Below are 55,271 nucleotides of genomic sequence, written 5' to 3' on the forward strand. Positions count from 1 at the left end.
GATCGAGCCCTCCTCAGCCTTGTGGAAATATTGCGAGCACACCAGCCAACCCTTGAGCGGGCGCAACAGCGCCATGCAGCTCAGCACGGTCAGCGGCAAGGTGATGAACAAATGCACCCACAGCGGCAAGCCAAAGGCCATCTGGAACCAGACGCCGAAGGCCAGTGCCGGCACTGCAGCGATGGTCATGGCGAAAAAGGCCGGCCCGTCAGCAGGATCGGCAAAGGAATAGTCGAGCCCGCAGACCTCGCAGCGCGGTGCAAGCTTGAGAAAGCCCTGGAACAGGTGCCCCATCTGGCAGCGCGGGCAGAGCCCCTGGATGCCTGTCTTCATCGGGTTGTCGGTAGGAGTGAACCCCTCCGCTGAAAATCTGGACTGAGACATGCGCGTCTCCTCTTTGCGGGTCGCGAACACGCGGGCAGCGCCACAGGGCGTCCCATCGCCTCAACACATAGGGCGCATCAGTCTTGCCGGCAAGATGCGATATACATATAATTCACATACATTCCGATCAATTGGCAATTGCATGGATCTATTGTATGGAAGCCTGTCGGACAGCAAGCAGCCTGTGCGGGTCCGCCGCATGGGGCAAAATGTCCCCGGGGGTGCGTCGACTTTCCGCGCTGCGCAGATCAAGATGGGGGTCTATTGCAAGGCGTGAGCAATACCTGACGACAATCGACGAGTATTACGCTTCGACCGGCAATCGTGCGCAAGCCGATTGTACATGCAAGAGAGGTCCTTGATGTTCGGCCTGACAGCACTCGAACTGGCCCGCATACAGTTCGGCTTTACCATCTCTTTCCACATCATCTTCCCCGCCATCACTATCGGCCTCGCAAGTTACCTCGCAGTGCTGGAAGGCCTGTGGTTATGGAAACGCGACACCGTCTACCGCGATCTCTATCATTTCTGGTCGAAGATCTTCGCGGTCAACTTCGCCATGGGCGTCGTCTCCGGCCTTGTCATGGCCTACCAGTTCGGCACCAACTGGAGTTACTTCTCCTCCTTTGCAGGCTCGATCACCGGACCGTTGCTCGCCTATGAAGTGCTGACCGCCTTCTTCCTCGAGGCCGGCTTCCTCGGTGTCATGCTGTTCGGCTGGAACAAGGTCGGCCCTGGCCTGCATTTCTTCTCGACCGTTATGGTGGCGGTCGGCACGCTGATCTCGGCCACCTGGATCCTCGCCTCCAACAGCTGGATGCAGACGCCTCAGGGCTTCGAGATCATCAACGGCATCGTCGTTCCGGTGAACTGGTTCGAGGTCATCTTCAACCCGTCTTTCCCCTATCGCCTGGCACATATGACGGTTGCTGCCTACCTCTCGACGGCCCTGTTCGTTGGCGCTGCGGGCGCTTGGCACCTCCTGCGCGGCAACGATAACGCCCACGTCCGAACCATGCTGTCGATGGCGATGTGGATGCTGCTCGCCTCGGCACCGCTGCAGATCGTGATCGGCGACCTGCATGGCCTCAACACGCTTGAGCACCAGCCGGCCAAGATTGCAGCACTCGAGGGCCATTGGGAAAACAAGCCCGGCGAAGCGGTGCCGCTGACGCTGTTCGGCTGGCCTGACATGGAACAGGAAAAGACACATTATGCGCTGAAGATCCCGCATCTCGGCAGCCTGATCCTCAAGCACGAATGGAACGGCCAGTTTCCCGGCCTCAAGGAGTTCGCCAAGGAAGACCGACCGAATTCGACTGTCGTGTTCTGGAGCTTCCGAGTCATGGTCGGGCTCGGACTCTTGATGCTGTTGCTTGCCGGCTGGGCGCTATGGCTGCGCTGGCGCAAACAGCTTTACGACAAGAAGCTGTTCCTGCGCTTCGCCACCTGGATGGGCCCCGCGGGCCTGATCGCCATCCTCGCCGGCTGGTACACCACCGAGATCGGCCGTCAGCCATGGATCGTCTATGGCGTCATGCGCACCAAGGATGCCGTTTCAAACCATTCGGTGCTGGCGATGAGCACCACGCTTGTCGTCTTCATCGTGGTCTATTTCATCGTTTTCGGCATCGGCACCAGCTACATGCTCAAGCTGGTCGGCAAGGGCCCGGAAGTGGGCGAGCACGACCCAGGCGAGGACGACATGAGCGGCCGGCCGGCGCGCCCGCTATCCGCCGCCCACGAACAGATCGACATGTTCGCACCGACCCACGCCGACAGGAAAGGCTGAACCAATGGGCATCGATCTTCCGGTTGTCTGGGCCGTCATCATTGCCTTTGGCCTGATGATGTATGTCATCATGGACGGGTTCGATCTCGGCATCGGCATCCTGTTCCCCTTCGTGCGCGACCGCGAGCAGCGCGACACCATGGTCAACACCGTCGCCCCGGTATGGGACGGCAACGAGACCTGGCTCGTGCTCGGAGGCGCCGCGCTGATGGCCGCCTTCCCGCTTGCCTATGCGGTCATCCTGAGTGCGCTCTATCTGCCGCTGGTGCTGATGTTGCTCGGGCTGATCTGGCGCGGCGTTGCCTTCGAGTTCCGCTTCAAGGCCGACCAGCACCACAGGGCGTTCTGGGACAAGGCTTTTACCGGCGGCTCCTATGTCGCAACGTTCTTCCAGGGCGTGTCGCTCGGTGCCTTCCTCGACGGCTTCAAGGTCGAAAACAACGCTTATGCCGGCGGCGCGCTTGATTGGATCACACCTTTCAGCCTGTTCACCGGCTTCGGGCTGATCGTTGCCTACGCGCTTTTGGGCAGCACCTGGCTGATCATCAAGACCGAAGGCACTCTCTACGACCGTATGGTTTCGCTGGCGCGCCCGATAACGCTGGCCTTGCTCGCCGTCATCGGCATCGTCAGCCTGTGGACACCGTTTGCCCACCCCGACATCGCCGAGCGCTGGTTCAGCTTCCCCAACATCGTCTTTTTCTCGCCGGTGCCGGCGCTGGTGCTTGTCGCCAGCTGGCTGATCCTGCGCTCGCTCAAAGGCACGCCGCATGCCGGGCCGTTCCTGCTTGCGCTGTTTGTGCTGTTCCTCGGCTACAGCGGGCTCGGCATCAGCCTGTGGCCAAACATCATCCCGCCTGACATCACGATCCGCGAGGCCGCTTCTCCGCCGCAGAGCATGGGCTTCGCGCTCGTCGGCGCGCTGTTCATCATCCCCTTCATCTTGGGCTACACCGCCTGGTCCTACTACGTGTTCCGCGGCAAGGTGAAGGCTGGCGAGGGCTATCATTGATGGCCGCCCCCTCCCAGGCGCCGGTTTCCTGGCCGAAGCGGATCGGCTGGCTGGTCCTGATCTGGACAGTCAGCGTGCTGGGACTAGGTGCTGTGGCCTACCTCTTCCGCTTGCTGATGAACTTTGCAGGCCTCACCGTGTGAATTGCGGAATGATCTGATGTACAGCAACGTTACCCAGGCGCTCAGTCCGCGCGTGCTTCATGACCGGATCTATGCCGGCGATGTCCTTCGTTTCGGCGCACTTGCGCCGATGCGCGACCTCGCTGCGTTCACCCAGGCTTTCCTCGAGGAGGCATTCGCGCCGTTCGTGCCGGTGGAGATCCATCGGCACTTGTCTCATCAACAGCAGACGGAGAGTTTTGCGCAGCGCCAACGCGACTTCGCCCGTTCGCCGGAGGTCAAGCTGTTGTGGCGCGACGTCTTCGAGGCAGCCGGTCTCGCTGCCGACGGGCTCGCCCGTGACGCGCTCTACCTCAGGTTCCAGCCGCACCAGGACCCCCGCACCATTGTGCCGCGTGCCCGCACCACCGCAACCATCGCCTTTCACCGCGACACCTGGGGCTCCAACCTTTATGCCCAGACCAACTGGTGGACACCCATCTACGACATCGATGAAGGACGCACCTTCGCGATCTATCCCTCGCTTTGGGATCGTCCGGTCGCCAACACCAGCGCCGAATTCGACCTTGCCGCGCTGCTGGAGCAATCGAAAGCAGGCGGACGCAACGCCGTCGATGCAGATGCGGCGATACCGCATCTGACCGAAGCGCTGGAGGTCAGCGACGCGACACCCGTCGTCATCGCACCGGGCGAGATCATCGCGTTTTCCAGCGCGCACGCCCATGCCGGCGTGCCGAATTCGACCGAGCTGACCCGCATCTCGCTCGAAACCCGCACGCTATGGATCGACGATGTTCGCTCAGGCCGTGGCGCGCCAAATGTCGATGGATTTGCGCGCTGGATGTCGCCCGGCATGTTCCGCCGGGTGAGCGACGAGACACCGCTGCATGAAATCCTTGGCATGAACAGGGTCGAGCGCTTCACCGGGCCAATGCCGGCCAGTCACGTTCCGGCTCTTTAGGCCTACACCACCATCGATGACATGGTCGACTGCTGGGCAAGCAGGTCGGCGACGGTCCCAAGGCTTGCAGCAAGCGAAGCCTGGTTGGGCGCCGCACCCAAGCCGAGGCGCACAGCCTCGGGAGCGGGTCCGGAAACCGAAAACGCATCGCTGGTGACGACGCCGATCCCAACCGAGCGTAAGCGCGCGGCAAAGTCGCTTCGGCTCCAGTCCGCTGGAAGTTTCAGCCAGACGTGAAAACCTTCGGGGTTCGCCTGAACAAGGCTGGACGGCAACAGTTGCGACGCGATCGCCTGCCGTTGCCTCGCCTCCGTCCGAATGGCCGCCAGAACGGACTGGGCAACGCCGTTTTCGATCCAGCGCGTGGCCAAAGCGGCAGTCAGCGGCGAAGCCATGCCTGCTGTCGCCCGGATGGCGCCCGCCAGATGCGCGGCCGTGCGCTCCTGCGGCACCACCACATAGGCAACGCGCAGCGCAGGCGCCAGGCACTTGGCCAGGCCAGCAATATGATAGGTGATGTCAGGCGCCAGTGCCGCAAAGGTGGTCACCGGATTGACCGGCAAGGCGCCATAGGCATCATCTTCGACGATCAGAACATTGTGCCGGCGCGCGATTGCAACGATGCGCTCGCGCCGCGCCTGTGGCAGCGTTGCCGTTGTCGGGTTGTGCAGTGTCGGCGTGCAATAGAGCAGTTTGGGCGGGCGCTTGCGGCAGGCCTCCTCGAACGCGTCGGGGATGAGCCCTTCGGCATCCATGGCCACGGCAGTGACGCCGATACGCAGATGTTCGGTGACCGCAAGCAGGCCGGGATACGTTAACGCTTCGGCGCAAATCGTCTCGCCAGGTGCAGCCAGCGCACCGAGCAGCGCCAGCAACGCCCCTTGCGCGCCGGGACAGACCATCAGCCGGCTTGAACCTACATCGCCCAACCGGGGTGCCAGCCACATCGCGCCGGCGGCGCGGTCGCGCAACGTACCTCCAGCTTCCTGATAGCGCATCAACAGGCCAAGGCCGTCGCCAGCCTGCAGTTCGGCGATGCCGTCCCACATCCGCGCTGCCAGCTCCGGGTCATCGAAGCGCGGCGGCAGGTTCATGCTCATGTCGACGATGCCGGTCACCGTCGAGGGCGAGGCGGTCGGCCGCCGCATCCTGACATAGGTGCCCTGTCCGACGCGACCTTCGACCAGCCCGCGCTTGCGCGCTTCGGCATAGGCGCGGCTCACCGTGGTGAAGTCGATGCCAAGCTGATCGGCAAGCGTCCGCTGCGGCGGCAGGCGGAAACCGCCGGGCAGCCGGCCCGAAGCGATATCCGCCGACAACGCATCGGCAATCGCCAGATACAGCGGCCCGCCAGCCTTCGAGATCGCGGGGGACCAAATCGTTGCCGTCATGACGTCGCAGGTTCCATCGTTGTTTTCCATATATATGCACAATGTATGGTGATTGCCATCGCCCGTGCGCTGACCCATCGACTTTTGCACACCGCGTGCTGGCCCGCGCCGGCAAGCCGCATCACGGTTTCGTTTGCCGCCCTAGACCAGACAATGAATCGACGCCGGGACGACAGGGGAATAGGCTGGACGTCGCATAGTCGTCACAAGGCAAACGCAAACTACCCATTGCTACTGACTCAGAAGGCGCAAGCCGCCGGACCTTGCGACCGGTGGTCACGGTCATTCTCGACGGCGACCTGCCACCGCGCACCAACGGCTTGAATCCACTCGAAGAAGGAGACTGGTTATGCCATCGGTGAAGAATATCATTCTTGTCCACGGCGCCTGGGGCGATGCCTCGCACTGGCGTCATGTCATTCCACCGCTCCACGCCAAGGGCTACAAAGTGACAGCGGTGCAGAACCCGCTGACATCGCTGGCCGATGATATCGACCGTACCTCAAAACTTGCCGCCGCCCAGGACGGCCCAACCTTGCTCGTCGGCCATTCCTACGGCGGTGCCGTGATCACCGGCGCCGGCCATGTGCCGAACGTCGTCGGACTAGTCTACATCGCCGCTTTTGCACCCGACGAGGGCGACAGCCTCGGCAGCATCTTTGCCCGCCGTGAGCCACCTTCCGGCGCCGCCAGCATCCGTCCGGACAAGGAGGGCTTCCTCTGGCTCGCCCAGGACACGTTCCGCCAGAGCTTCAGCCAGGACCTCGACGAAACCGAAGCGCTTGTCATGGCCGTGACGCAAAAGCCGATCGCCGCGCGGTGCTTCGAGGACAAATCCGGTCCGGCCGCCTGGCACACCAAGCCGAGCTGGTACCAGGTGTCGAGCCGCGACAACATGATCCCGCCTGATACCGAGCAGTGGATGGCCGACCGCATGAAGACACGCAAGACCATCACGCTCGATGCCAGCCACGCCTCGCTCGCCTCGCATCCGCATGAAATCGTTGCGCTGATCGAAGAAGCGGCAAAGTCGCTGTAACAACCAGCGTCCACACGGCTGCGCTACGGCGCGGCCGTGTGGTACCCAAATGCGCGCCGCGATTGTTTCTTCCACGTGCATAAGTCCTGGTCTGCCGGTTTAAAACCGCAATCCGCAGGCTATTCCTTGCAGCTTCCCGATCAATCTGATTCCCTGAGCCGGTCCGATTCGGGCAGGGGCGCTGCGCAGGAAACGGAACCATGAGCACTTCCAAGAAACCTGAGATCTCGGAAATGAGGCCGAAGCTGACCGTGATCGGTGTCGGCGGCGGTGGCGGCAACGCCGTCAACAACATGATCGCCGAAGGTCTCGAGGGCACTGAATTCATCGTCGCCAATACCGACGCCCAGGCGCTGACCATGTCGAAGGCGTCGAAGCTGGTTCAGCTCGGCGCCGTGGTGACCGAAGGCCTCGGAGCAGGTTCCCTGCCGGAGGTCGGCCAGGCCGCGGCCGAGGAATCGATCCATGAAATCATGGACCAGCTTTCCGGCACGCATATGTGTTTCGTCACTGCCGGCATGGGCGGCGGCACCGGAACGGGCGCCGCACCGGTGATTGCAAGGGCAGCACGCGAAGCCGGCATCCTCACCGTCGCCATCGTCACCAAACCCTTCACTTTCGAGGGCAAGCGACGCATGCAGATGGCCGAACAAGGCATCGAGCTTTTGCGCCAGGCCGCCGACACCGTCATCGTCATCCCGAACCAGAATTTGTTCCGCATCGCCAACGCCAAGACCACCTTCGAGGATGCGTTCGGCATTGCCGACAAAGTGCTCTATTCCGGCGTCAGCTGCATCACCAACCTGATCGTCAAGGAAGGCCTGATCAATCTCGACTTCGCCGACGTGAAGACGGTGATGCGCGACATGGGCCGCGCCATGATGGGCACGGGCGTCGGCAGCGGCGAGAACCGCGCCAGCAAGGCAGCAGAAGCGTCGATCGCCAATCCGCTCATCGACGAAAATTCGATCAAGGGCGCCCGGGGCGTGCTGATCTCGATCTCCGGCGGCATGGACATGACGCTGTTCGAGGTCGACGAGGCGGCCACCCGCATCCGCGAGGAGGTTGGCGACGAAGCCGACATCATCGTCGGTGCCATCTTCGACAACACGCTTGAGGGGCAATTCAAGGTGTCTGTCGTCGCCACCGGATTGGCCGCACCAACGTCGCAAGGCGAGCCGGTCGTCAACATGCGCGGCCAGCTGGAACCGGGCTCGATGCAGCCCCTTCACTAAAGCCAGATCTAGGAGCCCAGCCGTCACTGCCCGGCTGGGAACCCCACCGAGCGGCTCAATCCTGGTTTCTTGTCATCTCGGCGGCGAAGGAAAAGTGGCGCATCACCAGTTCCTGCAAGCGCTCCGGCAAGCCGGCCTTTTCCACCGCCTGGCGCATGCATCTCAGCCAGAGATCGCGCAGCTCCGGGCCGATGGCGACATGCGCATGGATCTCCTTCAACCGCGAATGTCCGTGCTTCTGGACGTAGTAGCTCGGACCGCCGAAAAAACCTGAGAGATAGCTGAACTGTTCCTCGCGCGAATGGGCCACGCCATGCCCCCTGCGGTGCAACAGGTGCAGTTCGGCCGCGGCCTCATCCTGTTCGACGATGTCATAGAAGATTTCGACCAGCCGACGGATGGCATCTTCGCCTCCCAGCTCAAGGTAGAGCGAGCGCCCTTTTTGCTGCACAGCTTCGTTCACGATAGGCGACCTCCTCCCAGTTGCGATGCCTGTCGCAGCACCTGCTGCATCGCGGTCAAAGCGTAGCAGCAGCGTCCCTTACAACAAGGGTGGCTTGCTGCGACCTATTAGCCGTCGCTCATTCGTCAGTGACGATGACGTCCATCGGGATGTCGTGCGGCTGCGGATAGATCGTCGGGATCCGGCTGCCTGCAAAACCGACACCAACGACGAGCGGGCGTTTCGGCATGGCCGCGAGTGTGCGGTCGAAGAACCCGCCGCCATAGCCCAGCCTGTAGTTGGCATCGTCGAAACCGACGACGGGCGCGATGACGACATCAGGCTGGATGGCCGGCCCGTTGGCGGGGACCAGAATGTTCCAGACGCCACGCTCCAGCGGGTCGCCCGGCGACCATGCGCGGAATTCCAGTGGCCAGGCCTTCTTGATGACGACAGGCAAGGCGATCCGGCCACCACGCGCGATCACCCTGACGGCCCAGTTGCGAAGATCCGGCTCGCCGCGAAACGGCCAATAGACGCTGACTGACCGGCCACTGACCTTGCCTATCGCCAGATCGAGTTCAGCTGCGATCCGTTCTGAGCGGGCCTTGCGCGTGTCGGGATCGGCAAGCAGGCGCTCGTCTATCAGGCGGGCCCGCTCGGCCTTGCGCCATCGTGCGACATCGGCCCACGCATCAAGGTGACCAGTCTCGGCCCGGAAGCCGGGCTCAAGCTCGTGCATGAAGCACGGCGGCGAGGCATATTCGTGTGTTTCAGGCGGGGTGCCTTTTTCGTCAGACATCGTCTTCGTGTCCCGTTCTGGCGGCGACGGTCGATCGTCGGTGTGGAAAAACTGCGCTCCATCAATGCGGAAGGCAAACGGAATTAAATGCTGCATTGATGCAATTATTTTGCACTAATGGGCGCTATGGATATCGACCGCGCCCGTACGTTTCTCGAAATCGTTCATTGCGGCAGCTTCCTGCGCGCCGCCGACAGGCTCCATGTCACCCAGACCACTGTCAGCGCGCGCATCCGCACGCTCGAGGATGAGTTGGGCCGGCAGCTGTTCGTGCGCAACCGCAACGGGGCACAACTGACCCCGGCCGGACGCGAGTTCGAGCGCTTCGCCCAGTCCTTCGTCCAGATCTGGGAGCGCGCCCGCTACCAGCTGGCCATCCCGTCCGGGCGGACCAGCGTGGTTGCGCTGGGCGGCGAGCTCAGCCTGTGGAACCCGCTGCTGCTCGACTGGCTGGTGTGGATGAAGAAGACCAGGCCGGAAATCGCCGTTCACGCCCATGTCGGGGTGCCGGACCAGTTGCTCGATCAGCTCAGGAACGGCGTGCTCGACATAGCGGTGCTGTATGCTCCAAAGCTGCTGCCTGGCTTCAAGGTCGAGATCCTGCAGGAGGAGCAGCTGGTGCTGGTCAGGACCACGCCCGGCAACGGCAGACCGGATGCCGACACCCCGGATGCCGACACCTATGTCTATGTCGATTGGGGGCCGCTGTTTGCCGCCCAGCACGATGCCAGTTCGACGGCGTTCGGCGAACCGGGCCTCGTCGTCGGCCTCGGCCCGCTCGGCCTGAGCTACATCCTGCGCGCCGGCGGCATGGGTTACTTCCGCAAGGGCGTGGTCGCGCCATTGATCGCCGCGGGCGAACTGGAAACCGTCGAGGGCGCGCCGGAGTTCACCTATCCGGTCTACGCCGTCTGGCCTGAAGCGAGCGAAACGCGGGCCGACGTGCAGGAGGCGCTGGCCGGCTTGAGGCAGACAGTCCGGTAGAAGGCGCGGAACGCAGAGCCTCACCCGTCAGGCGCTGCCGATCACCCGCATCAAGCGCAGATCGTGGCTGCGGCGGTGTTGCCGGCACGCAGCCGCCAGTGCCGCGCCAAGCACCTCGATGTCGGAAGCTTCATGTGGACGCCAGCCGCATGGGCAACTATCGGGGCAGGCATGAACATCGGCCACCTCGCGGTAGATCGACCCGACCGCCTGTGCGGCAAGGCGCATCACCGCAATTGGCGACAGTCCTGTCTTGTGCATGACTTCACAAAACTCGTTCATGATCGTTGCGCGGATATGCGCTGACGCCTCTTCGCTGCGGCGCTCGATCTCGGCCATCTTTGACACTCGATAGTCTCCAGCTGATGTGTTGTCCCGGGACGGTCCGGCCCTGCCTCAGGCAGGACGGCGTAGATCCGTCGCGGCGGTCTTGTCCTGATCCATGGCGAAATCGGATGCGATTGCCCGCAGTGCCTGGCGCGCGGCTTCAAGCTTGCGCATCGCCTCGAACATCGTCTCGCGGTCGCGACGATGACGCTCGAGTTCCACCGCAAATGCGCCGTTGCCCGCATTGTGTGGCCCAGGTGCGGTGTTGACGCGCCTGAGGCTCAGGTCGGCCGTTCGCTTCGCCCGGCGAACCAGGGCGCCAAGCGCCTCGACGTCGGCGAACTTCTCGCGATAGCGGCGTATCTCGGCCGGAGCGGCGTCCTTGCGGGGATTGAAATGCATCATGATGCACCGCCTTCCAAAGCGCGCCGGTCATCCCGCCCATGCTGGAAAGGCGCGCGGCCGGCGATGACGACCGGCTCTTCCGCGGCGTATGATTCTGTCGACAGCGGCCGGATCTCGGCACCCTTGCCATATTGCAGTTTCTGCCAGTGCCCCGGCATCGGTCGGGCTATGTCGTGGCGATCGCAGGCCTGCGCCACCTGCTGGTCACGTACGCCAAGCTGCACCGCGATCTCGGTCATCGGCCGCGACCAGACCAGTTGATGAAGTTCGGCCCGCGTAAGCTCGACAGCACCACTGGTCGCCCGCAAGCTCAGCCTGCTGATCCGATGTGTCCCGACATTCATTGCCGAAAGAGCTACTGCCACGGCCCTGGTCCCATCCTGCCCGGCGGCGGCCATTGTGGCCGTCCTGTCCCGAGAACAACGCGACCATATAAAACATGACTATAAATATCAAGTTTAGTTTGACCAGGAAATTGGTTGCCTTGGCGAAGGCTTCAGCCGCCGTTGCCGGGGGTCACCTGCCGCGCCAGAAGCGTCTCGGCACCGTCAAGCATCTGGCAGCATCACCGTCACGTCGATGATGCTGTCGAGCATCAGAACCGCGTCGCGGCGCTCAGGCGGCGTGGCCCGGTGCCTCGGTCGAACTGGATCATCGCGACGATGCCCAGGCCGACAACATGATCGTAGGCCTCGGCAATTTCGACGTGACACGGCGGCGCGGCGCAGCCAGCCGCCTTCAGCCAAGCAAGGTCCGTGTCAGTGCGTGGTGTGGATCGGCCAAGCCATCGATGACGCTGAAATGGTGGCGGTCGGGCTCGATCACCGCATTGGTGGCAGCACCAAGGCCGGTCCAGATATTGGCGAGCAGCGCATTCTGGCGCAGGAACTCGGCGCGCTCGCCGCCGCCGACCCAGCAGGTGATACGTGCATTGTCCATCGGCCGCAGCAGCGCGGGGCTCTCGGCCGACGCCTCGGCCTCGTCAATATGCAGCGTCTTGTTCATGCCGGTGCGCAGGAGCGGGCGCAGATCGTGCACGCCAGAGATCGAAACGACATGACGCACACGGCTTTGGACGTCCGGTGCAAGCGGCGTGTTGGCTGAAATCATCCGGCTGACGAGGTGACCGCCAGCGGAGTGACCGGTCAGCATGATCGGGCCTTCAACCAGTCCGGCTGCCTTGCCAATCGCCGCGCCGACCTCACGCACGATGTCGCCGATCCTGACTTCGGGACACAAGGTGTAGGACGGCATTGCCACCGCATAGCCGCTGTCAACTGCGCCCCTGGCGAGATGCGACCAGAAGCTCTTGTCGAGGGCCATCCAGTAGCCGCCATGGACGAACACGACGAGCCCCTTGGGCGCACCTTCAGGCAGGAACAGGTCGAGGCGGTTGCGGGCGTTGTCGCCATAGGCGATGTCGAGCTTCGCCCGGCCGGCCGCCGACAGCGCATCGCGAAACGCCTGCGCCGGCTCGACCCATGCCGCAGGCCAACGATCGCCGCCGGCGATGTTTGCGCCATTGGTGTAGGCGTTGTCCCAATCGGCGATGTGATGTTCGAGCACCGGCGCCCTCCTCTGGCAGCATGGTTTCAAGCACCCTAGCAATGGCCAGCACGCCGGATCGCGTCAATGGGCCAGCCCGAGAAACTTTATGCTTGAAATAAATTTGATCCGGTGCAATTCTCCACCATCAGCCGAGAACGTGGGAGGTCTCGCTGTGCCAAATGCCGGTCGCATGGTCGATCGCGCAAAAGGTGATGTCGTTTGTCAGACGGTCACCCTTTCTTCTGGCGCGACGCCTCCCCCGAAGTAACGCATTCAACGCACGCACGGCCACTTGCCGGGGCGAAGAGCAGGTAGGGGACAGCCGCAGAATGCTTGGACCGTCAGCGCATATCGACACCTTCACGCGCGACAACCTGCCGCCACAGGAGCAGTGGCCGGAGTTCCTGCTCGACGGCTTCGATTACCCCGAATACCTCAATGCCGGCGTCGAATTGACCGACCGCCTCGTCGAAAAGGGCCTGGGCGACCACACTGCCCTGATCGGCAATGGCCGCCGCCGCACCTACAAGGAACTGTCCGACTGGACCAACCGCCTCGCCCACGCGCTGGTCGAGAATTACGGCGTCAAGCCGGGTAACCGGGTGCTGATCCGCTCGGCCAACAACCCGGCCATGGTCGCCTGCTGGCTGGCCGCCACCAAGGTGGGGGCGGTTGTCGTCAACACCATGCCGCTGCTGCGCGCCGGCGAACTGGCCAAGATCGTCGACAAGGCCGAGATCACGATTGCGCTGTGCGACACCCGGCTGATGGACGAGATGGTCGCCTGCGCCAAGGACAGTCCGCACCTCAAGAAGGTCATCGGTTTCGATGGCACCGCCAACCATGACGCCGAACTCGACCGGGTCGCGCTCGACAAGTCCGTGCTCTTCGAGGCGGTGAAGACCGGTCGCGACGACGTTGCTTTGCTCGGCTTCACCTCGGGCACGACTGGTGTGCCAAAGGCGACGATGCATTTCCATCGCGACCTGCTGATCATCGCCGACGCCTATGCCAAGGAGGTGCTTTCGGTCACCTCCGACGACGTCTTCGTCGGCTCGCCGCCGCTCGCCTTCACCTTCGGTCTTGGCGGCCTTGCCATCTTCCCGCTGCGCTTTGGTGCCGCCGCCACGTTGCTGGAGCAGGCGACCCCGCCCAACATGATCCACATCATCGAGACCTATAAGGCGACGATCTCGTTCACCGCGCCCACCGCCTATCGCGCCATGCTGAAGGCGATGGACGAAGGCGCTGACCTGTCGTCGCTGCGTGTCGCCGTCTCGGCGGGCGAGACCTTGCCCGGGTCGGTGTTCGAGGAATGGCTGGCCAAGACCGGCAAGCCGATCCTCGACGGCATCGGCGCCACCGAAATGCTGCACATCTTCATCTCCAACCGCTTCGAAGACATGAAACCCGCCTCCACCGGCAAACCGGTCGGCGGCTACGAGGCGCGCGTCGTCGATGGCGACATGAAAGAGGTTCCACGCGGCACGGTTGGCAAACTCGCCGTGCGTGGCCCGACCGGCTGCCGCTACATGGCCGACGACAGGCAACTCGAATATGTCCGCGACGGCTGGAACCTGACCGGCGACGCCTTCATGCAGGACCAGGACGGCTTTTTCCATTTCGCCGCCCGTTCCGACGACATGATCGTCAGCGCCGGCTACAACATCGCCGGGCCCGAAGTTGAAGCCGCCCTGTTCTCGCATCCCGAAGTCGCCGAATGCGCAGTCATCGGCGCCGAAGACGGCGAGCGCGGCCAGATCGTCGAAGCCTATGTCGTTCTGGTGCAAGGGGTGGCTGCGGATGCCGCGACCATCAAGCGCCTGCAGGACCATGTCAAAGCGACGATCGCGCCCTATAAGTACCCCCGATCGGTGAAGTTCATCGACGCCCTGCCCAAGACCCAGACCGGCAAGATCCAGCGCTTCCGGTTGCGCGCGGAGAAGATGAATTGAGCAAGCCATACGATCCCTCCACCGAGGGCGCGCAGATGTCGTTCAAGGACCGCATGTCCTACAGCGACTATCTGCATCTGGAGAAGATCCTCGACGCTCAGGCGCCGCTGTCGACCGCCCATGACGAGATGCTGTTCATCATCCAGCATCAGACGTCGGAGCTGTGGATGAAGCTCGCTTTGCACGAGATCGGCTCGGCGATCCGCTCGATCCGTGCCGACAGGCTTGAGCCGTCGTTCAAGATGCTGACACGCGTGTCGCGCATCTTCGAACAGCTTAACAGCGCCTGGGATGTGCTCAGGACGATGACGCCGAGCGAATACACCGAGTTCCGCGATTCGCTTGGCCAATCCTCGGGTTTCCAGTCCTGGCAATACCGCGCCATCGAGTTCATGGCCGGCAACCGCAACATCGCCATGCTGCGCCCGCATGCGCACCAGCCCGAACTCAGCGAGAAGCTCGAGGCGGTGCTCGCCCAGCCTTCGCTCTACGACGAGGCGATCCTGCTGCTTGGGCGCAACGGCTTCGACATCGGCGCGGACGGCAAGCGTACCGACTGGCGCGAAACCCGCAGCGAAAGCGAAGAGGTGCTCGTCGCCTGGCAGACGATCTATCGCGATCCGCAGCGCTATTGGATGTTTTACGAGCTGGCCGAGAAGCTGGTCGATTTCGAGGATTACTTCCGCCGCTGGCGCTTCAACCACGTCACAACGGTCGAACGCATCATCGGCATGAAACGCGGCACCGGCGGCACATCAGGCGCCTCGTATCTCAAGAAGATGCTGGAGGTTGAACTGTTTCCGGAACTCTGGAAAGTTCGCACCCGGCTCTAGAACACTTAAGATCAATTATCGGGACACTCGGGAGGAGTTACGCATGAAGAAGATCATTTCGGCCGGAATTTTCGGCCTGTCGATGGCGGCATCCGGCCTGGCTTACGCCGAGCCGGTGAAGATCGGCGTCATTACCACGCTTTCGGGCGGCGGCGCCGGCCTTGGCGTCGACATGCGCGATGCCTTCGCACTGGCGATGAAGCAGTCGGGCAACAAGGATGTCGAGCTGGTCATCGAGGACGATGCCCAGAAGCCCGAGATTGCCGTGCAGCTCGCCGAAAAGATGATCCAGAGCGACAAGGTCGACCTTTTGACCGGCATCATCTGGTCGAACCTCGCCATGGCCGTGGTGCCGAACGCGGTGGCGCAGGACGTCATCTATCTGTCGCCCAATGCCGGCCCCTCGGCGCTGGCCGGCGCCAAATGCAACAAGAACTATTTCAACGTTGCCTACCAGAACGACAACTTCCACGAGGCGATGGGCCAGTACGCCAACAAGGACTACAAGAAGACCTTCATCCTCGCCCCCAACTATCCGGCCGGCAAGGATTCGCTGACCGGCTTCAAGCGTTACTACAAGGGCGAGCTGGCTGGTGAAGTCTACACCCAGGTCGGCCAGACCGACTACGCCGCAGAGATCGCCCAGATTCGCGATTCCGGTGCCGACTCGGTGTTCTTCTTCCTGCCCGGCGGCATGGGCATTTCCTTCATGAAGCAATACGCCCAGTCGGGTGTGAACATCCCGGTCATGGGACCGGGCTTCTCCTTCGACCAGGATATCCTGCCGGCAGTTGGCGATGCGGCCCTTGGCGTCAAGAACTCGGCCAGCTGGTCCAAGGACCTCGACAACGAGGCCAACAAGCAGTTCGTCGAGGCCTTCAAGGCCGAATACAAACGCCTGCCCTCGGTCTATGCCGCCCAGAGCTGGGACACGGCAAACCTGATCCTGTCGGCGCTCGGCAAGGCCAGCGTCAAGGACAAGGATGCCTTCCGCGCGGCCCTCAAGGCGGCTGACTTCAAGTCGGTGCGCGGCGAGTTCGCCTTCAACACCAACAACCACCCGGTGCAAAACATCTATGTCCGTGAAGTGGTCAAGGAAGGCGACGTGCTGACCAACAAGATTGTTGGCACCGCTTTCGAACACCACAAGGACGCCTACGCCGAACAGTGCAAGATGTGAGCTCCCTTCTCCCCGCATGCGGGGAGAAGGTGCCGGCAGCCGACCGCAAGTCCATAGCTGCCCCTCACCCTTACCCTCTCCCGTGAACTGGGAGAGGGGGGCGTCTTCGCCGCATTCTTAAACCCAGCCAGCGAAAGTATCCCTTGTCCATCGCACTGCTCATCGAGCAACTTCTCAACGGGCTGCAGCTCGGGGTGATGCTGTTCCTCATGGCCGCTGGCCTGACGCTGATCTTCGGCGTCATGGGCCTGATCAACCTCGCCCATGGATCGCTCTACATGATCGGCGCCTTCGCATGTGCTGCAGTGGCGGCGGCCACCGGCTCGTTCTGGATCGGCCTGGCGGCGAGCCTGGTCGCCGCGGCGGCCGCCGGTGCGATCATCGAGGTGACTGTCATACGCCGCCTCTATGACCGCGACCATCTCGACCAGGTGCTGGCGACATTCGCGCTGATCCTGATCTTCTCCGAAGGCACGCGCTGGCTGTTCGGCTCGTTCCCGCTCTATCTCGACATCCCGCCACTGTTGCAGGGGGCCGTCCCCCTGCCCGGCGGCGGCCAGTACCAGCTCTACCGTCTCGCCATCATCGGCGTCGGTGTCGTGGTCGCACTAGGCCTGTATGTGCTGATCTCCCGCACGCGACTCGGCATGCGTATCCGCGCCGGCGAATCCGATCGCGAGATGATCGCAGCACTCGGCGTTGATATCCGCACCCTCTACACCGTCGTCTTCGCGCTCGGTGCCGCCCTTGCCGGCCTTGCCGGCGCGCTCGTCGGGGCGCTGCAATCGGTGCAGGTTGGCATGGGCGAACCGGCACTGATCCTCGCTTTCGTGGTCATCGTCATTGGCGGCATCGGCTCGATCAAGGGCGCGCTGTTCGGTGCCATCCTCGTCGGCGTCGTCGACACGATGGGCCGCTTCCTGTTGCCCAAGGCGCTGGCGCTGATGATGCCGGCGGCACAGGCCGGGCTGATCGGCGCCGCGCTCGCCTCCATGCTGATCTACATCGTCATGGCCCTGATCCTCGCTTTCAGGCCGAGCGGCCTGTTTGCGGCGCAATCGTGAAGGCCGCCTCCATGAGCCGCGAGACCATCGTCAACATTCTGCTGGCATTTTTGCTGCTGGCGATCCCGCTCGGCGCATCGGCCATGGGTGAGCCATTCTACGTCACGCTTGCCACGCGCATCGCCATCCTTTCGCTTGCCGCCGTCGGGTTGAACATCGCGCTTGGGCTTGGCGGGCTGGTGTCCTTCGGCCACGCTGCCTTCTTCGGCCTCGGAGGTTATGCCGCCGGTATCCTCGCCACGCATGCCTTCGACGGGGCGCCGCTGTTCGCCGGCATCCCAGGCACGGCGTCGATGCCGATCATCTGGCTTGTCGCGGTCGTGGTCTGTGGCCTGATCGCCTTGCCGATCGGCACCATCAGCCTGCGCACCACGGGCGTCTATTTCATCATGATCACCCTCGCCTTCGCGCAGATGATCTATTACTTCGCCGTGTCGTGGCCGGCCTATGGCGGTGAGGACGGGCTGTCGATCTACGTTCGCAACGAATTTCCCGGTGTGAATACCGTCCAGCCGCTGTCTTATTTCCTGATCTGCTATGTTGTGCTGATGGCAGCACTCGGGCTGTTCTGGCTGCTGCGTGGCTCGCGCTTCGGCGCTGCCCTTCAGGCGGCGCGGCAGAACGCGACACGGCTGGCCGCAGTCGGCATCGCGCCGTTCAACATCAGGCTCATCGCCTTCGCCGTCTCGGCCATGGTCACCGGCCTCGCCGGTGCGCTGTTCGCCGACCTCAACAAGTTCGTCAGCCCATCGATGCTGTCCTGGCATATGTCGGGCGAGTTGATCGTGCTGATCATTCTCGGCGGCAAGGGCCGGCTGTTCGGCCCCGTCGCCGGCGCCATGCTCTACGTGCTGATCGAATATGCGCTTGGCGGCATCACCGAGCGCTGGCAGTTCTTCCTTGGCCTGATCCTGCTCGGCGTGGTGCTGTTCGCGCGCGGCGGACTGCTTGGCCTTTTGGCTGGAAAGGCGCGTCATGGCTGAGCCTGTCCTCGAAATCCGCGATCTCAAGAAGACCTTCGGCGCGCTCAAGGCCACCGACGGTGTCAGCCTCGATCTCAGGCCGGGCGAGATCCACGCCTTGATAGGCCCCAACGGTGCTGGCAAGAGCACGCTGATCCACCAGATCTCGGGCTCGCTCCGGCCAGACAGCGGCAGCATCCGCTTTCTCGGGCAGGACATGGCCGGGTTCGACATGGCTGGTCGCGCGCGCCTCGGGCTTGGCCGCAGCTTCCAGATATCGTCGCTGGCGCAGGAGTATTCCGCCCTGCGCAACGTCATGCTGGCGGTGCAGGCGCGCCAGGGAACGAGCTTCCGCTTCTTGCGTCCGGTCATGAGCGACAAGAGCCTGACCGAACCGGCAATGGCGATGCTGGAGCGCGTCGACCTCGCCGGGCGCGCTTACGTGCCAGCCGCCGAGCTGTCGCATGGCGAACGCCGTCAGCTCGAGATCGCCATTGCGCTGGCGCTGGGTTCGAAGGCCTTCCTGTTCGACGAACCGATGGCCGGCATGGGGCCTGAAGGCTCGAAAGCGTTGACAAAATTCCTCGACGCTCTGCGTCAGCAAGCGCCGATCCTGCTCGTCGAGCACGACATGGATGCCGTCTTCGCGCTCGCCGACCGCATCTCGGTGCTGGTCTATGGTCGCGTCATTGCCACCGGCACGGTGGAGCAGATCCGCAACGACCCCGAAGTGCGCCGGGCCTATCTCGGAGAAGCCGCGTGAGCCTGCTCGAACTCAAGGGCGTCGAGACCTTCTACGGCGCGTCGCAGGCGCTGTTCGGCGTCTCGCTCGACGTCAGGGAGGGCGAGGTCGTAGCACTCATGGGCCGCAACGGCATGGGCAAGACGACGACGATCAATTCGATACTCGGCCTGGCGAAACCGCGCTCGGGCGCAATCAGCTTTGGCGGTCGCCAGGTCGCCGGCATGCGCCCGCATCGTATCGCCCGCCTTGGTCTCGGTCTGGTACCCGAGGGACGGCGCTGCTTTCCCAATCTGACCGTTCTGGAAAACCTGCTCGCCGCGGCGCGCGGGCAGCGAGTGGACCCTGGCAAAAGTGGTCGAACTGTTTCCGCGTCTCGGCGAGCGCCGCGACCAGTATGCCAACACACTGTCGGGCGGCGAGCAGCAGATGCTGGCGATCGGCCGCGCGCTGATGACCAATCCGAGCCTGCTCATTCTCGACGAGGCGACCGAGGGGCTTGCGCCCGTCATCCGCCACGACATCTGGGCGGCGATCCGCAAGCTCAAGGATTCGGGTCAGTCGATCCTTGTGGTCGACAAGACGCTGTCCGAGCTGCTGCCGGTCGCCGACCGCTGCTTCGTGCTGGAGAAGGGGGTGACGGTCTTCGAAGGTGCGCCTGATGCGCTGACGCCCGAGGTTCAGGACCGCTATCTCGGCGTATGAAAAAGGGCGGCTGAGCCGCCCGTTTTCTTTTCCATTTGACCTGAGATCAGGTCACTGCCGACTTGACGGCAAAACGGGCTTCCTTCCAGGCGCCGGTCCGCATGATGTCTTCGAGGATCTCGACCGCCTGCCAGACGTCCTTGAAGCCGACATAGAGCGGCGTAAAGCCGAAGCGCACGGTTGCCGGTGCACGGAAGTCGCCGATAACGCCGCGCGCGATCAGCGCCTGCATGATGGCATAGGCGTTGTCGTGCTCGAACGACACCTGGCTGCCGCGCTTCGCGCCGTCACGCGGGCTTTCCAGCTTGAGGCCGTAGGCGCCGCACTTGGCTTCGACCAGCTGGATGAACAGGTCGGTCAGGGCGATGCTCTTCTTGCGCAGCGCCGCCATGTCGACGTCGTCCCAGTCATCGAGCGCGCCCTTGAGCGCCCGCATGGTCAGGATCGGCTGGGTGCCGCACAGGAACCGGCGGATGCCGGCGTCGGCCGCATAACCCTGTTCGAAGGCGAAGGGCCTGGCATGTCCCCACCAGCCGCTCAGCGGTTGCTGGACGTCGGCGAGATGACGGGTCGCCGCGTAGATGAAGGCCGGCGCGCCGGGGCCGCCATTGATGTATTTGTAGGTGCAGCCGACGGCGAAATCGACATTGGCGCCGTCGAGGTCGACCGGCAAGGCACCGGCCGTGTGGCAGAGATCCCAGACGATCAGCGCGCCAGCGGCATGTGCCTTCCTGGTCAGTTCTGCCATGTCGCGCAGTTCGCCCGACTTGTAGTTGACGTGGTTGACCAGAACCACGGCGACCTTGTCGTCGATCAGCTCTTCGATGCTTGGCGCATCGACGCCCTCGAGCCTGAGCACGGCACCGGCCCGCGTCGAGGCAACGCCTTCCGCCATGTAGAGATCGGTCGGGAAGCTGTTGCCCTCGGCAACGATCACCGAACGGTCCGGCCGCATCGCAAGGGCTGCATGCAGCACCTTGTAGATGTTGGTCGAGGTGGTGTCGCAGACGACCGTCTGGCCTGCTGCGGCGCCAATCAGGCGACCGATCCGGTCGCCCAGTTCGGTCGGCATGTCGAACCAGCCGGCGGTGTTCCAGGCGCGGATCAGCTCCTGCGCCCACTCCTTGGACGCGGCCGCCTGGAGCTCGCTGAAGGCGGCATGCGACGCAGCCCCCAGCGAATTGCCGTCGAGATAGATCACTCCTTCGGGCAGGATGAAGCGATCACGCATCGAGCGCAGCGGATCGGCAGCGTCCATCGCCTCGACAGCGGCGAGATCGGGAATTGCAGTCATGATGCGGGCTATCCTTGCTTATTCGCGGATGGTTTCGCGTGCTTGTGCCGGTCCCCGGCTGCGCTTGAGGCTTGGAAGAGCAAGCATGGCGAGCACGAACAGGCCGGTGGCGAGCTTCAGGTCGGGGGGCGGCATGCCGGCGGCGAGACAGAACGACACCAGCTGGTAGTAGACAACCGCACCGACAAACGGGGCGGCGAGCTGGCGCAACACGGTCTGCTTGCCGACAATGGCCTCGCCGATCATCAGCGCGGCAAGGCCGTTGATCAGGATGCCGAGGCCCATATTGACGTCGGCAAAACCCTGGCTCTGCACCATCAGCGCACCGCTGGTTGCGGAAAACGCGCTGGCAAGGCCAACGCCGCCAATGGTGGCGACCCAGACATTGATGCCTTGCGCTTCGGCCATGTCGGGATTGGCACCGACAGCGCGGATCGCCGTGCCCTTCTCGGTCTTGAAGAACATGTTGAGCAGGATGAAGACGATGGCGCCGATCAGGCCGGCGACGATGATCTTGCTGACAGGGAAGCCCGGCTGAACGAAAGGAGCCCAGTCGAACACCGTGGGCGCGCCGAAGACCGAAAGGTTCGACTTGCCCATGATGCGCAGGTTGATGCTGTAGAGCATCGTCATCATCAGGATGCCGGCGAGCAGCGTATGGATGCGGAACCGCAAGTGGATGAAGGCGGTGCAGCAGCCGGCAAGAAAGCCAGCGATGAGGGCCACGGCAATAGCCGTCAGCGGCGAGGCGCCGGCTGCCAGAAGCACACCGCAGACGCAGCCGCCGAGCGGAAACGCGCCCTCGCTGGTGAGGTCGGGAAAGTTGAGCGTGCGGAACGGAATCATGATGCCGAGCACGACGAATGCCAGGATCAGGCTCTGCGCCAGGGTGACGGGAATGAGCGCGACGAAGCTCGTGAAAACAGTCTGGATAAAGTCCATGATGATCAGCTCGCCAGCAACATGCGGTCGGTTTTCACGGAGAAATGGCCGATCAGGTCGACAACGGTGACCTTGGCCTTTTCCTCGCCGGAGATCTCGAGCCGGAGCTTGCCGGCGTCGAGCATGATGACGCTGTGACCGAAATCGACGGCATGCTGCATGTTGTGGGTCACCATCAAGGTGGTGAGTTTCAGCGCTTCGACCGCACGCACTGTCGCCTTCATGACGATGTCAGCGGTACGCGGATCAAGGGCTGCGGTATGCTCGTCGAGCAGCAGCAGGTCAGGTGAGCCACCAACCGCCATGATCAGCGACAGTGACTGGCGCTGGCCGCCGGAAAGCAGTTCGACGCGGGTGTCGAGGCGGTTTTCGAGGCCAAGTCCGAGGAGTTCAAGGCGCTCCTTGTAGGTGGCAAGGCGGGTCGCGTTGAGGCCCTGGCGCAAGGTGCGCTTCTTGCTGCGCAAATCGGCGAGCAGCATGTTTTCGGCAACCGTCATCGACGCGGCGGTTCCCTTCATCGGGTCCTGGAAGACGCGCGCAAGACGAATGGCGCGCTTGTGCACGGGCATGTCCGACACATCGTCGCCATTGATGAGGATCTGGCCGGAGTCGAGCACGAGTGCACCCGAGATGGCATTGAGCATGCTGCTCTTGCCAGCACCGTTGGAGCCGATGACGACGCCGAATTCACCGGTGGCGAGCTTGAGGCTAAGACCGTCCAGCGCGACCTTCTCGTCGGCCTGGCCCTTGTAGAAAACTTTACGTGCAGATCGGATTTCGAGCATCCGTCCCTCCAGGAAAAGGCACGGCGCCTTAGAGCGCCAGGGCGCTCTAAGTTTCTGAACCTGCGCATCGTGCCTCTTGGGCCGATACGCCAGACGCCGTCACCAGTTTTGACGAAGCCGAATATTACTCGACGATGCAGCCGCAATCAGCAAGCGAAGCCGGGATTTCGATGCCGAACGCCGCCATCGCCTTCTTCGAGATCAGAGCGGCATGGTCCTCATAGGCCGGGCGCGAAGGCGCGATGGTCTTGGGATCCTTGCCCTTGAGGATTTCAGCGGCGATCTTGCCGGCATTGACGCCAACCTGCTCGTAATTCACCGCGAAGCTTGCCGGCACGACGCCGTCACGCACGGCATTGTCGTCGGCATTGACGACCGGAATGCCGGCCTGGCGGGCGGCGGCCGAGACGGCCGGGATCGCCGGCTGGATCAGGTTCGAGGTCGGGCCGTAGATCACGTCGACCTTGCCAGCCAGCGAGGCGATGCGCTGCTGGATGTCGTTGACGTTGTCGATACCCACTTCAACGACTTCGAAGCCCGCGGCAGGTGCCGCTTCCTTGATCTTCTCGACCAGGGCGACGTCGTTGGCTTCGCCCGGGTTGTAGGGCACGCCGAAGCGCTTGGCGTTTGGCAAAAGCTTCTTGGTAAACTCCATCACCGCCTTGACGTCCTGCAGGTCGGTAGCACCCGTCATGCCCTCATCGCCGGCTTCCCACGACGGGACCAGCTTGGCGGCGACCGGATCGGTCACAGCGGAGAAGACGACCGTAATGCCCGAGCCGGCGAGAGCCTTCTTGGCGATCTGCGACACAGGGGTGGTGACGGTGTACATCAGCTTGGGCTGTTCAGCCTGCAGCTTGGCGATCATCTGGGGAACCAGCGATGCGTCGAAGTTGGTGTGGCTTTCGGTGTAGACGACATCCTTGCCGTCGACAAAGCCATTTTCGGCGAGCGCCTTTTTGAAGCCGGCGACGGCTGCGTTGAGCTGCGGGTGCTCGCCAAAGTTGGCAATGCCGATCTTGATCGGATCAGCGACAGCGGCACCAAGGCCGATGGCGAGTGCGCCAGCCAGTACCAGACCCGACATCAGACCGGATTTCAAATTTCTCATCTATTCCTCCCAGATTTGACAAGCGCCGCTCACGGAACGGCGGCATGGGGTAATCATGAGCAGTCCGAAGAGCTCTGTCAAACATTATATATAATTCTTGCCACAGGCTCCCATGATATATAATTTTGCCAAGCCACGGATGGATAGCGATGCAGGATGACGAGCACTCCACCAAGACGGAAGCGGCCTACCGGCTGCTGCGTCGCGATATCCTGACCACCCGGCTGATGCCGGGGGCGCCACTCAAGCTCAGCGCGCTGCGCAATGCCTATGGCGTTGGCTGGACGCCGCTGCGCGAAGCGCTGTCGCGGTTGGAAGCCGAGCGCCTGGTGACGGCGATTTCCAATCGCGGCTTTGCCGTTGCCCCGGTATCGCGCGGCGAACTGGAAGACCTCGCCCGCGCCCGAATGGTTGTCGAGCTGCCGTTGCTGCTCGAATCAATCGAAAAAGGCGACAGCGACTGGGAAGCGGCGGTGGTCACCGCCCACTACAGGCTGTCGCGCTGCAAGACCGCGGTCGAAGACCCCTCCGATGCGGCTGTCGACGACTGGGACGAAAAGCACGAGGCGTTCCATTCCGCGCTGTTGAGCGCGGCGACATCCAATTGGCTGCTGCGCTTTCGTTCGACGATCTCCGACCAGTTGCGCCGCCATCATCGGTTTCTTGGTCTGGCGCCGACGCTGCGCGCAGCCGAAGGCCAGAAGAAGGGCTATGAAGAAGCCATGGCAGCGCTTAGCGAGGCGCAGTCGATCGGCCCTCACACCGCCTTGATGGAGGCCGCGCTCGACCGCGACCTTGAAAAGGCGAAAGCCGTGATGATCGACCACATCGGCTACACGCTGCATGTCTATGTCCACACCGAAGACTACAGTGGCAACAAGCACGCCGCGCGTGCCGGCAGCCTGAGGACGAGGTCGGCAGCCGAATGAACGCGCCTTATCGCCCGACGCTTGGCGAAATCGCCGCGGCACGCGCACGGATTGCGCCTTACATCCCGCGCACACCGCTGGTGCGGCTCGATCTCGGCCTGCCCGACCGGCAGATTTTCCTCAAGCTCGAAACGCTGTCGCCGATCGGCGCTTTCAAGCTGAGGCCGGCGCTCAATGCGCTTCTGTCTCGTGATGCCGATGCGCTCGCCAATGGCGTCGCCACCACAAGCTCCGGTAACATGGCCTATGGCATGGCCTGGGCGGCGAACAAGCTCGGCATCCCGATGGCTGCCTACATGTATGCCGGGGCGCCGCAGACCAAGATTTCAGGCGTGCGCCGCCTCGGCGGCGAGGTCCGGTTCATTTCCCTGGAAACCTGGTGGCAATACATCATCGATGCCGCCCGCCCCGACTTCCCTGAACTGCTGATCAACCCGGTGACCGACCAGGCCGTGCTGTCCGGCAACGGTTCGATCGGCGTGGAGATCGTCGAGGATCTGCCCGAGGTCGACGTCGTGCTGACGCCTTATGGCGGCGGCAGCATGACCACAGGTGTCGCGAGTGCTGTGAAGGCGCTGCGCCCGCAGGCAAAAATCTTCGCCGTCGAAGACGAGAACGCGGCACCGGTGACGGCTGCGCTTGCGGCCGGTCGCATCGTCGAGATCGAGACGCGACCATCGTTCATCAAGAGCATCGGCGGTCCGTCGCTGGTGCCCCAGCTCTGGCCGGTGGCGCGCGAACTGATCGACGGCGCTGTCACGGTCAGCCTGGAGCAGGTGACGGAGGCGATGCGCCTGCTGTTCTCCAAGGCGAAGCTCGTCGCCGAAGGAGCCGGTGCTGCCTCACTTGCCGCTGCGCTGAGCAGCAGAGACGCGACGGGCAATGTCGTCTGCGTCATCTCGGGCGGCAACATCGACGCCGAGGCCTATGGCACGGTGCTGGCCGGCGGCATTCCCACGCCCTAAATCTTTCAAGCTTGTACGACCCGGCGAAACGGCACTACAAAGCCTGTTCGGACCGGGCAGTCTTGCGGTTCGCAAACTGAGGGAAGACCGGGCAGAGATGGACGAACGCAAAGAAACGGCGAACGCCACCGGATGGGTCGACGGCGAAACCAAGGTGCTGGAGGCTCCCGCCGATCACGGCACCGAACTGCGCCTGTGGCTGCGGCTTTTGACGTGCTCGACCCTGATCGAGACCGAAGTCCGGCGCCGGCTGCGCGAGGAGTTCGACTCCACCCTGCCCCGTTTCGACCTGATGGCCCAGCTTGAGCGCGCCAAGGATGGCATGGTGCTCGGCGAAGTGTCCAAGCGCATGATGGTGTCGCCCGGCAACATCACCGTCCTAGTCGAGCGGCTCGCCGAAAGCGGCCATATCAGCCGAACGACATCGCCGACTGACCGCCGCGTCCAGATCATCGCGCTGACGCCGTTCGGCCGCGCCGAGTTCGAAAAGATGGCGGCGGCGCATGCCGACTGGATTGCCGACCTGTTCGGCAATCTGGCGCCGAAGGATGGCGCCGTGTTGCTCGACGAACTAGCCAAGCTCAAGCGCTCGGTCGTCGCCTCACTCGCCAAGGGCGCATGAAGCGCGGCATCCCGGCAATCTAAGCCCTGAACCTTGCCCTGTAGTCGCTCGGCGTCAGCCCGACGATGCGCATGAAGATCTTGCGAAACGACCCAGGGTCGCCGTAGCCGACGTCCCAGGCGACCTTGTCGACCGACTGGGTTGTGAACTGAAGCAGTTCTCGCGCCTTGCCGACGCGAAGCCGCTGGCCGTATTCGGTGGTCGTGAGACCAGTCGCTTTTTGAAAGCGACGCAGGAAGGTCCGCTCCTCAAGCCCAGCGAGAGCAGCCAGCGTCGCCAGGTTCAGGTCCTTGCCTTCGCTTGCCTGCAGCCAGTGCTGCACCTTGAGGATGGCCGCGTCGCCATGGCTGAGGCGCGGCGCAAAGGCGCTGTAGTAACGCTGCTCGCGACCTGGCGGATCGAGTGCCAGCACGCGGGCCGTCTCCACCATCACCGTCGGCCCCAAGAAGCGGTCTACCAGCTTGAGACCGAGGTCGGTCCAGGCCATCAAGCTGCCGGCGGTGATGATGTCGCCATCATCGATCAGCAGCCTGTCGGTGTCGAGCTTCGCTTTGGGAAAACGCGCGCGGAACGCCTCGTCATAGACCCAGTTCGTGGTCACCACGCGCCCGGCCAGCAGTCCTGTTTCGCCGAGCACGAATGCGCCGGCGCAGACCGATGCCAGCACCCCGCCACGGCCATGGCGCTCCCGCAGCCAGCCAGCTACGAGCGCCGCTTCCTCGGGTGAGATTGGATCGCCGAGCGCCGGCGGCACGATGTAGACCTCGGGAAAGCCTGGTTCACCTGCATGGGTGTCGAACACGCGCGTCGGCACATGTCCCTGCTGTGCCGACTGCCAATGGCTGACGCGCAGGCGAGGTGGTGGCGTGTCATGGCTCTTGCGCCCGGCAGTGCGGTTGGCCAGTTCGAAGAGGTCGGTCATGCCAAGCACCGCCGACATCTGCGCACCGGGATAGAGCACCAGCGCGATCTCGATGACGTCGCTTTTTGCCATTTGTCGAAATCACCCCTTGTTATGTCGATATCGCCAATGGGCTCGCACAATAATCCAACGCATCTTCCTGGCAACACTTCCCCAGACGGCAAAGGTATCAGGGACATGAGCAAGCGCGCGATTATCGCCATCGACATCCAGAACGAATATTTTCCTGACGGCAGATTGCCGCTCGTCGGCATCGAACAGGCCACGGCAAATGCCGCCCGCATCATCGCCGCAGCCCGCAGCGTGGGCGACGAGGTCATCCATGTTCGCCACGTGTCGCTGTCGGCCGACGCGCCGATCTTCGCGCCCGGCACCGCCGGCATCGAGATCAATGCCACTGTTGCCCCGGCCGATGGCGAGAAGGTCATCACCAAGAACCACGTCAACTCGTTTCGCGACACTGATCTGAAGGCAACGCTCGACGCCAATGGCATCGAGCAAGTGGTGATCGTCGGCGCGATGAGCCACATGTGCGTCGAGGGCGCCACCCGCGCTGCGGCCGACTTCGGCTACAAGGCCACTGTCGTTCACGACGCCTGTGCGACACGCGACCTGGAATTCGGCGGCAGCACGGTACCCGCAGCCCAGGTCCACGGCGCCGTCATGGCCGCGCTCGCCTTCGGCTATGGCGAGATTGTCGATACGGCCACCTATCTGTCGCGATAGCAGTCGCAAAGCGCAGGTCCAGCCCCGGTCGCGCAGGCGCCGACCGGGGCGTTTTCCGTGTTCGCTCCAAAAATAACTTTAAGCTTGAAGTTTCTCCAAAACCCGTTCATGGTGCCCTGGTGGTCAAGGTCGGGCGAGCCCTGACCTGTATCAGGTACAAGTTTCGGGAGGAGAACGGCATGCGCATTGTCTGTATCGGTGGCGGGCCGGCCGGTCTCTACTTCGCGCTGTTGATGAAGAAGCAGCACCCCGGGCACCATGTCACCGTGGTCGAGCGCAACCGTCCCTTCGATACCTTCGGCTGGGGCGTGGTCTTCTCCGACGCCACCATGCAGTCGATGCGCCAGTGGGATCCGGCTACCGCCGAGACCATCGAGGTCGCCTTCAATCACTGGGACGACATCGAGTTGGTGTTCAAGGGTCGCAAGATCCGTACCAGCGGCCACGGCTTTGTCGGTATCGGCCGCAAGAAGATGCTCAACATCCTGCAGGAGCGTTGCCTCGAACTCGGCGTCGAGCTGGTGTTTGAAACCGACGTCCAGGGCGACCAGGACTTCCCCGACGCCGACCTGATCATCTCGGCCGACGGTGTGAATTCGCGCATCCGCCACAAATACGCGGACATCTTCAAGCCCGACATGGTGATGCGGCCCAACCGCTACATCTGGCTCGGCACCGACAAGCGTTTCGACGCCTTCACCTTCGATTTCCAGAAGACCGAGCACGGCTGGTTCCAGGCCCACATCTACCGTTTCGACGACAACACCTCGACCTTCATCGTCGAAACCACCGACGACGTGTTCCAGGCGCATGGCCTCGGCGAGATGGACCAGGACCAGTCGATCGCGTTCTGCGAGAAGCTGTTTGCCGGCACGCTCGAAGGCCACAGGCTGATGACCAATGCGCGTCATCTGCGCGGCTCGGCCTGGCTGAATTTCGGCCGCCTGATCTGCGACAAGTGGAGCCATTTCAACGGCCAAAGTCACGTCGTTCTGATGGGTGACAGCGCACACACCGCACACTTCGCCATCGGCTCGGGCACCAAGCTCGCCATTGACGACGCGATCGAACTGACCCGCCAGTTCGACATCATCGGCCACGACAAGGCCAGCATTCCGGCGGTGCTCGAAGCTTATGAAGAGGTGCGCCGCGTCGACGTCGCCCGCATCCAGAACGCCGCGCGCAACGCCATGGAGTGGTTCGAAGTCGTCGGCACGCGTTATGCCGACACATTGGAGCCCGAGCAGTTCATGTATTCGATGCTGACGCGCTCGCAGCGCATCAGCCACGAGAATCTGCGCCTGCGCGACAAGGATTGGCTCGAAGGTTACGAGCGCTGGTTCGCTGAACGCGCCGGCGTCAGCCCTGCACCCAACGGCTCTGTGCCGCCGCCGATGTTCACGCCTTTCAGCATCCGCGGGCTGACTTTGAAAAACCGCATCGTGATGTCGCCTATGGCAATGTATTCGGCAACCGATGGCCTGCCCGACGATTTCCACCTCGTCCATATCGGCGCCCGCGCCATGGGTGGTGCTGCCCTCGTGTTTCCCGAAATGACCTGCGTGTCGCCCGACGCCCGCATCACGCCGGGCTGCCTCGGCCTGTGGAACGACGAGCAGGCGCAAGCCTTCAAGCGGATGGTCGACTTCGTCCACAACCAGACCCAGGCCAAGATCGGCATCCAGATCGGCCATGCCGGCCGCAAGGGCGCGACCAAGCTCGCCTGGGAGGGCATCGACCAGCCGGTGACGGAAGGCGCCTGGCCGCTGATCTCGGCCTCCGCCCTGCCCTATCTCAAGCATTCGGACATGCCGCGCGCCATGACCCGCGAGGACATGGACCGTGTAGCAGCCGATTTCGTCAGCGCCACGACACGCGCCCGCGATCTCGGCTTCGACATCCTCGAGCTGCATGCGGCCCACGGCTACCTGCTGTCTTCCTTCCTGTCGCCGCTGACCAACCTGCGCGACGACGAATATGGCGGCAGCCACGAAAACCGCGCCCGCTATCCGCTCGAAGTGTTCCGCGCTGTCCGTGCAGCGTGGCCTGAGGACAAGCCGATCTCGGTGCGCCTCTCCACCCATGACTGGTACGAAGGCGGCAACACACCGGAAGATGCGGCGATCTTTGCCAAAATGTTCAAGGACGCCGGCGCCGACATGATCGACTGTTCGTCGGGCCAGGTTGTGAAGGAAGAGCAGCCGGTCTATGGCCGCCTGTTCCAGACGCCATTCTCCGACAAGATCCGCAACGAGATCCAGGTGCCGACCATTGCGGTGGGCGCGATCTCGGAGGCCGACCACGCCAATTCGATCATCGCCGCCGGACGTGCCGATCTTTGCGCAGTCGCGCGTCCGCATCTCGCCGACCCGTCCTTCGTCATGCATGAGGCGGCGAAGATCGGTTACACCGAGCAGGCCTGGCCGAAGCAGTATCATTCGGCTCGCGCCCAGTACGTGAACAATCTCGCCCGCGCCGCAGCAGCTGCACCTACAGGCAAGGCATGAACGGTCAGGGCAAGAACGGGCGTCACGCCCTCGTCACCGGCGCCGGCAGTGGCATTGGCCGCGCCATCGCATTGGCACTCGCTGCCAACGGCCATCGTGTCAGCTTGTGCGGACGGCGTGCCGCGCCGCTGGAGGCCGTGCGCGACGAGATCGCAATCGCCGGCGGCGAGGCGTTCGTGCTTGACAGCTTCGACGTCACCGACACGCAATCGGTAGAAGCCGGCATCGCCAAGGCCATTTCCCAGGCCGGCGACATCGCCGTGTTGGTCAACTGTGCCGGCGAAGCGCCCTCGGCACCGTTCGACAAGACCGACCTTGCCATGTGGAACCGGGTGATCGGCATCAACCTGACCGGCACGTTCCTGGTCACCCAGGCGGCCCTCGCCTCGGTCAAGCGCGCCGGCAACGGCCGAATCGTCAATGTCGCCAGCACCGCAGGCCTGACCGGCTATGCCTATGTCTCGGCCTACTGCGCTTCCAAGCATGGCGTGGTCGGCATGACGCGTGCGCTGGCGCTCGAACTCGCGCGCACCGACGTCACCGTTAACGCCGTCTGCCCCGGCTTCACCGACACACCGCTGCTCGACGGTGCCGTCGAAACGATCAGCGGCAAGACCGGCCGCACGGCGGACGAGGCGCGCGCCAGCCTTGCCCGCGCCAATCCGCAGGGACGCCTCGTCACGCCACAGGAAGTTGCCGACACGGTGCTGTGGCTCGCCTCGGAAAAGGCAACCGCAATCACGGGCCAGGCGATCCCGGTCGCCGGCGGCGAAGTTTTGGGAGGATGACGATGACCAATCCGATGCAGGACAAGAAGCGTCCGTTCAAGGACCACAAGGCCAGGCACTTCCTATTCGAAACCGATGCCGATGGCCGGGTCGCCACCATCACGCTCAATCGTCCCGAGAAGAAGAACCCGCTGACCTTCGAAAGCTACGAGGAACTCACCGAACTGTTCCGTTCGCTGGCGCGTGCCAGCGACGTGCGCGCCGTGGTTCTGACCGGAGCCGACAACAACTTCTCCTCCGGTGGCGACGTTTTCGACATCATCGAGCCGCTGACGCGCATGTCGATGCCCGACCTGCTCGACTTCACCCGCATGACCGGCGACCTGGTGCGCCAGATCCGCGCCTGTCCGCAGCCGGTCATCGCTGCCGTTGACGGCATCTGCGCTGGTGCCGGCGCGATCCTTGCCATGTCGGCCGACTTCCGTGTCGCCACGCCCGAAGCCAAGACCGCTTTCCTGTTTACCAGGGTTGGCCTTGCCGGCGCCGACATGGGCGCCTGCGGCATCCTTCCGCGCATCATCGGCCAGGGCCGCGCCGCCGAGCTGTTGTTCACCGGCCGCTCAATGTCGGCTGCCGAAGGCCATGCCTGGGGCTTCTACAACGCCCTGCACGAGCGCCCGAGCCTGCTTGCCGAGGCGCAGAAATTCGCCCGCACAGTCGCCGACGGTCCGTGGTTCGCGCACGCCATGACCAAGAAGATGCTCGACCAGGAATGGGCGATGGGCATCGACCAGCTGATCGAATCCGAAGCCCAGGCGCAGGCGATCTGCATGGCGACGGGCGATTTCCGCCGCGCATTCGAGGCCTTCGCCGCCAAGTCCAAGCCGGAATTCAAGGGAAACTGAGCCATGGCCGCGCCTTCGACGCCAGTGGGCAATCCAACCCGCGATCACCTCGACTGGCCGTTCTTCGCCGCCAGCCACCGCGCGCTTGCGGCTGAACTTGACGGCTTCGTCTCAGCTGGCGGCCTCGGCGAGGTCGACCATGCCGACACTGATGTGGCCTGCAAGAAGCTGGTCGCGGCATTGGGCGCTGCTGGCATCCTCAGGCATTGCGTGCCGGCGGCATTTGGTGGCGCATCGGAGGAAATCGACAGCCGTTCGCTCTGCCTGATCCGCGAAACGCTGGCTTATGCCGACGGCCTCGCCGACTTTGCTTTCGCCATGCAAGGGCTGGGTACCGGCGCGATCAGCCTGTCAGGCTCGGCTGCACTCAAGCACGCCATCCTGCCGAAGATCGCCAAGGGCGAGCTGATTTCCGCTTTCGCGCTGACCGAGCCGGACGCCGGCTCGGATGTCGCGGCGATGAGCACCAGCGCCCGCCGCGACGGTGACGACTATGTACTCGACGGTGAGAAGATATTCATTTCCAACGGCGGCATCGCCGATGTCTACACGGTGTTTGCCCGCACAGGCGAAGCGCCTGGTACACGCGGCATTTCGGCTTTTGTCGTCTTCGCCGACACGCCCGGCTTCTCCATCGCCGAGCGCATCGAAACCATCGCGCCGCATCCCCTCGCCCGTGTCCGCTTCGACAACTGCCGCATCCCGGCTTCGCAGCTTTTGGGCACGCCGGGCGAAGGCTTCAAGATCGCCATGCGCACGCTTGATATCTTCCGCCCGTCGGTAGCCGCAGCCGCACTCGGCTTTGCCCGCCGCGCGCTTGACGAGGCGGTGGCGCATGCCAGGTCGAGAAAGATGTTCGGCGCGACACTGGCCGACTTGCCGACCGCGCAGAGCACGCTGGGTGAGATGGCAACGGCCATCGACACCGCCGCGCTGCTCACCGTGCGCACCGCCTGGCGCCGCGACGTGCAGAAGCTGCCGATCACGCGCGAGGCTGCCATGGCCAAGATGACGGCGACGGAAAACGCCCAATGGGTGATCGACCAGGCGCTGCAGATGTTTGGTGGCCGCGGCGTGCGCGTCGGTGAAATCACCGAGCGGCTCTACCGCGAGATCCGCGCACTGCGCATCTATGAGGGCGCAACCGAAGTACAAAAGCTGATCATCGGCCGCGAGCTGATGAAGGCCGCGAAATAGAGGCGCTGTCGTGACCTTCCGCACCAGCCGGCCGCTGCGTTTCGGGGACTGCGACCCCTCCGGTATTGCCTATTTCCCCGCCTACCTGAACATCCTGGTGGGTGTGCTGGAGGAGTTTTTCGGCTCGGTTGGCGCGCCGTGGCAAGAGCTGATCGCCGAGCGCCGCATCGGCACGCCGACTGTCAGCCTCGACCTCACTTTCGTCCATCCCGGCTTCCACGGCGACACGCTCGATTTCGCGCTTTCGGTGCGCCGGGTCGGTCGCTCGTCGCTGGACCTGGAGCACACAATTTCTGCGGCCGGCACCCTGCTCTGGAGCGCTCGCCACAGGGTCGTTGCTACATCGCTCGACACCCACAAATCGCTCGCCTGGCCGGACGACATCCGTGCCGCGCTCGAAAAACGCCTGGAGACATCAGATGCATGAAATCCTGCAGCCCGAGGGATGGGCGAGGCCGATCGGCTACTCAAACGGCGTCGCTGCCAGCGGTCGCATGGTCTTTGTCGGCGGCCAGATCGGCTGGAACGGCAATTGCGAATTCGAGACCGACGACTTCGTTGGCCAGGTCCGCCAGACGCTGGAGAACGTCGTTTCCGTGCTGCGCGCCGGCGGCGCCGAGCCGCATCACATCACCTCGATGACCTGGTACTTCACCGACAAGAAGGAATACACCGAAAACCTGCGCGGCCTCGGACAGGCCTATCGTGACGTCATCGGCCGGCACTTCCCGGCCATGGCCGCCATGCAGGTCGTGGCGCTGGTCGAAGACCGCGCCAAGATCGAAATCCAGGCCACCGCAGTCATTCCCGAGTAAGGCCACATGAGCGCGACGCGGTTTTCCGAGAGCGTTACGGGCAGCTTGAGCGACGGCGTGCTTGTCGTCACCATCGACAATCCGCCGGTCAATGCGGTCTCGGCGCATGTCCGCCAGGGGTTGGTCAAGGCACTCGACCATGCTGCAGCACTTAGCATGGTCGTCGGCGTCGTGATCACCGGCGCTGGCCGAACTTTTGTCGGTGGCGCCGACATCAAGGAGTTCGGCAAGCCCCCGGTCGAGCCAACACTTCCCGCAGTGATCGAGCGCATCGAAGGCTACGGCAAGCCGGTGGTCGCTGCAGTCAATGGCGCAGCACTCGGTGGCGGCTGCGAGATCGCGCTCGCCTGCCATGGCCGCATCGCCAGCGACAAGGCGAGCCTCGGCATGCCCGAGGTCAAGCTTGGCATCGTGCCAGGTGCCGGCGGCACCCAGCGCCTGCCACGCCTGATTGGCACGGTCGCCGCGATTGACCTGATCGGCAGTGGCCGTACAGCAAAGGCGACCGAGGCGCTCTCGCTTGGCCTCGTCGATGGCGTTGCCAAAGATCATCTCGACGCAGCGCTCAGCCTTGTCCACGATCTCGCCGGCGAGCCGCTGCGCCGCACCGGCATGTTGGAAGTTTCCACCGCCGAACCGGCGGCCGTCGAGGCCGCAGCGAAGAAAGTTCTGTCCAAGGCGCGTGGCCAGGTAGCACCCACCGAGGCCGTCCGCCTCGTCAAGGCGGCCGCTGATATCGGCCTGAAGCATGGCCTCGCCGACGAGCGCGCCACCTTCTTGCGGCTACGCGATTCCGCAGAGTCTGCGGCCCTGCGCCATGTGTTCTTCGCCGAGCGCTCGGCCGGCAAGGTCGACAAGCTCGACAAGGTCACGCCGCGCAAGATCGAGACCGTCGGCATCGTCGGCACCGGCCTGATGGGTGTGGGCATCGCCGTTGCAGCACTTACTTCAGGCTATCGCGTCATTGGCATCGAGCAAACGGCGGAAGCTGCCGAAAAAGGCCGCGAGCGCATAGCAGGCATCCTCGACAAGTCGGTTCTATCTGGGCGTCTTGCAGCAACGGTTCGCGACGAATGCCTGACCCGGCTTGAAGTGACCGCCAGTGCCGGCGAACTCGCCGCGGCCGACCTCGTCATCGAGGCCGTCTTCGACGATCTCACCGTCAAGACAGAACTGTTCCAGCGCCTCGACAGCATCATCAGGCAGGATACCATCCTTGCCACCAACACCAGCTACCTGAACCCCGACGAAATCGCCGCCGCGACCACGCATCCCGAACGCGTCGTCGGCCTGCATTTCTTTTCGCCGGCCAACATCATGCGCCTCGTCGAGGTCGTCGACTGCAAGGCGACAGCACCTGACGTGCTCGCCAGCGCCCTCGCCTTCGCCAGGCGACTCGGCAAGCTGCCGGTCGTTTGCGGTGTCACCGAAGGTTTCATCGGCAACCGTATCTTTTCGGCCTATCGCCGCGAGGCCGAATTCATGGTCGAGGATGGTGCTGCGCCGCATGAGATCGACGCTGCGCTCGAAGCCTACGGCTTTCCGATGGGCATCTTCGCTGTCTACGACATGGCGGGCCTCGAGATTGCCTGGGCACGGCGCAAGCGCCAGGCAGCGACCCGTGATCCCCAGGCACGTTATGTCGAAATCGCAGACAGGCTATGCGAAGCCGGCCGTTTCGGCCGCAAGAGCGGACGCGGTTGGTACGACTATTCCAGCGGCGATCGTGCTGTCGACCCCGAGGTGACTGCACTGGTCGAGGCCGCGCGTGTGGCCAAGAACATCACGCCACGCAACTACACCTCTGACGAGATCATCGCGCGCCTGCTCAAGGCGATGGCCGACGAGGGTGCTGGCTTGCTCGCGGAAGGTATCGCTGCGCGTTCGAGCGACATCGATCTTGTCATGATCAACGGCTACGGCTTCCCGGCCCACAAGGGCGGGCCGATGTTCGCCGCCGCAACACATGAGGACGCGAGACCATGAGCGAAGCCTATATCGTCGGCGGCGTCCGCACCCCGATCGGCCGGTATGCCGGTGCACTGGCATCCGTGCGCCCCGACGACCTTGCCGCCCATGCCATCCGCGAGGCGCTGGCGCGGCTGCCTGGCATTCCCGCTGACCAGATCGACGAGGTCGTGCTCGGCTGCGCCAACCAGGCCGGCGAGGACAACCGCAATGTCGCCCGCATGGCCGCCCTGCTTGCGGGCCTGCCGGAGACGGTGGCTGGAACGACGATCAACCGTCTCTGCGGCTCCGGCCTCGACGCGGTCGGTTATGCCGCGCGCGCCATCAAGCTTGCAGAGGCCGACATCATCATCGCCGGTGGCGTCGAAAGCATGTCGCGGGCGCCCTTCGTCATGCCGAAAGCGACAAGCGCCTTCCAGCGCAGCGCCGAGATTTTCGACACCACCATCGGCTGGCGTTTTCGTCAATCCGCTGATGGAAAGACAATACGGTATCGACTCCATGCCGGAGACGGCCGAAAACGTCGCGGCGGAATTTTCCATTTCGCGCGACGATCAGGACCGTTTTGCCTTGCGCAGCCAGGCGCGCGCCGCAGCCGCTCAGAAGAGCGGCCGGTTTGCCAGCGAAATCGCCGCCGTCACGATCAAAGGCCGCAAGGGCGAGGCGACTGTGGTCGAGCATGACGAACATCCGCGCGAAACGACCATCGAAAAACTCGCCAGCTTGGCAACCCCGTTCCGCGCTGGCGGCACGGTCACCGCCGGCAACGCGTCCGGCGTCAACGACGGGGCCGCGGCTGTGATCATCGCATCGGCGCGTGCGGTCGAGCGCTACAGCCTCAAGCCGCTTGCCAAGGTCGACGGCATGGCCACCTCTGGAGTCGCCCCGCGCATCATGGGTATCGGCCCGGTCGCCTCGACGCGCAAGCTTCTGGAACGCGCTGGCCTTGTCATCGCCGACATCGACATCGTCGAGCTCAACGAGGCCTTCGCCGCCCAGTCGCTGGCCTGCATGCGTCAGCTTGGGCTTGCCGACGACGCAAGCCATGTCAATCCGAATGGCGGGGCGATCGCGCTCGGCCATCCGCTCGGCATGTCGGGTGCACGCATGGCGCTGACGGCGGCACTGGAACTCGATCAGCAAGGCGCAAAACGCGCGCTCGCCACCATGTGCATCGGTGTCGGCCAGGGCATTTCGCTTCTGATCAGCCGGCCGTAGCGAAATCGCGTCTCGCTACGCTGATCTTGGCATTGTCAGCCCGCCGCCCGACGTAGCGGCTGGCGCAGGATCGCCGAACCTCCTGCCGCCTGGACGGCGAGGCTGCCAAAAGTGATGCCGGCGGCAAGGCAGGCATCCTCGGACTGACCGGAAAGCCAGGCATCGATGAAGCCGGCATTGAAGGCGTCGCCGGCACCCGTCGTGTCGACGACCGGAACTTCTTCCGCGCGCCGGTGCAGCAGTTGCCCATTGGCCTTCAGCCAGGCGCCTTCACCACCTGCTTTCAGGGCAACGACAGGGAAGGCGCTGGCCAGCATCTCGATCGCGGCAATCGGATCGTTCTCGCGGGTGATCGCCGTTGCCTCTTCCATGTTGGGTAGGAAGAGGTCGACCCCAGCACAGCGCTCAAGCAGCTCGGCCTCGTAGATCAGTGTCTCGTCCCAGCTCGGATCAAGCGAAACGGTCAGCCCCTTCGCCTTGGCCCGGGTCACCAGATCGGGGATCTCGTGCAGCGTCGCGTATTCGGCAATGTGCAGATGGCCGGCATCGCTCCAGTCGAGCGCGGCATCGAGCGTTGCCGGAAGGGCAGTACCGGCGCGTCGCGACAGGAACGCCCGGTCGTTGCCAATCACCGAGGCGACGGTGACCTGGGGTCCCGCACCGGGCGAATGCTCGACGAAGCGCAGGTCGACATTGCTTGCGCCGAGTTCGGCCTCGATGCCGGTCGACAAGGAGTCGCTGCCAAGGCGCGCCACCAGCGCCACCTGACGGCCGGCATGTGCCATGTGGGCCGCCGCGATGAACGCACCGCCACCGGCGGCCATCTTCATGTCCTGCGCAAACACCTCACGCCCCGGCTCAGGCAGCGACGCCAGGCCGGTGAAAATGAGGTCGCAGTAAATCCGCCCGATGCTGAGCACCGCCGGACGCTTGGCATTTCCCGAAGTCATTGCCGGCCCAGGCTCTTCTCGGTCTTGGCGTCGAAGAGGTAGAGGCTGCCAGGTGCCGCGCGGCAGGTCAGCGTGCTGCCCGTCGCAGGAATGAACTTGCTTGGCGCGGTGGCAATGACGGCACTGCCGTCGACATCGAGATGCACCAGCGTTTCGGGTCCGAGCGGTTCGACCGCCGTCACCGTGCCGGTGAGCTCCAGCCCGCCTTCGGCTTTTTCGATGGCCGCCGTCAGTTCATGCGGACGCACGCCGATCAGGATGTCGCCGCCGGCAGCAGGCTCGATGCCCTTGCCGTTCTTGCGGCCCGGCACCAGGTTCATCGACGGGCTGCCGATGAAGCGCGCGGTGAAGACATCGACCGGATTTTCGTAGAGGTCGGTCGGCGTGCCCACCTGCAGGATGCGGCCATCCTTCATGACGACGATGCGGTCGGCCATGGTCATCGCCTCGACCTGGTCGTGGGTGACGTAGACGGTCGTCGTCTTGAGCTTCTGGTGCAGACGCTTGATCTCGATGCGCATCTGGGCGCGCAGTTGGGCATCGAGGTTGGACAAGGGCTCGTCGAACAGGAAGGCCGAGGGGTTGCGCACCATGGCGCGACCGATGGCGACGCGCTGGCGCTGGCCGCCCGACAAAGCCGCCGGGCGCCGGTCGAGATATTTTCGAGGCCGAGGATGCGACCTGCTTCCTCGATCCGCTTGTCCTTCTCCGCCTTCGACAGCTTCGAGGTGTAGAGCCCGAAGCCGATGTTCTGGCGCACGGTGAGGTGCGGATAGATGGCATAGTTCTGGAACACCATGGCGATGTTGCGCTGCTTGGGGTCACGCTCGTTGACCACCTCGCCGCCGATCTTCAGCGTGCCGCCGGAGATGTCTTCGAGGCCGGCGATCATGCGCAAAGTCGTCGACTTGCCGCAGCCCGAAGGTCCGACGAAGACGACGAATTCGCCGTCGGCGATTTCAAGGTCGATGCCCTGGACGACGTCTACCTTGCCGTAGCGCTTGACCAGCTTTTCAAGTTCGATCGTCGCCATCAGAGCGCCCCTACCAGTGTCTTGAATTTCTCGCCGAGTTCTTTTGCGGCTTTCGCCTCGCGCTCGGCATTGTTTTTTGCTTTTGCTTCGAAGGACGCAGCCTTGTCCCTGTAGACGCCAATCGCCTCGGCCATAGCAGCCGGGGCCGGGCCACCGAAGCGGTCGCGCACGGCAACGAAATGTTCTGCAGAAACGATCTCTTCAAACTTGTCGCGGCCAAAGTTCGGTTCGCGTCCGGTCGAATGCTTGAAGGCTTCGAGGAACGGGCCGTAGCCGTCCTGGGCAAGCCCACCGCCTGCCGCAACCACGGCCTTGGCGACAGTCGCTGCGATTTCATGCGCTTCGCGGAAGGACAGGCCTTCGACGCGGACCAGCGAGTCGGCAAGTTCGGTGATGGTGATGCAGGAGCGGCGGATGTTGTCGGCCACGCGCTCCGGATCGATGCGGATCGCACTGACAAAAGCTGCGAGCAGGTCGAGCATGCGGGAAGCAGCGGTGAAGGCCTCGTAGCCCATCGACTGGGTTTCGCCCTCGCTGTCGTTCATGTCGGTGAATGGCGTGTTGTGGATGACCCCAAGCACCGTGCGGGCGCGGCCCATCGTCTGGCTGGCCAAAAGGCGCATATGCTCGATCGGCACCGGGTTGCGCTTCTGCGGCATGATCGACGAGATCTGCACGAAGGCGTTCGGCACATAGACCTGGCCGACCTCGAAGCTCGTCCAGAACTGGAAATCCTGGATCAGGCGGCCGAGATGCAGGAACATCAGTTCGATCGCCGAATAGGTCGAGGTGATGTAGTCCGACGCTGCGATGCAGCTGTAGGAATTGCGCAAGGGCGCGGCAAAGCCGAGCAGGTCGGCGACGCGCTGGCGGTCGATCGGGAAGCCCGAGGTGGTGATGGCGGCGGCGCCCATCGGCGACAGGTCGACGATTTTCCGCGCCTCTTCGAAACGCTCGATGTCGCGGATCAGCACCTCGATCGCCGCTGCCAGATAGTGCCCGAAGGTCGAAGGCTGCGCCGGCTGGCCGTGGGTGTAGGCAACGATCAGCGTCGCCTTTTCCCGCTCGGCCGCGTCGATCATGGCGCCCAGCAGATGCCGCGCCTTGACCATCAGCGCGTCGATACGCTGCTTAAGGCCGAGCTTGAACAGCGTGTGGTCGATGTCGTTGCGTGAGCGCGAGGTGTGCAGGCGCCCGGCCACGTCGGCGCCGAGGCGGGCCTTCAGTTCCTTTTCGATGAGAAAGAAGAAGTCCTCGACCTCGCCGGTATAGACGAGCGTGGACGGATCAACCTCCCGGTCGATGGCTTCCAATGCCCCGGCGATCGCCGACGCCTGCTTGGCGTCGAGAATGCCGGTCTCGGTCAGCATCACCAGATGTGCCCGGTCGATGGCGCGGAAGCCGTCGACATGGTGGGTCTTGGCGCCATCGAACAGCGGCTTCAGCACCGTTTCTTTGTAGACGGGATCGGGGAAGACCGATCTGTCGGCGAGCTTGGGGTTCAGTTCAGGCATGTCTTATCCTTTGAGCCCTGCCAGCATGACGCCGCGGACGATGTAGCGCTGCAGGATGATGAAGACGATCAGGGTCGGCAGCGTGGCGATCGCCGCACCGGTCATGATCATTTCCCACTGGATGGACTGTTCCACCGCGAAGCTCGATAGCCCCACCGGCAGCGTGTAGAGTTCGCGGCTGGTGGTCACGATCAGCGGCCAGAAGAATGCCGTCCAGTTACCGAGGAAGGTGAAGATGGCGAGCGCGGACAGGGCCGGCGTGACCAGCGGCATCGCCACCTTCCAGAAGATCTGGAACTCGTTCAGGCCATCGACGCGCGCGGCTTCGAGGAAATCGTTGGGCACGCCTTCGAAGAACTGCTTCATCAAGAAGGTGCCGAAGGCTGTCATCATGCCGGGGAACATGATGCCCCAGTAGCTGTCCAGCCAGCCGAGCTTGCTCGACATCAGGTACCACGGAATGACCAGCATCTCGGTCGGGATCATCAGCGTCGACAGAATGGCCAGGAAAATGAAATAGCGGCCGCGGAACTCGAATTTGGCCAGCGTGTAGCCGACAAGGCTGTCGAAGAACACGTTCGACAACGTCACCATCACCGCCACGAACATCGAGTTGAAGAACCAGCGCATGAAGCGCCCGTCGGCGAGGATGGCGATGTAGTTGGCGAGCGTCGGTGCTGCCGGAATGAGCCTGAGGTCATAGACCTGGCCAGCTGTCTTGAACGACGTCGAGAACATGAAGGCCAGCGGCGTCACCATGATCAAGCCGCCGATGAACAGCAGCGTCCAGGTGAGGATGCGACCAGGCCGAAGATTGGCGTGGGAAAGCGCCGGCGTTTGGGTGACGGCACTCATTTCTTTTCCCTCAGGATCCAGAGCTGCAACAGCGACACGAACAACAAGATGGTGAACAGCACGACCGTCTGTGCCGCCGCATATCCCATCGCGTAGGACGAAAACGCCGTCTGGTAGATCATCAGCACCAGCGGCTTGGTCGAACCGAGCGGGCCGCCCGGATCGTTGGTGGTCATGTTGTAGACCTGGTCGAAGATGCGCAGGAAGCCGATCGACGAGAACACGACAAGGAACACGGTCGTTGGCTTGAGCAGCGGCAACGTGATCTTGCGCAGGATCGCCCATTCGCCGAGGCCGTCGATGCGCGCCGCCTCATAGAAGGTGTTGGGGATCGAGCGCAGACCGGCCATGAAAATGATGATCTGGAAGCCAAGGCCAGCCCAGATCGCCGTCAGCATGATCGACGGCAAAGCCTGGTCGACCGAGCGGATGAAGGGCTGTTGCGGGATGCCGATCGTGCCGAGCGCATTGTTGATCACGCCGATCGGTGCCGGCTGATAGAACCAGCGCCACACCCAGGCCATGGCGGCGGCCGTGGTCAAATAGGGCAGGAAATACAGGCCGCGGATCAACCCGTGCATGAAACGCACGCGGTCGAGATGATAGGCGATGACGAACGACAACAACAGGCTGATCGGCGTACCGACGAGCAGATAGGCGAAGGTGTTCTTGAACACCTTCCAGAATTGCGGGTCGGCGAACAGCTTTTCGTAGTTGGCCAGGCCGATGAACTGCGGCGGCTTCAAAAGGTCCCAGTTTGTCAGGGAAAGCCAGAAGGCTTCGATTGTCGGGTAAAAGCGGATCACCGAATAGAACAGGATCGGCAGAGCGAGGAAACTCCACACCCACACCAGCCGCTTCGTCCGCATGGAACGGCGGTCCCAGAAAGTCCCGCCGGGGCGGCTCAGCGCCGCCCCCTGTTGATCCGCTGTCACAGACATCAAGCCTTCGCCTTACTTGGGGGCTGCGGCGTCGATGATCGCCTGCTCGGCCGCTGCGGCCTGTGCGAGCGAATCCTTCACCGACTGGCCTTCGAGCAGCACGCGGTTGGCCATGTCGATGGTGGTCTGGCGCTGGGCTGCCTCATCAACGAACATGGTGGTGCGGGCGTATTCGAGACCCTTGAGGAACGGACCGTAGATCGGGTCCGCAAGGTTGGCCTCCGTCATCGCCGCGGTGCGACGCGCCGGCAGCTCGCCGACCGTCTTCAGCCAGACGTCCATGGCCTCGGGCGAGGAGATGTAGGCCAGGAACTTCTTCGAGGCCTCGAGCTTTTCACCGCTTGTGGTCGCCGAGATGCCGTTGGCGAAGTAGCTGGCATAGTTCGAGCGGGTGCCGTCGGCATTGGCCGGCAGTTCGGTCACGCCCCATTCGAAGCCCTCGATCGACTTGAACGCGCCGAGACGGAAGGTGCCGTCGATGGTCATTGCCGCCATGCCGGCACGGAATGCCGCCTGGCCTTCGTCCATGAAGCCGGCCTGGCCGATCTTCTTTTCGGTCTGCAGGTCGGTGTAGAACTTCAGCGCCTTTTCACCTGCTTCGGTGTTGTAGGCCACCTTGCGATCACCGTCGGTGTAGGGCTGGCCGCCGAACTGGCGGACCAGCACTTCACGCCACCACTGGTGGTCCTGGCCGGCCATGTCGAGGGTCGAGCCAGCGACGATCAGGTTGCCGGCAGCGTCGCGCTTGGTCGCCTTCTCGGCAGCAGCGACGAACTCGTCGAGCGTCTTCGGCGGGTTAGCCGGGTCGAGACCAGCTTCGGTGAACAGCTTCTTGTTGTAGAACAGCGCCAGTGAACGCACCGCGGTCGGCAGGCCGTAATAATCCTCGCCGCGCTTCATGGCGCTGACGATCGGGAAGAATTCGCTTTCGATCTTGTCGTGCGGGAACGCATCCGTCGGCAGCGGCTGCAGCAGGCCACCGGCAACGAACTTGTCGAGCCAGCCATAGAACAGCTGCATCACGTCAGGACCCTGACCGCCCATCTTCGCGGCGATGACGCGCGTCTGGTAGTCGGCGTAGGGGAAGGTGGTCTGCTTGACGGTGATGTCTGGATTGGCCTTCTCGAAATTTTCGATCAGCTGGTCCATCGCCTTGACGCGTGAATCGAAGACATACTGCCAATATTCGATCTCGACGGCCTGGGCCGCGTTGAGTGCCAGCGTGCTGAATCCTGCGATCAGTCCGGCAAACAGGGTTGCTCTGCGCATGTAAACCTCCATCTGCGCCCGCCGGAAAATCCGGGATACGGGCGGTGATTATCCCCTTGGACCGCAGCCTCGCATGCAGACGAGGCCCGGGCCGTCACGTAACTTAGATGCCGTCGGACGCGAGCGGATCACGCCCGCCAAAAACCGGCACCAGCAAAGCTGCGGATCCTCCCCGCACACTGCCTATACGCTTTCCTGCCGCACGCCGTTTGTCAATAAGATAATTTACTTGAATTAATCTGTTGCGGGGTTCGGGCCTTCCGCGTTATCAATTTTGCAACTGAGGTCAGGATGAGCGAAATGGCGTTTCAGCCGGGCAGCACACATCAGGTCACTTTGGGTAACAATCCCGAGCGCAGCCGCGACCATAACCGTCGCGTGGTGCTCGACGTCGTGCGCCGAAACGGCGCCCTGGGGCGCATGCATATCGCCCGGCTGACACATCTGACCGCGCAAGCCATCGCCAACATCGTCGATGAGCTGGTCAGCGAAAACCTGTTGATGGAAACGGGGCGCCTGCGTTCCGGCCGGGGCCAACCGCCGATCCAGTTCGCCGTCAACCCCGATGGTGCCATGACCATGGGCATCGAGATGGCTTCCGACCACATGGTGGCGACCGTGCTCGACCTGTCGGGCCAGCCGCGCTCCAAACGAATCACGCCGGTCAGCGACACCAGCCCGAGCCAGGTCATCGCCCACCTGCGCGCCGAGCTCGACACGGTCAGGTCGACTTTCAAGTCGCGGCTGCTCGGCATCGGCGTGGTCATGCCCGGCCCGTTCGAGATCGAAGGCATGACTTCTGTCGGCCCGACGACGCTGCCTGGCTGGGCCAACATCGATGCGGCGAGCCTGCTCAGCGAGGCCTGCGGCGAGCCGGTGACGGTGGAAAACGATGCCAATGCCGCGGCTGTCGGCGAACGCTTCTTCGGCGCGGGCCACACCATCTCCAGTTTCTGCATGGTCTACTTCGGTGCCGGCCTCGGCCTTGGCATGATCCAGGACGGCGCGCCGTTCCGTGGCGCTTTCGGCAATGCCGGTGAAATCGGCCACGTCGTCGTCGTTCCGCGCGGCCGGGCCTGCCCATGCGGCCAGCACGGATGCCTCGAGCGCTACGCCTCGGTCCATGCGCTGCGCGAAAAGCTTTGCGATGCCGGTATCCCCGACTGCGATTTCGCCGACTTCGCGGACCTCCATGCCAAGCGCCATCCGGTGCTGCTGGAATGGATGGACGAGACAGCGACCTATCTCGCGCCGATGATCGCGATGATCGAAAACATCCTCGACCCCGAAACGGTGATCCTTGGCGGCATGCTGCCCGACGCGATCATCGACGAGCTGATCGAACGGATGGGACCGCTGCCGATCTCGGTCGCCAGCCGGCGAACCCGCGCCCTGCCCCGCGTCATGCGTGGCCAGACCGGGCAATACACGGCAGCACTCGGTGCCGCCGCGCTGCCGCTGTTCGAGGTGGTCACCCCCAAGCTCGAAACAGCCGCCACCTCGCATACCGAATAGCAGACTGAAATACCGGAGGACCTGAATGCTGCGCGCCCGCGAACGTATTGATCGACAAAAGGCCAGCCCGTCGCTTGTCAGGCTTCACCGGGCCCTCAGCCGTCTGAAGTCCACCGTCACCATGATGAACACCGGCGCACATCCCGACGACGAGCAGAGCGGCATGCTCGCCTGGTTCCGTCTGGGCCTCGGCATGCGCGTCATCGTTGCTTGCTCGACGCGCGGCGAAGGCGGCCAGAATTCGCTCGGGCCGGAGCGCCTTGGCGTGCTCGGCATGATGCGCACGCGCGAGATGGAAGAGGCCGCGCGCGAACTCGATGCCGACGTCGTCTGGCTCGGCCATGGCCCCGACGACGACGTGCATGATTTCGGCTTCTCCAAGGACGGCGACCAGACCTTCAGCCGCTGGGGCGAAATGCGCACGGTCGAGCGGCTGGTGCGCGCCTACCGCAGCGAACGACCCGACATCGTCATCCCGACCTTCCTCGACGTGCCCGGCCAGCATGGCCATCACCGCGCCATGACTCGCGCCGCCGAAAAGGCGATAAGGCTTGCCGCCGACCCGCAGGCTTTCCCCGAACATTTCAAGGAAGGCATGAGCCCCTGGCAGGTGGCGAAGTATTATCTGCCGGCATGGTCGGGCGGCGGCGACACCTATGACGACGAAGTGCCGCCTCCGGATGCGACGGTTGTCGTCGACGCGCCCGGCCGCGATCCGGCGACCGGCGTGGAATATGACCGCATCGGCGAATGGTCACGCTACTATCACGCCTCGCAAGGCATGGGCCATTGGCCCGATGTGCCCGAGACACGTTGGCCGCTGCACCTTCTGCTAGCTGCAAACGGAGCGAAGGCGGAGACATCGGTACTCGACGCCTTGCCGGCGACCCTCGGCGATCTCGCAGCGTCGAGAGACCTCTCCTATGAAGCCGCGCAGGCACTGAAGGCCGCTGGTTTGGCCGTCGACAAGGCAATCGCAGCCTTCCCACACGCCGATGCGATCATTGCAGCCCTCACCGAAGCGGCTACCCAGCTTACCGCTGCCCGCAACAATGCCTCGCCCGAGTTCCTCGAACGCCATCGCCACCGCCTCGACCGCAAGGCACGCGAGATCGACGCCGCCTTGATCGAGGCCGCCGGCCTCTTCGACCGCGCGACGCTGTCGCCATCGACAGTGTCGCCGGGCGAAACGGCTGAACTCACCGTCGATCTGGCCCCCGCCGGCGACAGTCGTTCTGTCGAGATCGAAGCTGTCCTGCCCAATGCCGTTTCGGCCAAGGCGGAAACCAGCACCGGACGCCGACGCAGCCTGAAAGTTGCAGCCGCAGCCGACGCCGCCTACACGAAACTCTATCCGCCGTCATGGTCGGCTCTCGGCGGCAATGGCGACGCGCATGTCGTCATCTCGGCGAAGTTCGGCGATCACACCGCCCGCGCCACCTATGACCTCGAGGAGCCATTTGCCGTGCTGCCGGCAAGCTCGGTCATGATGGAGCCCGAAGCGCTGATCGTGCCGCTCGACTGCACCAGGCGCGAATGGCCGGTCAAGCCAGTGGTCGCAGGCAAGGACGAACCCGTCTCGCTCAACATGGAAGACGGCTGGTCGCTGACCCAGGCGGAAGGTGGCCAGGTCATCCGCGCACCCGAAACACGTGTCGCCGGACTTGCCACAATCACCCCGCTGGTCGCCGGCAGGCCGGCATTGCGGCTGACCCCGATTGCATATCCACATATCGGCCGCGTCACCCATCGCCAGCCGGAAACGCTGCGTGTGCTCACGCTCGACCTTAAGCTGCCGCAAGGCGCGCGCGTCGGTTACGTCGGCGCAGGTGCTGACCGCGTCGGCATGTGGCTGTCGCGCATGGGGCTCGACGTCACCGAACTCGACGCCAAGGCGCTCGCCGGTGACCTCAGCCAATACACCACCATCGTCGTTGGCATCTTTGCCTTCGGCATCCGCAAGGATCTGGCTGCCGCGACCGAGAAGCTGCACCGCTTCGTCGAAAATGGTGGCCACCTTGTCACCCTTTACCACCGCCCGACCGACGGTTGGGATCCACTAGCGACGCCGCCGAGGAAACTCGAGATTGGCTCGCCGTCTTTACGCTGGCGCGTAACGGATCCGAACGCCGAGGTCACGGTGCTGGCGCCGGACCACGTCCTGCTCAGGGGGCCAAACAATATCGGCCCGCAGGACTGGTCCGGCTGGAACAAGGAGCGCGGGCTCTATTACGCCGCGCGCTGGGACGAGGTCTACCAGCCTCTGCTTGCCATGCATGACGCCAACGAACAGCCGCTGATGGGCGCACTACTGTCGGCCCAGATCGGCAAGGGCCGCCATACCCACACCGGCCTCGTCCTGCATCACCAGATGGACAAGCTTGTGCCGGGAGCATTCCGCCTGATGGCAAATCTTGTCCAGCCAGCCTGACAGCACAGTGACGCCCGAGGCGGGAGACGAGCGTCACAAGGCCAACCGCGAGGGCATCGTCTGGGTGCTCGCAGACATGCTGCTGGTCTCCGGCGGCATGACGGCACTCGTCAAGGCGCAAGGCCTTGTCTATCCGGCTTTCCAGCTCGTCTTCATCAGGGCGATGATCGGCCTGCTGTTCATCCTGCCGTTGATCTGGCGCCATCGTCACCACATCCGCCACACCAGGCATCCCTGGCAGAACGTCTCGCGCATCAGCTGCAACGCGATTGCGCTGACCAGCCAGTTCATGGCCTACACGCTACTGCCGCTGGCGGTGGTCAATGCGCTGAGCTTTTCGCGTCCGCTTGTCACCATGGCCATGGCGGTGGCCTTCCTCGGCGAAACGGTGTCGCGGCTGCGCTGGGTGGGTGCAACATTCGCCTTTGCCGGTGTGCTTCTGATGCTGGCGCCCGGCGGCGTCGACTGGAATCTCGGCCTGCTCGCCGTGTTCGCCACAGTCGTGTTCGGCTCGCTCGCCATCATCCAGACGCGTATGCTGCGTGACGAAAACACCACTGTGATGATGGTGTTTTACACCGTCGGCCTCGCGGTCATCACAGCCGTTCCCGCCATCATTGTCTGGCAGCCGGTCAACATGTTCGACTGGGTGCCACTGCTCGGCATCGGGCTTCTGGCGCAGGCCGGGCAATATTGCTTCTTGCGCGCCTATCGCCTCGCCGACGCCAGCGTGCTCGCCCCCATCGGCTATCTCTCGATCGTGGTAACGACAGCCGCCGGCTATGTCTTCTTCGACGAAGTGCCCGACCAGCGCATCGTCATCGGTGCGGTCGTCATTCTCGCCGCCTTGCAGACGACTGCCTATCTGGAGCGCCGCGCGAGAAGGAAGTAGCGGCGCCCCCTTTTGTGCAGCGTGACCGCCATAAGCCGGCAAGTCGCCAAGGCTCCTGGATTGCCGGCCCATCGTGATGCGCAATGGACCCGGTTGCCGGGCTCGGGTGAGATCAGCTCGTGACGCCCATCACCTTGCCGAGATAGGCGACATATTCGCCGAATTTCGGCATTGCACGTGTTGCTGCGGCGTTGCGCGGACGCGGCAGGTCGATCACCACTTCCTCGATGATCTTGCCGGGCCGGTCGGCCATGACCAGCACCCGGTCGGACAGGAACACCGCTTCGGCGATGCTGTGGGTGATCAGCATCACCGTCTTGCGGTGCTCCTGCCAGATGCGCAGCAGCTCGACATTGAGCTTGTCGCGGGTCAGCGCATCGAGCGCGCCGAACGGCTCGTCCATCAGCAGGATCGGCGGATCGAGAACCAGCGCCTGCCCGATCGAGGCGCGCTGGCGCATACCGCCCGACAGCTGATGCGGATGGGCATCGGCGAACTTGGTCAGCGACATCACGTCGAGAATCTTGTCGACGGCCGCGTCGCGTGCTGCCGCGGGCATGTTGCGGATGCGTGCGCCGAGTTCGACATTGCCGCGCACGGTCAGCCACGGCAGCATGTTGTTGGTCTGGAACACAACACCGATGTCTGGCCGTGGCGTAAGCACCTTCTCGCCCTTGATGGTGGCGATGCCAGACTCATAGGGGATCAGGCCGGCAACGATACGCAACAGCGTGCTCTTGCCGCAACCGCTTGGCCCGAGGACCGAAACGAACTCCTGGTTCCTGATGCCGAAGTTGATGTCTTCGAGCGCCTTGACCTTGCCGAATGCCTTGTTCAGGCCCTTGGCTTCGATGTGAATGGCTGCAGCGTCAGCGACCGGCCGTTCCTGGCCCGGATGGGCCACTTGCTTCATCGCCGTTGCCGACATGTCTTCCTCCCGAAAAGCAACGTTCATACCTGGATACCCCGCCACCAGACGGACTTGGCCGCGAATTCGATCAGCGCGTACAGGACCAGCGAGATCAGCGTGATGACAATGATGCAGCCAAACACCAAGTCGGTGCGCGACGACGCCGTGCCCAGCATGATCAGGTTGCCGAGGCCGCGATCGGAGCCGACCAGTTCGCCGATGATCGCGCCGATCATGGCGAGCGGCATGGCGACACGGCAACCGTCGATGAAGCTCGGCAGCGCGCTTGGCAGGCGCAGCGTGGTGAAGGTCCGCCATGGCCCGGCGTTCAGCGCACGGAAGTGCTCCTCGAGGTTCTTCGAGGTGCCGGCGAAACCGCCGAGCGTCGCCACGACGATCGGGAAGAAGGCGAACAGGAACGCCATCGCCACCTTGGAGATGAAACCGTAGCCAAACCAGACGATCATCAGCGGCGCCAGCGCGCTCTTGGGCGTCGTCTGCAAGGCGGTGACCAGCGGATAGATGGTGCGCTGGGCGAAGGGCGAGACATAGACGATCATGCCGAGCAGGACGCCGATGATGACGGCGGCGGTGAAGCCGATCAGCACTTCGCCGAGCGTGTACATCGAATGCTCGAAAATCTGGTCCTTGGATTCCCAGATCGCGACGGCAATCGACGAGATGGGAGGCAGAATGTAGCTTTTTACTTCGAAATAGCGGACGCCATATTCCCAAAAGAGCAGAAACGCACCGAAAAACGAGATGACTTGGACATAGGCGGCAAGTCGTGAACTAACGCCTGGCATAAAGGCCTCCGAAGAGCAGTTGTTGGCATCCGTGGTGAATGGGCGCCGGCTGACGCCGACGCCCCGGGCTTGTCAGCAGGTCATTTGCCCTGCTTGTCCTTCACCACCTGATGGGGCGGCGGCACGACAAAGCGCTTGAAGTGCCACTGGTCGAACGCGTCGATGTTGCGTTCCCACACCTGCGGCGTGTGCGGGCTGTCTTCGGTGACCTGGATCATGTCGCAATAGATCTCGCAGTTGTTGCCGTCGGGATCCTTGAACACGAGGAAGCAGTTGGCGCCCGGCCCATGCTTGCCGATGCCGCGGACAATCTCGACGCCGCGCTCCTGCAGCATCTCGGCTGCAGCTTCCATGTCCTCCAGGCTGTCGACCAGATAGGAGAAATGTTCGAGACCGGGGCGCGAATATTTCGGCAGATCGTCCCGATCGGGCGAGTCTTCCGGGATCTGCGACAGAGCGAGATCGTGGTGGTCGCTTCCCGCACGCAGGAATACCATCTTGTCCTCGATCCAGTCCGAGACCTCCAGTCCAACGACGCTGGTATAGAACTCGACGGACTTCTTGATGTCGCGGACCATCAGGACCATGTGGCCCAGTTTCCTGACATTGATCTTCTTCTTCATGTGCCTCATCCAGGGCTGAGCCAGCCTTAGCGACTGATGTTGCGATACAGGTCGTCGGTCTTGATGGTGTCGTCGAGAACGAAGGCGTCACGCACGAAGCCCATCGTCTTTTCCATGCGGTCGGCGCGGACAAAACCGAGGTCCTTGTTTTCCGCCTGCGCGTCGCGGACCAGCGTGTTGATCTGCTTGATCTGCTCGAGCACCACGCTGGTCTTCAGCGTCGGGTATTGCTTGACGATCAGGTCGGCTGCTTCGTCGGGGTGCTGCGCAATATATTCGTAGCCGCGATAAGACGCGTCGAGGAACTTATCCACGACCTCCGGCTTCTCGGCCAGCATCGCCTCGGTGGTGACGAAGCCGCTGCCATACATGTCGAGGCCGAAGTCGCGGTACTTGATCATGCCGATCTTCTTGCCGGTCTCCTTGGCATTTTCGGTCAGGATCGGCAGGCTGGCCCCTTCCCAGCACTCGGCGAGGTCGACCTGCCCTTCGAGGAAGGCCGACGTGATGACCGCCGGATTCATGCGCAGAAGCTTGAGGTGCCCCTTGGGCAAACCGTTCTGTTCGAGCCAGGTCGGCACGATATTCTGTATCGGCGAGGTCGCGCCACCGCCAACCGACTTGCCGCTGAAATCGGCAAGCTTGGGTTCGGCAGCACCCTCTGTCTGCAGGTAGCACAAGGCACCCGGCCAGACGGTGTTGATCGAGCCGACAAAAACCGCCTTGCCGCCATTGGCGCGGTTGAGAATGACACTGACCGGATCGCCGTAACCAATGTCGAACAGGCCCTGGTCGATCTCGTTGACGGTGCGCTGGCCGCCATAGCCCTGGTAGACAGTCACGTCGAGACCGGCCTCATCGTAGAAGCCCTTGGCCTTGGCCACGAGAACGCCTCCCACGCTCCCCTGTGGCAGCCACGACATGTTGAACGAAATGCTTTCCGCAGCCGACGCGGCCGTCGCCATCGAGGCGAGAACGCCTGCCAGCGCGAAACCACGCAGCGTCTTTCCAAAATCGAATGCCATACTGTCCTCCTCAGTGTTGGTCGTTGTTAGTATGTAAGCTAGTTCTTATGCGATCTGGCTAGCCCGGATCGGGTTGGTAATGGCGCCGACCTTTTCGACCGCCGCCGTGACGATGTCGCCACAGTTCAGGAACTCGCCGGTCCCCATGCCGACGCCGTCCGGCGTACCGGTGGCGATCAGATCGCCTGGCCGCAGCGTCAGGATCGACGACAGGTAGGAAATCTGTTCGGCGACGGAAAAGATCATCGAACCGGTGCTGTCGTCCTGCTTGCGCGTGCCGTTGACGTCGAGCGTCAGGCGCAGGTTCTGCGGATCGCCGATGCAGTCGGCTGGAACCAGCCACGGCCCGAGCGGCGCAAAGGTGTCGAAGCTCTTGCCACGGAACCAGTCGAACTTGAACGGAAAGTCGCTGCGGCGCGTCAGGTCGCGCGAGGTGATATCGTTGATCACCGTATAGGCGGCGACATGGTCAAGCGCCTTTTCGACCGGGATATCGCGGCCGCCGATGCCGATGACTGCGGCGAGCTCGACCTCCCAGTCGACCTTTTCGGCGCGCTGCGGCAGGATGATCGCCTCGTCAGGACCGATGATCGACGAATCCGCCTTCATGAAGACGTAGGGCTGGCTCTCGGCCTTTGACGCCAGCACCGTTCCCATCTCCTGCGCGTGCTCAATATAATTGGACGCGGTAGCGAAAATACGCACCGGGCGATAGGGCGCGCAGAGCTTCGTCCCCGTGCCAAGCGGCTCAAATTTGGGGCCGGCCTCGACGACATTGGCTGCCAGGCCCGCCAAAGCCGGCTCGACATCGGTCCACCGGTCAAGCATCGCACCGACACCGCCGGCAATCCATTTCTCCCAGGCAGCCGTGTTCTTCCCCGCAAGGCGAGCAATCAGCTCAAGATCATAGACCCCCCTGCTCGGTTACCAATACGGGCCGAACTTCGTCCCTGATCACTCGTTGTCCTAGCGCATGCCATACCACTGGCTGCTCCTTCCATGCTGCTCGTTGTCTTGCATACATTTTCGTATCTGTGTATTCATGTCAAGCATAAGGTGCACACGCGACACGAGATTTCCAACAATGTCTGCGATCGAGCTTTTTCACGAATGGGGATCGATTCAGTCGTTCAAGGTCCGCATGTGTCTTGCCGAGCTCAGCCTCCCCTGGAGCTCGCGCCGGGTCGACCTGTCGGCCTTCGAAAACCTCGAAGCCGCCTATCTCGCTGTGAATCCCAGGGGGCTGGTGCCGACGCTGCGCTGGAACGGAAACGTCTTCGACGAGTCGTCGGATATCAACGAACTGCTCAACGACATCGCTGACGGAGCGCCGCTGCCCACCATAGAGGAACGCGCCCGCGCGCGAAGCTGGACGCGTTACGAGGACGAGGTGGTGCATCCGGCTGTACGGCCGCCGACCTTCAATCTCATTCTCAAGGCGCGCGTGGCCAGGCTCGACCGGGACTATTTCGCGGAACTGATGGCGCGCCACCCCCTGCCCGCAAGACGGGAGGCCTATCTGGCCGCAGCCAACGCGCCTTTCGATCGCGCCGCGGTGCTCGCCTCGATCCGGACTTTCCGCACAGTCCTGGAGAGGATGGAGACGGCACTCGCTGCCACCAGCTGGCTGGCGTCGGACGGGTTCTCCCTCGCAGACGTGGCGATGGCGGCATTCGTCGACAGGCTCGACAGGCTGGCGATGGAAAGCCTGCTCGCGCCATTGCCCCGGACGGCCGACTGGGCCGCGCGCATCCGCACGCGACCAGCCTTCAAGACCGCCCAGGGCCCGGAAACCGCACGCCCCGATCCGCTCATCGACACCGGCCTTGTCGCCGCATTGCTCGCCGAGGCGCTCGGCCACAACACCACGACAGAAATGGAATCGCTTTGATGGATCACGCTATGCACTTCGACGTTCTGGACGACGGCAGGTCCCTGCTCGACCGGCTGTTCTTCGACGCCCGCAGCCAGAATGGCTGGCTCGACCGGCCGGTCGACCTCGCCGTGCTCGAACGCATCCACGACATCGCCAGGATGGGGCCGACGAGCATGAACTGTTCGCCGCTGCGCATCGTTTACCTGACGACGGACGCGGCGCGCGAAAGGCTGAAGCCGGCACTCGCCGTCGGCAACATTTCCAAGATCGTGACCTGTCCGGTGGTCGCCATTTTCGCCACCGACTACGCCTTCGCCGAGAAGATGCCATACCTGTTCCCGCACACTGACGGCAAAGGTCATTTCGAGCGCAACCCGCACATCGTCGAGGACACCGCGTTCCGCAACGCGACCCTGCAGGCGGCCTACTACATGCTGGCGGCACGCGCGGTTGGCTTGGACTGCGGTCCGATCTCCGGCTTCAACCGCACGATTGTCGACGAAATCTTTTTTGCCGGAACCGCCCTGCGCTCGAACTTCATCTGCGGCATTGGCCATGGTGACCCGGCCAAGCTGTTCTCGCGCCACCCGCGCCTGCCATTTGCCGAGGCATGCACCGTGCTCTGATGCCTGACAGGAAGAAAATGCCCCCGGCAGAGCCGGGGGCGAGGTTATGGCTGCAATATCAGGTGGCTGGAAAAGTCTTGAAGTAAGCTCTTGCGTGAAAATCAGGCCGGCCAGCGGGCGACGACCTTGAGCTCGATCACCATGTCGGGATGCGGAAGCTGGCTGACGCCGACGGTGGTGCGGGCCGGACTATCTGATGCAAACCACTTGTTGTACTCAACGTTCATCGCCGGGTAGTCAGCCATGTCGGTGACAAAGATCGTGACGTCGACGAGGTCGGCGAGCGAGCCGCCCAGCGATTGCAACGACTCCGTGATGTTGGCGATGATCGCCCTCAGCTGTGCGGCGACATCGTAGTTCGTTGCCCCGGATTGCCTGGCGACACCCGCGATGGTGCCGTCCTTCTGCCGGGCGCTGACGCCTGACAGGAACAGCAGCCCACCGGCCTCGCGCAGGAACGGATAGTTGGCAAGCGGCTTCGCCCGC

Annotated in this window: 53 protein-coding genes and 3 pseudogenes (2 of these 56 only partly in view); 31 read left to right on the forward strand and 25 right to left on the reverse strand. The window is 63.4% G+C overall.

Annotated features, from left to right (window positions below; translation table 11 throughout):
- Positions 1 to 384, reverse strand: the 5' portion of a protein-coding gene (locus ACHMW7_RS00495) for a DUF983 domain-containing protein (RefSeq protein ID WP_395446491.1). It extends 63 nt beyond the left edge of the window; the window shows 384 of its 447 coding nt (coding positions 1-384); its start codon is at positions 382 to 384; its stop codon lies beyond the left edge, outside the window.
- 361 nt (positions 385 to 745) lie between these two features.
- Between ACHMW7_RS00495 and ACHMW7_RS00500 the strand changes: the two genes are divergently transcribed.
- The 4 genes from ACHMW7_RS00500 to ACHMW7_RS00515 are packed head-to-tail and all read left to right on the forward strand — an operon-like array spanning position 746 to position 4,271.
- Complete coding sequence (locus ACHMW7_RS00500) at positions 746 to 2,176, forward strand: cytochrome ubiquinol oxidase subunit I (protein ID WP_395446492.1); 1,431 nt, start codon at positions 746 to 748, stop codon at positions 2,174 to 2,176.
- Between the two features lie 4 nt (positions 2,177 to 2,180).
- Entirely contained in the window at positions 2,181 to 3,188 is a 1,008-nt protein-coding gene (cydB, locus tag ACHMW7_RS00505; protein ID WP_395446493.1) for a cytochrome d ubiquinol oxidase subunit II, read from the forward strand.
- Entirely contained in the window at positions 3,188 to 3,331 is a 144-nt protein-coding gene (locus tag ACHMW7_RS00510) for a DUF2474 domain-containing protein (RefSeq protein WP_184770540.1), read from the forward strand. The genes cydB and ACHMW7_RS00510 overlap by 1 nt, the downstream gene beginning before the upstream one ends.
- Positions 3,332 to 3,347: 16 nt before the next feature.
- Entirely contained in the window at positions 3,348 to 4,271 is a 924-nt protein-coding gene (locus ACHMW7_RS00515; protein WP_395446494.1) for a hypothetical protein, read from the forward strand.
- A 2-nt stretch (positions 4,272 to 4,273) separates the two neighbouring features.
- Here ACHMW7_RS00515 and ACHMW7_RS00520 read toward each other — a convergent pair whose 3' ends face one another.
- Entirely contained in the window at positions 4,274 to 5,662 is a 1,389-nt protein-coding gene (locus ACHMW7_RS00520; RefSeq protein ID WP_395446495.1) for a PLP-dependent aminotransferase family protein, read from the reverse strand.
- A gap of 349 nt (positions 5,663 to 6,011) precedes the next feature.
- On the opposite strand from ACHMW7_RS00520, the gene ACHMW7_RS00525 reads away from it, so the two are divergent.
- Together ACHMW7_RS00525 and ftsZ are read left to right on the forward strand one after the other, a co-directional pair.
- Entirely contained in the window at positions 6,012 to 6,701 is a 690-nt protein-coding gene (locus ACHMW7_RS00525) for an alpha/beta hydrolase (RefSeq protein WP_395446496.1), read from the forward strand.
- A gap of 200 nt (positions 6,702 to 6,901) precedes the next feature.
- Entirely contained in the window at positions 6,902 to 7,936 is a 1,035-nt protein-coding gene (ftsZ, locus tag ACHMW7_RS00530; RefSeq protein ID WP_395446497.1) for a cell division protein FtsZ, read from the forward strand.
- A gap of 55 nt (positions 7,937 to 7,991) precedes the next feature.
- Here the strand turns inward: ftsZ and ACHMW7_RS00535 are convergent, their stop codons facing one another.
- Positions 7,992 to 8,399 carry a group II truncated hemoglobin gene (locus tag ACHMW7_RS00535; RefSeq protein ID WP_395446498.1) on the reverse strand — a complete coding sequence of 136 codons (408 nt, stop codon included), beginning with the start codon at positions 8,397 to 8,399 and terminating at the stop codon, positions 7,992 to 7,994.
- A gap of 118 nt (positions 8,400 to 8,517) precedes the next feature.
- On the reverse strand, positions 8,518 to 9,180 hold the full coding sequence (locus ACHMW7_RS00540) for a 5-formyltetrahydrofolate cyclo-ligase (protein ID WP_395446499.1): 663 nt from the start codon (positions 9,178 to 9,180) through the stop codon (positions 8,518 to 8,520).
- Between the two features lie 126 nt (positions 9,181 to 9,306).
- Between ACHMW7_RS00540 and ACHMW7_RS00545 the strand changes: the two genes are divergently transcribed.
- The gene (locus tag ACHMW7_RS00545) at positions 9,307 to 10,164 is read left to right on the forward strand and encodes a LysR family transcriptional regulator (RefSeq protein WP_395446500.1); all 858 of its coding nucleotides are present in this window, start codon (positions 9,307 to 9,309) and stop codon (positions 10,162 to 10,164) included.
- Between the two features lie 27 nt (positions 10,165 to 10,191).
- Here ACHMW7_RS00545 and ACHMW7_RS00550 read toward each other — a convergent pair whose 3' ends face one another.
- From ACHMW7_RS00550 to ACHMW7_RS00565, 4 genes are all read right to left on the reverse strand, one after another.
- Entirely contained in the window at positions 10,192 to 10,503 is a 312-nt protein-coding gene (locus ACHMW7_RS00550) for a hypothetical protein (RefSeq protein ID WP_395446501.1), read from the reverse strand.
- A 57-nt stretch (positions 10,504 to 10,560) separates the two neighbouring features.
- Positions 10,561 to 10,896: a hypothetical protein gene (locus ACHMW7_RS00555; RefSeq protein WP_395446502.1), complete on the reverse strand. Its 336-nt coding sequence runs from the start codon at positions 10,894 to 10,896 to the stop codon at positions 10,561 to 10,563.
- Entirely contained in the window at positions 10,893 to 11,294 is a 402-nt protein-coding gene (locus tag ACHMW7_RS00560) for a hypothetical protein (RefSeq protein WP_395446503.1), read from the reverse strand. The genes ACHMW7_RS00555 and ACHMW7_RS00560 overlap by 4 nt, the downstream gene beginning before the upstream one ends.
- Positions 11,295 to 11,634: 340 nt before the next feature.
- The gene (locus tag ACHMW7_RS00565) at positions 11,635 to 12,462 is read right to left on the reverse strand and encodes an alpha/beta hydrolase (RefSeq protein ID WP_395446504.1); all 828 of its coding nucleotides are present in this window, start codon (positions 12,460 to 12,462) and stop codon (positions 11,635 to 11,637) included.
- 311 nt (positions 12,463 to 12,773) lie between these two features.
- Here ACHMW7_RS00565 and ACHMW7_RS00570 point away from each other — a divergent pair, with 311 nt between their 5' ends.
- The 7 genes and pseudogenes from ACHMW7_RS00570 (at position 12,774) to ACHMW7_RS00600 (ending at position 19,885) form a co-directional block, all read left to right on the forward strand.
- Positions 12,774 to 14,399 (forward strand): benzoate-CoA ligase family protein, encoded by a 1,626-nt coding sequence (locus ACHMW7_RS00570; protein ID WP_395446505.1) that lies wholly within the window; start codon positions 12,774 to 12,776, stop codon positions 14,397 to 14,399.
- Entirely contained in the window at positions 14,396 to 15,232 is an 837-nt protein-coding gene (gene kynA, locus ACHMW7_RS00575; RefSeq protein WP_395446506.1) for a tryptophan 2,3-dioxygenase, read from the forward strand. The genes ACHMW7_RS00570 and kynA overlap by 4 nt, the downstream gene beginning before the upstream one ends.
- Positions 15,233 to 15,275: 43 nt before the next feature.
- The gene (locus ACHMW7_RS00580; RefSeq protein WP_395446507.1) at positions 15,276 to 16,412 is read left to right on the forward strand and encodes an ABC transporter substrate-binding protein; all 1,137 of its coding nucleotides are present in this window, start codon (positions 15,276 to 15,278) and stop codon (positions 16,410 to 16,412) included.
- A gap of 143 nt (positions 16,413 to 16,555) precedes the next feature.
- Positions 16,556 to 17,476, forward strand: a complete 921-nt coding sequence (locus tag ACHMW7_RS00585) for a branched-chain amino acid ABC transporter permease (RefSeq protein WP_395446508.1) — start codon at positions 16,556 to 16,558, stop codon at positions 17,474 to 17,476.
- Positions 17,477 to 17,487: 11 nt separating this feature from the next.
- Complete coding sequence (locus ACHMW7_RS00590) at positions 17,488 to 18,459, forward strand: branched-chain amino acid ABC transporter permease (protein WP_395446509.1); 972 nt, start codon at positions 17,488 to 17,490, stop codon at positions 18,457 to 18,459.
- Entirely contained in the window at positions 18,452 to 19,201 is a 750-nt protein-coding gene (locus ACHMW7_RS00595) for an ABC transporter ATP-binding protein (protein ID WP_395446510.1), read from the forward strand. Before ACHMW7_RS00590 ends, ACHMW7_RS00595 begins: the two co-directional genes overlap by 8 nt.
- Positions 19,198 to 19,885: pseudogene (locus ACHMW7_RS00600) on the forward strand (ABC transporter ATP-binding protein). The gene ACHMW7_RS00595 and the pseudogene ACHMW7_RS00600 overlap by 4 nt, the downstream one beginning before the upstream one ends.
- Before the next feature lie 46 nt (positions 19,886 to 19,931).
- On the opposite strand, the gene kynU reads toward ACHMW7_RS00600, so the two are convergent.
- From kynU to ACHMW7_RS00620, 4 genes are all read right to left on the reverse strand, one after another.
- Positions 19,932 to 21,179, reverse strand: a complete 1,248-nt coding sequence (gene kynU / locus ACHMW7_RS00605) for a kynureninase (RefSeq protein WP_395446511.1) — start codon at positions 21,177 to 21,179, stop codon at positions 19,932 to 19,934.
- Positions 21,180 to 21,197: 18 nt separating this feature from the next.
- Complete coding sequence (locus ACHMW7_RS00610) at positions 21,198 to 22,121, reverse strand: ABC transporter permease (protein ID WP_395446512.1); 924 nt, start codon at positions 22,119 to 22,121, stop codon at positions 21,198 to 21,200.
- A 5-nt stretch (positions 22,122 to 22,126) separates the two neighbouring features.
- Positions 22,127 to 22,906 (reverse strand): ABC transporter ATP-binding protein, encoded by a 780-nt coding sequence (locus ACHMW7_RS00615; RefSeq protein WP_395446513.1) that lies wholly within the window; start codon positions 22,904 to 22,906, stop codon positions 22,127 to 22,129.
- Positions 22,907 to 23,030: 124 nt separating this feature from the next.
- Entirely contained in the window at positions 23,031 to 24,017 is a 987-nt protein-coding gene (locus ACHMW7_RS00620) for an ABC transporter substrate-binding protein (RefSeq protein ID WP_395446514.1), read from the reverse strand.
- Positions 24,018 to 24,166: 149 nt separating this feature from the next.
- Between ACHMW7_RS00620 and ACHMW7_RS00625 the strand changes: the two genes are divergently transcribed.
- The 3 genes from ACHMW7_RS00625 (at position 24,167) to ACHMW7_RS00635 (ending at position 26,533) form a co-directional block, all read left to right on the forward strand.
- Positions 24,167 to 24,946 carry a GntR family transcriptional regulator gene (locus tag ACHMW7_RS00625; protein WP_395446515.1) on the forward strand — a complete coding sequence of 260 codons (780 nt, stop codon included), beginning with the start codon at positions 24,167 to 24,169 and terminating at the stop codon, positions 24,944 to 24,946.
- The gene (locus tag ACHMW7_RS00630; protein ID WP_395446516.1) at positions 24,943 to 25,911 is read left to right on the forward strand and encodes a pyridoxal-phosphate dependent enzyme; all 969 of its coding nucleotides are present in this window, start codon (positions 24,943 to 24,945) and stop codon (positions 25,909 to 25,911) included. Before ACHMW7_RS00625 ends, ACHMW7_RS00630 begins: the two co-directional genes overlap by 4 nt.
- 97 nt (positions 25,912 to 26,008) lie before the next feature.
- A complete protein-coding gene (locus ACHMW7_RS00635; RefSeq protein WP_395446517.1) occupies positions 26,009 to 26,533 on the forward strand; it encodes a MarR family winged helix-turn-helix transcriptional regulator in 525 nt (174 codons plus the stop codon).
- Between the two features lie 19 nt (positions 26,534 to 26,552).
- On the opposite strand, the gene ACHMW7_RS00640 is transcribed toward ACHMW7_RS00635, so the two are convergent.
- Complete coding sequence (locus ACHMW7_RS00640; RefSeq protein ID WP_395446518.1) at positions 26,553 to 27,527, reverse strand: GlxA family transcriptional regulator; 975 nt, start codon at positions 27,525 to 27,527, stop codon at positions 26,553 to 26,555.
- 105 nt (positions 27,528 to 27,632) lie between these two features.
- Between ACHMW7_RS00640 and ACHMW7_RS00645 the strand changes: the two genes are divergently transcribed.
- The 9 genes and pseudogenes from ACHMW7_RS00645 (at position 27,633) to pcaF (ending at position 37,519) form a co-directional block, all read left to right on the forward strand.
- Positions 27,633 to 28,181 (forward strand): cysteine hydrolase family protein, encoded by a 549-nt coding sequence (locus tag ACHMW7_RS00645; protein WP_395446519.1) that lies wholly within the window; start codon positions 27,633 to 27,635, stop codon positions 28,179 to 28,181.
- Positions 28,182 to 28,360: 179 nt separating this feature from the next.
- Positions 28,361 to 30,688, forward strand: coding sequence for a bifunctional salicylyl-CoA 5-hydroxylase/oxidoreductase (locus ACHMW7_RS00650; protein WP_395446520.1), 2,328 nt, complete (start codon positions 28,361 to 28,363; stop codon positions 30,686 to 30,688).
- On the forward strand, positions 30,685 to 31,476 hold the full coding sequence (locus ACHMW7_RS00655; RefSeq protein ID WP_395446521.1) for an SDR family NAD(P)-dependent oxidoreductase: 792 nt from the start codon (positions 30,685 to 30,687) through the stop codon (positions 31,474 to 31,476). The genes ACHMW7_RS00650 and ACHMW7_RS00655 overlap by 4 nt, the downstream gene beginning before the upstream one ends.
- Positions 31,477 to 31,478: 2 nt before the next feature.
- Complete coding sequence (locus ACHMW7_RS00660; RefSeq protein WP_395446522.1) at positions 31,479 to 32,321, forward strand: enoyl-CoA hydratase family protein; 843 nt, start codon at positions 31,479 to 31,481, stop codon at positions 32,319 to 32,321.
- Between the two features lie 3 nt (positions 32,322 to 32,324).
- On the forward strand, positions 32,325 to 33,518 hold the full coding sequence (locus tag ACHMW7_RS00665) for an acyl-CoA dehydrogenase family protein (protein WP_395446523.1): 1,194 nt from the start codon (positions 32,325 to 32,327) through the stop codon (positions 33,516 to 33,518).
- A gap of 10 nt (positions 33,519 to 33,528) precedes the next feature.
- The gene (locus ACHMW7_RS00670) at positions 33,529 to 33,945 is read left to right on the forward strand and encodes an acyl-CoA thioesterase (protein ID WP_395446524.1); all 417 of its coding nucleotides are present in this window, start codon (positions 33,529 to 33,531) and stop codon (positions 33,943 to 33,945) included.
- Entirely contained in the window at positions 33,938 to 34,333 is a 396-nt protein-coding gene (locus ACHMW7_RS00675) for a RidA family protein (protein ID WP_395446525.1), read from the forward strand. The genes ACHMW7_RS00670 and ACHMW7_RS00675 overlap by 8 nt, the downstream gene beginning before the upstream one ends.
- A 6-nt stretch (positions 34,334 to 34,339) precedes the next feature.
- A complete protein-coding gene (locus tag ACHMW7_RS00680; RefSeq protein ID WP_395446526.1) occupies positions 34,340 to 36,319 on the forward strand; it encodes a 3-hydroxyacyl-CoA dehydrogenase NAD-binding domain-containing protein in 1,980 nt (659 codons plus the stop codon).
- Positions 36,316 to 37,519: pseudogene (pcaF, locus tag ACHMW7_RS00685) on the forward strand (3-oxoadipyl-CoA thiolase). The gene ACHMW7_RS00680 and the pseudogene pcaF overlap by 4 nt, the downstream one beginning before the upstream one ends.
- A 35-nt stretch (positions 37,520 to 37,554) precedes the next feature.
- Here the strand turns inward: pcaF and ACHMW7_RS00690 are convergent.
- The 6 genes and pseudogenes from ACHMW7_RS00690 to ACHMW7_RS00715 all read right to left on the reverse strand — a co-directional run bounded on the left by ACHMW7_RS00690 (position 37,555) and on the right by ACHMW7_RS00715 (position 44,093).
- A complete protein-coding gene (locus ACHMW7_RS00690; RefSeq protein ID WP_395446527.1) occupies positions 37,555 to 38,469 on the reverse strand; it encodes a carbohydrate kinase family protein in 915 nt (304 codons plus the stop codon).
- Positions 38,466 to 39,502, reverse strand: a pseudogene (locus ACHMW7_RS00695) (ABC transporter ATP-binding protein). Before ACHMW7_RS00695 ends, ACHMW7_RS00690 begins: the two are co-directional and overlap by 4 nt.
- Positions 39,502 to 41,016 (reverse strand): argininosuccinate lyase, encoded by a 1,515-nt coding sequence (gene argH / locus ACHMW7_RS00700; protein WP_395446528.1) that lies wholly within the window; start codon positions 41,014 to 41,016, stop codon positions 39,502 to 39,504. The pseudogene ACHMW7_RS00695 and the gene argH overlap by 1 nt, the downstream one beginning before the upstream one ends.
- Positions 41,017 to 41,019: 3 nt before the next feature.
- The gene (locus ACHMW7_RS00705) at positions 41,020 to 41,871 is read right to left on the reverse strand and encodes a carbohydrate ABC transporter permease (RefSeq protein WP_214390923.1); all 852 of its coding nucleotides are present in this window, start codon (positions 41,869 to 41,871) and stop codon (positions 41,020 to 41,022) included.
- On the reverse strand, positions 41,868 to 42,806 hold the full coding sequence (locus ACHMW7_RS00710) for a carbohydrate ABC transporter permease (RefSeq protein ID WP_395446708.1): 939 nt from the start codon (positions 42,804 to 42,806) through the stop codon (positions 41,868 to 41,870). Before ACHMW7_RS00710 ends, ACHMW7_RS00705 begins: the two co-directional genes overlap by 4 nt.
- Positions 42,807 to 42,824: 18 nt before the next feature.
- On the reverse strand, positions 42,825 to 44,093 hold the full coding sequence (locus ACHMW7_RS00715) for an extracellular solute-binding protein (RefSeq protein ID WP_395446529.1): 1,269 nt from the start codon (positions 44,091 to 44,093) through the stop codon (positions 42,825 to 42,827).
- 288 nt (positions 44,094 to 44,381) lie between these two features.
- Between ACHMW7_RS00715 and ACHMW7_RS00720 the strand changes: the two genes are divergently transcribed.
- The 3 genes from ACHMW7_RS00720 to ACHMW7_RS00730 are packed head-to-tail and all read left to right on the forward strand — an operon-like array spanning position 44,382 to position 48,919.
- Complete coding sequence (locus ACHMW7_RS00720) at positions 44,382 to 45,596, forward strand: ROK family protein (protein WP_395446530.1); 1,215 nt, start codon at positions 44,382 to 44,384, stop codon at positions 45,594 to 45,596.
- 25 nt (positions 45,597 to 45,621) lie between these two features.
- Complete coding sequence (locus ACHMW7_RS00725; protein ID WP_395446531.1) at positions 45,622 to 48,027, forward strand: PIG-L family deacetylase; 2,406 nt, start codon at positions 45,622 to 45,624, stop codon at positions 48,025 to 48,027.
- A complete protein-coding gene (locus ACHMW7_RS00730; protein ID WP_395446532.1) occupies positions 48,011 to 48,919 on the forward strand; it encodes a DMT family transporter in 909 nt (302 codons plus the stop codon). Before ACHMW7_RS00725 ends, ACHMW7_RS00730 begins: the two co-directional genes overlap by 17 nt.
- Positions 48,920 to 49,031: 112 nt before the next feature.
- Here the strand turns inward: ACHMW7_RS00730 and ACHMW7_RS00735 are convergent, their stop codons facing one another.
- The 5 genes from ACHMW7_RS00735 to ACHMW7_RS00755 form a co-directional block, all read right to left on the reverse strand.
- Positions 49,032 to 49,847 (reverse strand): ABC transporter ATP-binding protein, encoded by an 816-nt coding sequence (locus ACHMW7_RS00735; RefSeq protein WP_395446533.1) that lies wholly within the window; start codon positions 49,845 to 49,847, stop codon positions 49,032 to 49,034.
- A gap of 23 nt (positions 49,848 to 49,870) precedes the next feature.
- Positions 49,871 to 50,635: an ABC transporter permease gene (locus ACHMW7_RS00740; RefSeq protein WP_395446534.1), complete on the reverse strand. Its 765-nt coding sequence runs from the start codon at positions 50,633 to 50,635 to the stop codon at positions 49,871 to 49,873.
- An 80-nt stretch (positions 50,636 to 50,715) separates the two neighbouring features.
- A complete protein-coding gene (locus tag ACHMW7_RS00745; protein WP_395446535.1) occupies positions 50,716 to 51,267 on the reverse strand; it encodes a VOC family protein in 552 nt (183 codons plus the stop codon).
- Positions 51,268 to 51,284: 17 nt separating this feature from the next.
- A complete protein-coding gene (locus ACHMW7_RS00750; RefSeq protein ID WP_395446536.1) occupies positions 51,285 to 52,283 on the reverse strand; it encodes an ABC transporter substrate-binding protein in 999 nt (332 codons plus the stop codon).
- 45 nt (positions 52,284 to 52,328) lie between these two features.
- A complete protein-coding gene (locus tag ACHMW7_RS00755; protein WP_395446537.1) occupies positions 52,329 to 53,111 on the reverse strand; it encodes a fumarylacetoacetate hydrolase family protein in 783 nt (260 codons plus the stop codon).
- A 256-nt stretch (positions 53,112 to 53,367) separates the two neighbouring features.
- Here ACHMW7_RS00755 and ACHMW7_RS00760 point away from each other — a divergent pair, with 256 nt between their 5' ends.
- Together ACHMW7_RS00760 and ACHMW7_RS00765 are read left to right on the forward strand one after the other, a co-directional pair.
- Positions 53,368 to 54,174, forward strand: coding sequence for a glutathione S-transferase family protein (locus tag ACHMW7_RS00760; protein ID WP_395446538.1), 807 nt, complete (start codon positions 53,368 to 53,370; stop codon positions 54,172 to 54,174).
- Positions 54,174 to 54,785, forward strand: a complete 612-nt coding sequence (locus ACHMW7_RS00765) for a malonic semialdehyde reductase (protein ID WP_395446539.1) — start codon at positions 54,174 to 54,176, stop codon at positions 54,783 to 54,785. Before ACHMW7_RS00760 ends, ACHMW7_RS00765 begins: the two co-directional genes overlap by 1 nt.
- A gap of 101 nt (positions 54,786 to 54,886) precedes the next feature.
- Here the strand turns inward: ACHMW7_RS00765 and ACHMW7_RS00770 are convergent, their stop codons facing one another.
- On the reverse strand, positions 54,887 to 55,271 hold the 3' portion of the coding sequence (locus ACHMW7_RS00770; protein ID WP_395446540.1) for a RidA family protein. The gene runs 17 nt beyond the window's last position; only the last 385 of its 402 coding nucleotides appear in the window; its start codon lies beyond the right edge, outside the window; it ends in the stop codon at positions 54,887 to 54,889.

It is taken from the genome of Aminobacter sp. UC22_36, assembly GCF_044056035.1.
Classification (GTDB): Bacteria; Pseudomonadota; Alphaproteobacteria; order Rhizobiales; family Rhizobiaceae; genus Aminobacter.

What these genes read in the sequence shown, in the direction of transcription:
- ACHMW7_RS00595 (WP_395446510.1), top strand. Translation starts at nt 18,452, where the DNA reads ATGGCTGAGCCTGTCCTCGAAATCCGCGATCTCAAGAAGACCTTCGGC.
- ACHMW7_RS00720 (WP_395446530.1), top strand. Translation starts at nt 44,382, where the DNA reads ATGGCGTTTCAGCCGGGCAGCACACATCAGGTCACTTTGGGTAACAAT.
- ACHMW7_RS00640 (WP_395446518.1), bottom strand. Translation starts at nt 27,527, where the DNA reads ATGGCAAAAAGCGACGTCATCGAGATCGCGCTGGTGCTCTATCCCGGT.
- ftsZ (WP_395446497.1), top strand. Translation starts at nt 6,902, where the DNA reads ATGAGCACTTCCAAGAAACCTGAGATCTCGGAAATGAGGCCGAAGCTG.
- ACHMW7_RS00515 (WP_395446494.1), top strand. Translation starts at nt 3,348, where the DNA reads ATGTACAGCAACGTTACCCAGGCGCTCAGTCCGCGCGTGCTTCATGAC.
- ACHMW7_RS00620 (WP_395446514.1), bottom strand. Translation starts at nt 24,017, where the DNA reads ATGAGAAATTTGAAATCCGGTCTGATGTCGGGTCTGGTACTGGCTGGC.
- ACHMW7_RS00765 (WP_395446539.1), top strand. Translation starts at nt 54,174, where the DNA reads ATGGATCACGCTATGCACTTCGACGTTCTGGACGACGGCAGGTCCCTG.
- cydB (WP_395446493.1), top strand. Translation starts at nt 2,181, where the DNA reads ATGGGCATCGATCTTCCGGTTGTCTGGGCCGTCATCATTGCCTTTGGC.
- ACHMW7_RS00550 (WP_395446501.1), bottom strand. Translation starts at nt 10,503, where the DNA reads ATGGCCGAGATCGAGCGCCGCAGCGAAGAGGCGTCAGCGCATATCCGC.
- ACHMW7_RS00540 (WP_395446499.1), bottom strand. Translation starts at nt 9,180, where the DNA reads ATGTCTGACGAAAAAGGCACCCCGCCTGAAACACACGAATATGCCTCG.
- ACHMW7_RS00760 (WP_395446538.1), top strand. Translation starts at nt 53,368, where the DNA reads ATGTCTGCGATCGAGCTTTTTCACGAATGGGGATCGATTCAGTCGTTC.
- ACHMW7_RS00630 (WP_395446516.1), top strand. Translation starts at nt 24,943, where the DNA reads ATGAACGCGCCTTATCGCCCGACGCTTGGCGAAATCGCCGCGGCACGC.
- ACHMW7_RS00715 (WP_395446529.1), bottom strand. Translation starts at nt 44,093, where the DNA reads ATGGAGGTTTACATGCGCAGAGCAACCCTGTTTGCCGGACTGATCGCA.
- ACHMW7_RS00520 (WP_395446495.1), bottom strand. Translation starts at nt 5,662, where the DNA reads ATGACGGCAACGATTTGGTCCCCCGCGATCTCGAAGGCTGGCGGGCCG.
- ACHMW7_RS00645 (WP_395446519.1), top strand. Translation starts at nt 27,633, where the DNA reads ATGAGCAAGCGCGCGATTATCGCCATCGACATCCAGAACGAATATTTT.
- ACHMW7_RS00725 (WP_395446531.1), top strand. Translation starts at nt 45,622, where the DNA reads ATGCTGCGCGCCCGCGAACGTATTGATCGACAAAAGGCCAGCCCGTCG.
- ACHMW7_RS00590 (WP_395446509.1), top strand. Translation starts at nt 17,488, where the DNA reads ATGAGCCGCGAGACCATCGTCAACATTCTGCTGGCATTTTTGCTGCTG.
- ACHMW7_RS00610 (WP_395446512.1), bottom strand. Translation starts at nt 22,121, where the DNA reads ATGGACTTTATCCAGACTGTTTTCACGAGCTTCGTCGCGCTCATTCCC.
- ACHMW7_RS00615 (WP_395446513.1), bottom strand. Translation starts at nt 22,906, where the DNA reads ATGCTCGAAATCCGATCTGCACGTAAAGTTTTCTACAAGGGCCAGGCC.
- ACHMW7_RS00570 (WP_395446505.1), top strand. Translation starts at nt 12,774, where the DNA reads ATGCTTGGACCGTCAGCGCATATCGACACCTTCACGCGCGACAACCTG.
- ACHMW7_RS00625 (WP_395446515.1), top strand. Translation starts at nt 24,167, where the DNA reads ATGCAGGATGACGAGCACTCCACCAAGACGGAAGCGGCCTACCGGCTG.
- ACHMW7_RS00545 (WP_395446500.1), top strand. Translation starts at nt 9,307, where the DNA reads ATGGATATCGACCGCGCCCGTACGTTTCTCGAAATCGTTCATTGCGGC.
- ACHMW7_RS00745 (WP_395446535.1), bottom strand. Translation starts at nt 51,267, where the DNA reads ATGAGGCACATGAAGAAGAAGATCAATGTCAGGAAACTGGGCCACATG.
- ACHMW7_RS00580 (WP_395446507.1), top strand. Translation starts at nt 15,276, where the DNA reads ATGAAGAAGATCATTTCGGCCGGAATTTTCGGCCTGTCGATGGCGGCA.
- ACHMW7_RS00740 (WP_395446534.1), bottom strand. Translation starts at nt 50,635, where the DNA reads ATGCCAGGCGTTAGTTCACGACTTGCCGCCTATGTCCAAGTCATCTCG.
- ACHMW7_RS00690 (WP_395446527.1), bottom strand. Translation starts at nt 38,469, where the DNA reads ATGACTTCGGGAAATGCCAAGCGTCCGGCGGTGCTCAGCATCGGGCGG.
- ACHMW7_RS00525 (WP_395446496.1), top strand. Translation starts at nt 6,012, where the DNA reads ATGCCATCGGTGAAGAATATCATTCTTGTCCACGGCGCCTGGGGCGAT.
- ACHMW7_RS00665 (WP_395446523.1), top strand. Translation starts at nt 32,325, where the DNA reads ATGGCCGCGCCTTCGACGCCAGTGGGCAATCCAACCCGCGATCACCTC.
- ACHMW7_RS00560 (WP_395446503.1), bottom strand. Translation starts at nt 11,294, where the DNA reads ATGGCCGCCGCCGGGCAGGATGGGACCAGGGCCGTGGCAGTAGCTCTT.
- ACHMW7_RS00650 (WP_395446520.1), top strand. Translation starts at nt 28,361, where the DNA reads ATGCGCATTGTCTGTATCGGTGGCGGGCCGGCCGGTCTCTACTTCGCG.
- ACHMW7_RS00675 (WP_395446525.1), top strand. Translation starts at nt 33,938, where the DNA reads ATGCATGAAATCCTGCAGCCCGAGGGATGGGCGAGGCCGATCGGCTAC.
- ACHMW7_RS00750 (WP_395446536.1), bottom strand. Translation starts at nt 52,283, where the DNA reads ATGGCATTCGATTTTGGAAAGACGCTGCGTGGTTTCGCGCTGGCAGGC.
- ACHMW7_RS00555 (WP_395446502.1), bottom strand. Translation starts at nt 10,896, where the DNA reads ATGATGCATTTCAATCCCCGCAAGGACGCCGCTCCGGCCGAGATACGC.
- kynU (WP_395446511.1), bottom strand. Translation starts at nt 21,179, where the DNA reads ATGACTGCAATTCCCGATCTCGCCGCTGTCGAGGCGATGGACGCTGCC.
- ACHMW7_RS00705 (WP_214390923.1), bottom strand. Translation starts at nt 41,871, where the DNA reads ATGAGTGCCGTCACCCAAACGCCGGCGCTTTCCCACGCCAATCTTCGG.
- ACHMW7_RS00510 (WP_184770540.1), top strand. Translation starts at nt 3,188, where the DNA reads ATGGCCGCCCCCTCCCAGGCGCCGGTTTCCTGGCCGAAGCGGATCGGC.
- argH (WP_395446528.1), bottom strand. Translation starts at nt 41,016, where the DNA reads ATGCCTGAACTGAACCCCAAGCTCGCCGACAGATCGGTCTTCCCCGAT.
- ACHMW7_RS00755 (WP_395446537.1), bottom strand. Translation starts at nt 53,111, where the DNA reads ATGCTTGACCGGTGGACCGATGTCGAGCCGGCTTTGGCGGGCCTGGCA.
- ACHMW7_RS00680 (WP_395446526.1), top strand. Translation starts at nt 34,340, where the DNA reads ATGAGCGCGACGCGGTTTTCCGAGAGCGTTACGGGCAGCTTGAGCGAC.
- ACHMW7_RS00735 (WP_395446533.1), bottom strand. Translation starts at nt 49,847, where the DNA reads ATGTCGGCAACGGCGATGAAGCAAGTGGCCCATCCGGGCCAGGAACGG.
- ACHMW7_RS00660 (WP_395446522.1), top strand. Translation starts at nt 31,479, where the DNA reads ATGACCAATCCGATGCAGGACAAGAAGCGTCCGTTCAAGGACCACAAG.
- ACHMW7_RS00655 (WP_395446521.1), top strand. Translation starts at nt 30,685, where the DNA reads ATGAACGGTCAGGGCAAGAACGGGCGTCACGCCCTCGTCACCGGCGCC.
- ACHMW7_RS00635 (WP_395446517.1), top strand. Translation starts at nt 26,009, where the DNA reads ATGGACGAACGCAAAGAAACGGCGAACGCCACCGGATGGGTCGACGGC.
- ACHMW7_RS00500 (WP_395446492.1), top strand. Translation starts at nt 746, where the DNA reads ATGTTCGGCCTGACAGCACTCGAACTGGCCCGCATACAGTTCGGCTTT.